The organism is Kitasatospora sp. NPDC056184 (genome assembly GCF_042268405.1).
Lineage (GTDB): Bacteria > Actinomycetota > Actinomycetes > Streptomycetales > Streptomycetaceae > Kitasatospora.
In genome coordinates this window covers 225,958-278,301 of the sequence record NZ_JBHJUI010000010.1, presented here as the reverse complement: position 1 = coordinate 278,301, position 52,344 = coordinate 225,958, and the positions used below count along the sequence as shown (strand labels likewise).

Sequence of the window (52,344 nt, the reverse complement as noted above, 5' to 3'; positions counted from 1 at the left end):
TGCGGCGCGAACGCCGCGCCGAGCGCCAGCACGGCCCGGGAGGCCGCCGCCGACTTCTCCGCCGGGGTGCCGCGTTCGACGTCCTTGAGGTAGTGCAGGTCGAGGACGGTGTCCTTGACCTCGTCCCGCAGCCAGTCGCGCAGCCGCCGCGCCCCGCCGCTGACCAGCCACGCCGCCGCGTCCGCCGACCGCCCGAGCAGCGCCTCGGCGAGCGCGGCCGGGTCGTGGAAGTCCTCGCCGCGGAAGGCGATCGGACGGTGCGCGGGCCCGGTCGCCGCCGACCCGGGCGGCGGCGGGTCGACCCGGCTGCGGACCACCTCCGGGCTGCCGCCGGCCAGCCAGGCGCGGACCTGGTCGGCCGTCCAGCGGTCGGCCGGGTCCTTGGTGAACAGCCCCTGGAGCAGCAGGCGGCGCCGTTCGTCGGCGATCGCCGAGACGTCCACCTCGGCGTCCATCACCAGCCGGATCTGCAGCGCCTCGTCGCTGATCAGCCCGCCGTCCGCCCGGCGGTAGCGGCCGGCGCCGGTGAACACCTCGTGGAGGATCGTGCCGAGCGCCCACCACGGGCCGGCCGGGTGGTTGTGGCCGGCGAGCTGCTCCGGCGCCATGTAGGCGACGGTGACCTGCATGTCGGTGGAGAAGCGGCGGCTGGCGGTGAGTTTGGCGACGCCGCCGAAGTCGGCCACCACGAACTGGGCGGCGTTGCGGCCGTCCTTCCCGGCCGGGCGGACCAGGATGTTGGCGGGTTTGAAGTCGACCGGGTTGCGCGCGACGGTGGTCTGCCAGAAGGCCAGCAGGTCGACCAGTTCGCGGATGATCCGCTCGGTCTCGCCGGGCCGGTCCAGCCGGCGCCGGGTGCGCAGCTCGGCGACGTGGTCGGCCAGGGTGACCGGGAGGTACTCCATCGCCATCCAGTCGCAGAGCGCGCCCGCGTGCTCGACCCGGCCGTGGCCGAGGATCTCGGGGACGTGGCGGCGGAAGGCGGGGCCGCCGGCGAGGTGGGCGAGGAGGTCGGTGTCCGCCCGGACGCCGGGATTGCCGACCTTCACGGCCGCGTCGCCGCCACCGTCGGCGCGGCGGACGTGCCAGACGGTGCCCTCGCTGCCGGAGCCGACGGGGCCCAGCGGGTGGTAGCGGTCGGTGAGGGCGGCGGGGAAGGCCCCGGCCGGGTCGGCGGTCGGCGGGGTGGTGGCGGGATGGTCGGCGGGCGCGGCCCCGTCGGGCGTGGCCGCGTCGGCGGAGCCGGCCGGGCCGGGTCGGCCGGTGGGGCCGCCCGGGCGCTGGACCCGGGTGCGGCCGCCGCGCTGCACGCGGGTACCCGGACTCGCCCCGTCGGCGGGCGCCGGGGCAGGAGCCGGCTCCGGACGCTCCCGCTGCACGCGCGTACGCGGGCTCGCCCCGTCCGCGGGCGCCGGGGCAGACACCGGATCCGGACGCTCGCGCTGCACCCGGGTACGCGGGCCCGCCGCGTCGGCGGCCCCGCCGTTCGGGCCGCCGGGGCCGCGCTGGACGCGGGTGCGCGGGCTCTCGGCTGGGGTGTCGCCGGATCCCTGACCCCGCTGCGGGGACTGGCCGGGGACGCGGCCCCGGCCGTTCGCCTGCCCGCGGCCCTGCTTGCGGGTGGGCGGGCTCGGCTCCGGCGGTGTGTCGGCCATCGCGCCGCTCTCCTCCTCGCGCCCCCGGCTCACCGGGGAGCGCCGAACTCGTCGATCTCGATCACCTGGGCGTCCACGTCCATCGCGAACCGCAGCCGCTGCCCCGGCCCGATCCGGGTCGGGCCGGTGATCCGGCGACCGTCGACGAACGTGCCGTTGGTCGAGTCCAGGTCCTCGACGTGCAGCGCGCCGTCGATCCAGCGCAGCCGCGCGTGGCGCCGGGAGAGCTGGTCGAGGCCGGCCAGGCCCGGGACGGCGGCGCAGTCCGGCTCGTCGCGGCCGACGGCCAGTCCGCCGCCGCCGCGCCGGTGTTCGCCGTGGACGGGCAGCATGGCCCCGGCGATCACCAGGGCCAGCCGGACCACCGGCCGCTCGGGCCGGCGCGCCGGACGCGTGGCGGGGGTGGCGGGGCCCGCGGCCTCCCCGGCACCGGCGGCCGCGGGAACAGCCGAGGGCTGCGGCGCGGGAGGCGGCGCGAGAGGCACGTCCTCGGCCGGGTCGTACCGCTCCAGCTGCTGGAACATGTGCACCTGGCAGTACCCCCGGGTCGCGGAGGTCGGACACTCCCCCGGTGCGCCCACCGGACAGCGGTAGATCACGGTCGCCACGAGGTCTCCCGAAGGGTCACGCCGCGCCGGACCAGGTCGCGTTCGATCCGGCCCAGGTCCCCGGGGCGCGGCACCCCGATCACCCGGACCTCGCCCTCGCTCACGCGCACCTGGAGTTCGGGCCGCTCCGGCCGGTGGTCCAGGAAGGGCGCGTACCGCTCGCGGCCGAGCGCCGTGCGGGTGAGCAGGCGCTGGTTGGCCGAGCCCCGCCAGACCAGCCGGGTGGGCTGCCCGGCGCGGTAGCGGCCGGTGATCACCGCGTCCGCGCCGTCCAGGGCGGCGGCGGTGATCGGGTCGGCGGCCAGTTCCTCCGGCTCCCAGCCGGTGTACACCAGCAGGTCGGCCGTGGCGCCGGCCCGGCGGCGTTCCGCGTCGGCGGCGGCGAGCAGCGCGGCGAGGGCGGCGGGCTGCTCCAGGGGCTCGCCGCCGCTGACGGTCAGGCCGTCCAGGCCCTCGGCGAGCGCCGCCCGCCACAGCCCGGTGAACCGCGCGATCGTCAACTCCCGTCCGGTGGAGCGTTCCCAGGTGTGCCTGGACATGCAGCCGGGGCAGGCCAGCGTGCACCCCTGGAACCAGACGCCGAGCCGCCGGCCGGGGCCGAGCGCGGTCACCGGCCGGGAGACCTGGGCGACCAGCGCGGCAACGGCGCCGCCGTCGGCGCTCAGCCCGGCCACCGTTCGACCTCCAGGCGGTAGCCCTCGCCGTCCCCGTCACCCTCGACGGCGACCACCTCGATGCGCTCGCCGCGCCGGGGCGGGTTCCGGAAGACCTCCTTGGCCAGCGGGTTGACCAGCGCCGACTCGACCGCGGTCAGCACGCCGCGGCCGCCGTGGTCGAGCCGCCGGGTGGCCTCCACCCGCAGCACCTCCCAGGCGTCGTCGGCGAGGGTGAGCGCGGCGCCGTGGACCTCCTGGACGCGGGCCGCCACCGAGGCGATGGCCTTGTCGAGGATCTGCGGCACCCACTTCTCCTGCATGAAGTCCATCGGGATGAAGTTGTCGCCGAAGCGGTTGCGCAGCTCGGGCCGCTTGATCGTCTCGTTGAAGAAGAGGTCGAACGCTTCGCGAAGCGCCTGACGCACCATCACCGGGTCGTCGTGTCGCCCCAGTTGCCGCCCGACCGTACGGGGAGCGCCGGCACCGGACGCCCCCGCCTCCGCCACCTCGGCTCCGGACTCGCCGCCGCCCGGCGGGTCGCCCACCACGGTGGCGGCGACGCCGAGGTTGGAGGTGAAGATCAGCACGCACTCGGTGAAGTAGACGGTGGCGCCGCGCCCGTCGGTGAGTCGGCCGTCCTCCAGGATCTGCAGGAAGAGGTCGAACAGCCGCGGGTTCGCCTTGTCGATCTCGTCGAAGAGCAGCACGCTCATCGGGTTGGCCCGCACGGCGTTGGTGAGTTCGCCGCCCGCGTCGTGGCCGACGAACCCGGGCGGGGCGCCGATCAGCCGGTCCCGGGCGTGCTCCTCGGCGAACTCGCTCATGTCGAAGCGGATCGGCCGGGCGTCCTTGCCGAGGATCATCTCGGCGACACCCTTGGCGAGTTCGGTCTTCCCGACACCGGTCGGGCCGGAGAGGAAGAGCGTGCCGCGCGGGCGGCTGGGCGAGCTGGACGCCTGGGCACCGTTGAGCCCGGCCGCCGAGCGCATGAAGATCTCCAGGGTGCGGCGCACGGCGTGCGGCTGGCCGATCACCTTGCCGTTGAGGAACTCCTCGCCGTCGGCGATGCGTTCGCGCAGCGCGGCGGTGGCCCACGGGTTGTCGAGCACGCCGATCCGGTACAGGCGGGCGGCCTCGTCGAGCCGTTGCACCGGCAGGCCGCGGTCCAGGGCCATCCGCCCGATCGCCATGACCTCCGAACTGCCCATCCCGTGCGAGGAGTCGGCGAGCGCCTTGGCGGCCGCCGCGGTCTCGGCCCCGGTGAGGGAAGGGCCGCCGGTCGCCGCCTGGTAGCGGGCGAGCCCGCCGACCACGTGCCGCGCGGCGGCCAGGCGCTGGTCGTGCGGTGGCTGCGGCACGTTGATCACCCGCACCGCCCTGCTGCCGACCGCGAACTCCCTCGGCAGCTCCTCCTGCCGCTCCACCACCCAGAACACGGTGTTGTACGGCGTGACCGTGCTCGCGCCCTGCACCGGGCGGGCGGTGTGGCCCAACTCCTCGGCGGCGGCGAACAGTCGGGCCGCCTCCCCGTCGACGGGCGCCTGCGGCGAGCCGAGCCGGCCCGCGTACGGGACCACCAGCGCGATCGGCGGGCCGGGGTGCTGGACGACGCCGACCATCGCGTCGCGCAGGCGGTCCAGCAGCTCCGGCTCGCTGTCGTCCTCGCCGGAACCGCCCTCGCCCGAACCGTTCGGCGACGCACCGCCACCGCGCCGCCACCGCTCGTCGCGCTCGACGAACTCCCGGATGACCGCCGGGATCTGCTCCGCGGTGGCGCTCAGCCGCAGCAGCGCGATGCGGTCGTTGACCTGGTCGACGAAGGCGATCGCACCGTAGCCGCGGGCGGCGCAGATCGACTCGATCACTCCGGCGAGGCCGTACGGCGCGAGCGTCTCGCTGCGGCCGGCGGCGTGGTCGTCCGGCAGCAGGTACTGGTCGCGGACGTTGCCGGTGAGCAGCACCTGCGGGTAGACGGTGAGCGCCATGTCCAGTTCGCGGATCCAACTGGGCGTGGTGGGGCGAGCGTTGTCATCAGCCGGGTCCGGGGCTTCCGGGGCCTCCGGGGCGGCGTCCTTGCGCAGGTCCGCACGGTCCGCGTGGTCCGTATCTCCCGCATGTCCCGCGCGTCCCGCGTCCTCCGGGTGTCCCGCGCGGTCGGCGGGCGGCGGCTCAGCGGTCACGGTGGCGCTCCTGCGGCTTCTGACGGACACCGGCCGACTCGGTCCTGGCACCGCTGCCGCTCTTCCTGCGGCGGCGCGGCGGAGCGGCCTCGGACGGCGGCTGCGGCCACCGTCCGCCCGGCACGAGGCCCGCGGCCAGCGCTCCCGGCGGCATCGCGGACGTCCGCTCCAGCCGGACGCCGTGCTCCCGGACGCCGTCCTCGATCGCGGGCAACTGCTCCTCGCAGAACCACTGCTGGACGTCCTCGTCCCGCTCCTCGTCCTGCTCCCGGTCACCGGTCCCACCGTCGTCACGGCGGACCACCGCCGTGGTCAGGGTCGCCTGGCCGGGTGCCAGCACCAGACGCAGCCCGTACCCGGCGGCGGGCGGCTCGCCGTCCGTCCCGCCCGCGCCGGAGGCCGCCGCCCGGCCGGGGTCCGGATCACCGAACGGCACCACCACCGCGCCCTCCTCGGCGAGCAGGTCCGCGAAGTCCTCGCCCACCTGGTAGTCCCGGGCGCGCAGCACCTCGGCGAGCGCCGCGACCACCGGCGCCCGGTGGCGGCGGGCGTCCGCCCGGGCCACCGCCTCCTCCACGTCGGACCGCAGGTACGCCGGATCGTCGGCGGCGGCGAGGGCCGCGAGCAGCCGGTCCCGGTCGGCCGGATCCGCCTCCCGGGCCAGTTCCGCCAGGGCGGCGCGCAGTTCGGCGCGCTCCTCCTCGCGGGCGCGGCGCTGCACCGAGTGCTGGACGAGCGCGGCGAGGTCGGTGAGCGTCGTCCGCACGTCGGAGACGGTGCCGGCCGCCTTCAACGAGCGCACCAGGCCCGCGACCCGTTCGAGGTCGGCCGGGTCGCAGCGGGGCACGTCGCGGTCGAGGATCGCCTGCGCCTCGGCGAGGGCGCCGGCGCGGACCCGCCCGGTCCGTTCGGTCCGCTCGCGCTCGGCGGCCTCGGCCGCGGCGGCCACCGCGGCGGCGCCGCCTTCGTCCGAGCGGGCCGGGCGCGGGCGTTCCGGTTCGGCCACCGCCTCCGGCAGCACCGCCGACCAGACGTCCTGCACCGCCTCCGCCAACTCCCGCGCCGCATGGGCGTTGGCCGCCTGCGCGCGCTCGATCGCCCGCGTCAGCTCGGCCTCGTCCGCCCCCGCCCCGACGGTCACGGTCTCCACGGTGACGCGGGCCGTGCGGTAGGCGCGGCGCAGCTGCTTGGCCTCGCCCCGCAGCCCCTGGGCCTGCTCGCCCAGCTCACCGAGCCGGGCACGCAGCTCCGACCGCCGCTCCTCGGCCCGCCGGAGGTTCTCGGCGCGCTGGGCCTCGGCGGCCAGCCGTGCGCGCAGCCGCCGGCGTCGCTCGGCCTCCTGGTCGACAAAGGACCACCCGTATCCCGCGGAACTGCTCACCGGCCGCCTTCCGAGCGCGAGTCGTGACCTGCGGCGCGGACCGGGCACCTGCCACCGGTCCGGACCCCTGCGCACGCGCCGCCGAGGCCGGTGCGGGTCGTGCGTGAGGACCCACGACAGACGACCGCGCGCGAACCGGCACCGCCCCCGAGGTGCTGCTGAGTCCCCATCATGCCGCAGATCCGCCCACGGCCGTCCGACCTTTGCAAATCCGAGATCACGACCCGGCGAGCGGCCCGACGCGCTAGATTGGCGCACGGTCGGCAGGCGCGGACCGGGATCGGAACCGGGCGGGGGGGGTGAGGGACGGTGGTGTCGCCGCAGGAGGTGCTGGCAGTGCTGCGCGCGCACTGGGACGAGATCTGGGAGCTCCTCGACGAGCCGTCCCGGGCCAGGCTCCGGGCGCTCGCCGAGGACACCACCGGCGATCCGGAACGGGTCGCACGCAGGATCGAACGGCTGCTGCTCGCCGTCCTCCCGGACGGGCACCCGGTGCGGCGGGTGTTCGACGACTCCGTGCGCTACGCCCGGGGCACGGATCCCGACGGGATCGTCAACAACACCCTCACCAGCACGGACATCGGTTCCCTCGTCATCCAGGGCGGCGTCGCGAACCTGCTCCGGCCCGCCTCGGTCCCCTCGGAGGCCACGCCCCCCGACGACGCCGACGACTGGCTGCTCGCCGCCGACTCCGTCACCGCCTCCGCCTACCGGGCCGGCGGCCACGACCCCGCCGACCCCGACCTGATCCGGCTGACCGACCGCCAGGGCACCGTCCGGCTCCCGTCGTTCCAATTCGACGGTGCCTCCGGCCGCCCGCTGCCCGTAGTCGTGGCCGTCAACCGCCTGCTCGACGCCGACGACGATCCGTGGGGCGTGGCCGACTGGTGGCTGGGCGCCAACGCCTGGCTGGACGCCGTACCCGCCCGCCTGCTGGGCACCGCCGGTGAGCACACGCTGCTCGCCGCCGCCCGCGCCGAGATCGCGGAGTGGTGAGGGCATGCCCGACGTGAAGGTTCCCGCCCCCACCGTGCGCGCCACCCCGTTCCGCGAGGTCCTGCCCGCGGGCACCGTCCTCCACCGGGTGCACCTCGCCGCCTTCCCGGCCACCTCGTTCAACCCGTACCCCTCCGACAGCCACTACGAGGGCGGCCGGTTCTGTTCCTACGAGGGCGACGGCACCCACCTGCCGTTCCTGTACGCCGGGTTCTCGGAGCGGACGGCGGTGATGGAGACGCTGGTGCGCGGCGTCCCGTTCGACGAGCGCGGCTGGCGGCGGGTCCGGCGCGCCGCGGTGCGGGGCAGGGTGCTGTCGCGGATCGAGACCACCTGCGACATCCCGCTGGTCGGCCTGATGACGCTCGACCAGCTCGCGGCCGTCCACCAGGACGAGTGGCTGATCCACTCCACGCCGGAGGCCTACCCGCGCACCCGCCGCTGGGCGGCCTGGATCCGCGGCCAGGCGCCGTGGGCGCAGGGGCTGCGCTGGCCGTCCAAGCGGGACCTGGGCAGCAGTGCCTGCGTCCTCTACGAGCGCGACCCCGCCACCCCTCTCGTCAAGCCGGCCGACACCGCGCCCGTTCCGCTGGACACCGCCGAGGGGGCCGAGTTGCTCAACCGCCTCCTCGCCCCGGCCCGCACACGGATCGACCCCCCGCGCCGGTAGGGTGCGGGCGTCACCGGCGCTCGGCCGCCGCCCGGCGCCGTCAGCACCGCACAACAGGACGCCCCGCCCGGACGGGGGCCGGGCGGGGCGGGCCTGCGGGGGGTGCGGCGCTACCTGGTCACCCGGTCACGGGCAGAGGCGCCCGGGGCGGCACTCGGGGTCGGTCGGGCCCCCGCCGGGGCGGTAGTTGGACCACCAGAGCGGGGTGCTGCCCGCGTAGACGACCAGGTTGCCGCTGTTCTGGACGGCCAGGTAGGCGCCCGGGTGGTACGGGGTGCGGCTGTTCCACACCGCGCGCATGGCGGCGTCGTACGCGACGAGGTTGCCGTCCGCCTGCATGTAGAGGTAGCTGCCGACGCCGTACGTGCCGACCGCCGTCCAGATGGCGACGTTGTTCTTGTACAGCACCACGTGCCCGTCCCACTGCTGGTACAGCACGGTGCTGCCGTCGGGCGAGGACCAGCTCTCGCCGCGGTTCAGGCCCGCGGTCCCGTAGATGACGGTCTGGTTGGCGTCGGACACCGCGGCGGGAGCGGCGGCCGCGGGGGCAGCGGGGGCGCCCGCGGCCGGTGCGCCGTCGGCGGCCTGGGCCGGACCGCCCAGCAGCCCGGCCGCCATCAGGACGGCGCCGAAGGCGACACCGGCCCGGGGAACGAGGGATCGCGCGATTCTCATGACGGGCACTCTCCTGAAGTCGCGGCTGTGTGAGGAACGTTGGTGAACGTTCCAGTACACCGGCGCCGTGATCGCGCCGGCCCCGCCAGTCTCACCGGGCGCGCGACGGGCGGGCAAAGCCCTTCGGCCTCCCTCGAATCCGGACGCGGCCGCCGTTCGGCCCGGGTCAGTCCGCGTCCGCCTCCACGGACTCGCTCACGGACTCGCTCACGGGCTCGTCCACGGGCTCGTCGGCGCGCTGGTCCTCGGTGCGGCCGAGGCGCCAGTAGCCCATGAAGCAGACGGCGCGCCGGTCGTAGCCTCGCTCGCGGACCAGGTGGCGGCGCAGCTCGCGGACGTCCGCCGCCTCCCCCGCGACCCACGCGTACGGCGTGCCGTCCGGCAGGTCGGCGGCGCGCACGGCGTCGGGGAGGGCGGGGGTGCCCGGGGTGCCGCGGTGCAGCCAGGTGATCTCGGTGCCGGGGCGGTCGGCGGGCAGGTAGGCGTGCTCCCGCGGCCCCTCGACCTCGGCGAAGACCTTCACCGGCAGGTCGGCGGGAAGTTCGTCGAGGATCGCGGCGACGGCGGGCAGGGTGGACTCGTCGCCCGCGAGCAGCACCCAGTCCGCCCCGGCGGGCAGCCGGAACTCGACGCCGCCGGCGTCCTCGATCGCCGGCCCGCAGACGACCACCCGGTCGCCGGGCGCCGCCGTCATGGCCCAGCGCGAGCCCGGTCCGTGGTCGCCGTGGACGGCGATGTCGATGTCGACCTCGTCGGGGTCGCGGCGCTGCGCGCGGACGGTGTAGGTGCGCAGCACCGGGCGGACGGCGGGGTCCATGGCCCGCCAGCTCTGGTACCAGCCGAACTCCTCCTCGCCCTCGGGCACGAGGGGTTCGGCCTGTCCGGGGAGGGGGAGCAGGAGTTTCACCCGCTGGTCGAGGCCGCCGTTGACGAATCCGGCGAGGTCGGGGCCGCCGAGGGTGATCCGGGCCATGTGCGGGGTGATCCGGGTGGCCCGGAGCACCTGGAGCGGGAAGAGCAGGAAGCGCGCGGGGGCGGCGGTGCTGGTCAGGGCCGTCTCCTCTCATCTGAAATTTAGGTAAGGCTAACCTACTTTCCGGCGTGTTCGCCGCAGCGGCGGCCGCCGCGCCGCCGTATCGTCCGGAAAGAGACGGTCCGCCCCCCCCGGCGGTCCTCGGAGGAGGTGGTGTCGGAATGTGGCCACGCGTCAACGGCCTGCGCTCGATGGAACTCGGCACTCCGGGCGCGATGCGGGCCGAGCTGAACGCCCTGGCGCTGGCCGGCCGGAAGACCGCCACCACCGGCCTGCTGGCGGACTACGCCGAGGAGGCCGAGGGGCTGGAGTACCCCGGCGAACGGCTGGCGCTGATCGACGACGACGGGCGGCTCGTCGGGGTCATCGAGATCACCGGCGTGGAGGTGAAACCGTTCGCCGAGGTCACCTGGGAGCACGCCCGGGCGGAGGGGGAGGGTGACGCCTCCCTGGAGGAGTGGCGCGCCGGGCACCGCGGCTACTGGGAGCGACTGGGCGCCCGGGTCGAGGAGCGCACGCCCGTGGTCTGCCTGGCCTTCCGCCTCGCCGGGGGTCCGTAGGCGTCGCCGGTCGCCGGTCGCCCGCCGTCAGCCGCCCGTCCTCAGTCGCCCAGGAACCCGGCGACCAGGTCGCGGAACACCGCCGGCTCGTCGACCCACGGCCAGTGCCCGCACCCGGGGAGCACCTCCAGGCGGCCCGCCGGGTAGCCGGCCGCGACCCGGCGCGGTGTGCCGACGCCCGCCACGCCGTCCTCGGACCCGGCCACCACCAGCACCGGGTTGGCGACGGCGGCGCGGCGGGCGACCTCGGCCTCCGGCGAGGCCGGGTGCACGTAGAAGGCCTCGCGCAGCCACGACGGCGGCTGCGGATAGCCGGCCTCCGCCTCGTGGTGCCGGCGCGCCGCCTCCGACCAGGCGCCGTAGCTCCAGGGCTCCGCCCCGGCCGCCAACGCTTCGGCGCTGCCCGGCTCACCCGCGCGCCGCGCCCGGATCGCCGCCACCTCGGCCTCGTCCACGTCCCGGAAGACCAGGCCGGGCGGGGTGACCAGGACGAGCCGGCCGAGCTTCTCCGGGTGGTCGGCCGCGAACGCCTGGGCGGTCATCGTGCCCGCCGAGTGCGCGAGCACGTCCAGGCGCTCGATCCCCAGCCGTCGCCGCAGTTCCTCCAGGTCGCGGGCCTGCGCGGTGAAGGCGCAACTGGCCCGGTCCGCCGGGGTCCCGGAACGCCCGGCGGCCCGGCCGTCCAGCATGACCAGCGTGCGGTACTCGTCCAACCCCCCGAGGCTGCCGAGGTCGCGCACATCCGCACCCGGCCCGCCGGCCAGGCAGAGCAGGGCGGGACCCTGTCCGACCACCGAGTAGAACAGCCTCGTTCCGTCGTACGAGATGAAGTCAGGCATCCGGCCATCCTCGCAGCAACGGACCGCCCCCGAGGCCGAACGAGGACAGCCCCAGCCGTCGATCACGGCTCAACGCGTGTCGACCACGACTGGCCGGAGCAACCTCACGGCCTCGCCGCCCGGCTCCTCCCGGAGGCGTCCGTCGGCCCCGCGCACGCTGTACGGTCCCCAGAGCCGCGTACCGGCGGTGCCCGCCAGGTACCACCGACCGCCGACCAGCGCCAGGGAGTAGTACGGGTCCTGGGGGTCGACCTCGACGAAGGACGGATCGACGCCGCACAGGACGTCCACGCCCAACCGTTCGCCGATGTGCTCCGCGAAGCGCAGGTCGGGGTACGGCCCGAGGTCGCACGCGTACACGTGCACCACGAGGCCGAGCGGCCACGCCGGATCCTCGGTGGGCTCCAGGATCGCCCACAGGCCTCCGATCCCGTCCGGGACATCGGCTCCAGGGGGCTGAACCGCCAACGGCAGTCCGGGCGGGACCAGTTCCGCGAACACGGCCGCCACGTCGGCGACGCTGAGGGCCCGTGACACGGTGATGCTGAACATGGTCGCCATGGAACCACGACCCCCGGGAGCGCCGTCGGGGCCGGTGGGTGGGACGCTGTCACCGTGATGGAACGGAAGTCCTTCCAGACGCACCTGCGGCAGGCCGCCACGGGCATCCTGGAACGCGTCCCCGAGCAACTGAAGCCTGAGACCTACGTCCTGGCCTTCAACATCTGGCGCGTCGACGCCGACAACCGCCGCCCGCACGTGGACGTCGGCTACAACACGAAGAGCCGGTACGAGCAGGAGATGCGGCGGGGCGCCGACCCCTGGGAGGCGCGCTGGAACTACGCCTTCTGGATCCTCGACGGCTTCGACAGGCTCGGCAACGTCCCCGAAGACCCGGTCGGCGGCCCGCTCTACGAGGAGGAGGCCCGGGAGCTCGGCCTCTGGTACGACGGCGCGTTCGACCTCGGCCGGATGCTGGACGACGACGAGCTCCGCACCAAGTCCGGCCTCCTCGAACTCCACTTCCACGACGCCGTCGTCGACCTCGCCCGCCACCTCCACAGGAGCGGCACCGTCACGAGGATCTTCGGCCGCCCCCTGCCCGTGGTCGTGTTCGACATGGACTGCCCGGGCTGGGAGGAGGAGGCCACCAGGGCCGCCAACCCGGCCGAGCTGATCGAGGACTTCCTGGCGTGAATCACCCCCGCACGCGCCCCTCGGCCGGTCGACGGAGCCAACTGAACTCCGTGGACGCAGACCTCTGCGGCGGTCGCCGCGTTGGCGCACGACGACCCGGAGTCCGCACATGATCATGCGTCCCACCGGGCAGGCAGAAGGACCCTACGGTGCCGCCTTCCTGCCGCGGCGGCAGATGACCGTCAGGGCGGCGGAGCAGCCGATCTCCGATCCGGTGGCCAAGCTTGGTGGACAACCCGTCTGGTTGGCCGATCCCGCCTGGCCGGTGGACCCGTCCAGCGGGCGACCGCTGGTCTTCATCGGTCAGTTCCCGATCCCCGGCGACGAACTCCGCCTGGCCTACCTCTTCCTCGACGAGGACGACCTGATCATGGGAGGGATCGACCCGGAGGCCGGCGACGCGGTCCTCCTTGTGCAGCCCGACGGCCGTATCCCGCCCTTCGCCGTCATCGGGCCACCGGGCACGCGCGGCCGGACGCTCTGGCGCCGGGGCGCGGACGATTCCGAGCTTCCGGTCGAATGGCATGTCGACCTGCAGCCGGTTCCGCCCGGGACCGACCGCTCGATCGACGACCAGGCGGCGTTCGAGCGCAGCATGCGGGGCGAGGGACCCGCCGTCGGGATGCCCGACGGCGAGGTCCTCCACGACTACGTCGGCGGCACCGCCTGCTACCCCAACCACTACGCGCGGGTCGAGGCCCCTTGGCAGTTCCTCTTCAAGATCAGCGACACACCCGACGACGAGGATCCGTACTTCCTCAACTTCGGATACGGCTACGGCTTCGGCTTCGTCAGCCCCGACCACCGCGAAGGCCGCTTCTTCTGGGAGTCCTCATAGGCGTCCGGCTGTGCCACGAACCAGTGGCACGATGATCGGCCGGCCGGCCGACGCGGAAGCACCGGTCATCCGACGCGGGGCAACGATCGGGAGTGGGAAGTCGGCGGGTCCGACTTCCTGCTCCGGGGCAGTCGTCCGCTCGGGCGGCGGGGCGTCGGCCGTGGGTGGCGAGGAGGTGTTCGGTCAGTCGCCGATCCCGAGATGCAGGATGGTCGCCCAGTCGCCGGTGACCAGCAGCAGGTTGCGCCACCAGAGCTCGCCCGCGTGCGGGCCGTCGACGTCGGCGGAGCTTCGGACGGGCCCCAGATGCGCTTCGACGAGGTCGGCGACGCCGTCGGCGAGCTCGCCTGCCCGCCGGACCTCGACGGGCGTGCGGAGGTCCGGGTCCGCGTACCGGTGAGCGGGCTGCAGGAACCCCTCGGTCACCTGGCGTCGGAGGATGTCCCGCCAGACTCGCGGTGACTCGAACGGGACGACCGGCGTCCCTACCCGGTGTCCGCTGGTCCCCGCGTCGTACACGGCCTGAGCGAGACTCCTCATCCGGTCATGCCCGGGCCGCGTCCCGGCCACCGGGACGACGGGGAACAGGTGGACGGACGACACGTGGTTGCAGTCGTCGAGCAGTTCCTCAAGCGGTTCGGCCGCGGCTGACACCGCGGCCGGGGCGTCGAGGGGGTTCAGCATGGGCGTCCGGGTCCTCCGTGCGGTTGCGTGTTACGGGCTCAGCGTGTCAGCCGAGCACCGGGTCCGGCTCCCTGAACGCTGCCAGCGCCCTGCGGGCGGCGGGGTAGAAATCCGCCGGGAAGCGCCGGTCGGACGCCAGCGCCGCTTCGAGCAGAGGTGCCGCGTCCGAGGCCGGGGCGCCGATCCGGGCGATGTACCGGATCGCCGCGCGGCAGGGGTCGTCGGCCTCGCCCGACCTCAGGCGTTCCAACGCGGCCAGAAGCACCGGGATCGCGGCGTCCGCGTCCCCCGTGATCCGCCACCAGGCGTGGGCGGCCTGGACACGGGTCCACGGGCCGGGCGACTCCAGCAACGGCCGGAGCGCCGTCGCGCAGTGTGCCGCCCGCGGCCCCAACTCCGCCAGCCGGCCGAGATCGGCGGAGCCCAGGCCCTGGGCCGCCGCGTCCTCCAGGAAGGCCAGGAAGACCTCGGGGTCACCGGTGATCCGCCAGTGCGCCCACGCCGCGTTCTGGGCGCCGTGCCACCGTCGTCTGCCGGTCGCCACCGGGGTTCCGCCGTCGTGGCGCAGTGGCTGGACGACGCCGCAGGCGAGGTCGGCGAGGGTGTCCGCCGCAGGAGCCGCCGGCGCGCCGATGGCGCCGAGCGCGTCGCAGGCCCATCGCACGTTGCGGGTGGCGAGCACCGGCACCAGCTCCGGGACCGCCGCGCTCGCGGCGGGGCCCCACGCGGCCACGGCGGTAAGGACCGAGCGCAGCGACTCTCTGTCGGCCGAATCGACGAGCACGCACCGGATCCCCGGGAGCAGTTCGTCGGCCCACCTCACCAGCGGTCGGAGAACCTGTCCGAGTGAAGTGACCTGGAAGAACGGGAAGCTGTCGCTCGCCGCCAGCCAGCGGTGCACCGGCCCCAGAGCGCCCGGATGGCCGAGACGCGCGAGAGCCAGCGCCGCCGGCCCGGCAACCCGGTCGTAGGAATCGTCGGCGGCCGCGATCAGGGCGGGAACGGCCGGTGCGACGTCCTGGGTGGAGTCCACCGAGACGAGTTGCGCCAGGACCATGGCCGCGTCACCGCGGGCATGGGAGTGAGGGGAATTCAGGCACCGCACCAGGCCGGCCACCAGGTCCAGCCGGGGTGTCCGCCAACGCCGCAGGATGTCCGAAGCGACGGCGACCGCCCCCTCGGCCAGTGCGGGGCGCTCGGAGTCGAACCCGCCCATCGCTATCGCGACCCCGCGATCGACGTGCTCGTACACGTCCAGCCGAAGCTCCTTCGGATCCACACCCGCGTGGGCGAGCAACTTGCGGGCGTGGAATCCGTGCAGCGCCTCGGTCGCATAGGTCATGGCTCGCAGGCTACCGCCGTGGCCCGGCCTCGATACCCTCACCAGATGAGGACTCCGCCTCCCAGCGTGAGCGCCCGCCCGGCAGTGTCCTCGATGATCGCCAACCGCGCCGAGATCGCTTCCCCGTGTTCCTCGACCGTCCGCACCGGTTGCGTCTCCGCGACGATCCTCCCCAGGTTCTCGCGGAGCAGGCGGCACTCCCGCAGGAACGCGGGGACCTCCTCCGGTTGAACGTGGAGGTCCGTCTCCGCCAGGACCGGGAAGAAGCCGGCCCCCAGCGACCGCACCGCCTCCGAGCCCCACACGCGCGTGCGCCAGTCCTCGAAACCCGCGAGGTCCGCGCTTGCCTCCGGGGTGTCCTGCACCCGCGTCTCCCCACCCGCATCGACGAGGAAGACATGCACCGTCAAGCTCATGGGCGCAGTGGATCACAAGCCTGACGGCCCGGTCCACGGGATTCCGCACAGCAGGAGCGGTCAAGGACCGAGCGATGCGATCCAGGACGCGAAGTCCTCGGACTCGACCTCGAAGGCCTCGGGGCCCAGATCGCCCAGGTCGGACGAGAACACGGCGGGGCACGGGTCATCTGCGCGCAGGAGGAATCCGCGCCCGCCGCTGTCGTCGCCGATGAGGACGAACCCCGGTGCGTACTGGGTGACTTCGTAGGTGGCGTTGCGTTCGCCGATGCAGTCGGCCGAGTAGACGGTCACACCGGCGTCGGTCATCAGGCCGTCCGTCACCTGCCACAGGGCCACCAGCGGCTCGGGCAGGCTCGGCTCGATCTCGGCCCGAGCGCGTGCCACGTCGACCGACGCGGCAGCGGAGGCGGCCTCGGGCGCACCGGCCCACTCGGTGGCCAGCACCGCGTACACGGCGAGGTCCGCGCGCCGGCCCTTGAGCATCTCGCCCTGCACGAAGAACGCCTCGCGACGCATGCCGAGGCGTTCCATCAGCCGCGCCGACGAAATGTTGTTCCCGTTGCACCTGCCGATCACCCGGTGGAAGCCGTACCGCTCGAACGCCAGCCTCAGGACCTCGCGGCCGGCTTCGGTGGCGTACCCGCGGCCGCCGTGGTCGGGGTTCATCACGAAACCGATCTCGGCGCGGCCCAGTTCGGCGCTCAGCCAGTCCAGGTTGAACTCGCCGATGAGCCGACCGGACGCGCGCAGTTCCACCGCGACGGCCAGGTTGTCGCCCTCCCCGGCCAGCTCGGACTGCGTGATCCTGGTGGCCAGCGCGGTGCGGGTCTCCTCCCGGGTGCGGGCGTCCCACAGCAGGTACCGGGTCACGTCCGGACGGCGCTGGATGTCGTACAGGTCGTCGAGATCGCTCTCGGTGAAGGAACGCAGCACCAGCCGGTCGGTGACAACAGGATCCACAGGTGAGACTCCGCACGGGATTCTTCGATCAGGGGTTCAGCGGATAGTAGCATCAGCAAATCTGCATACAGAGGAGCCAACACCGGTCCCGGGCAGGCCGCTTACGCCCACGACCGGAACGGTCACCGTTCCGGTCCAGGCTCGCCCTCACGGCTGAGCCCGCCTTTCCGACCGCCGTCCGCGAGTCGTACGACACGGTCGCCGCCGACTGCCTCGAACGCGTCCCGCCACCGGCCGCGATGGACCCGCTGTCACGCGCGATGCCGGCCGGGTTCGCCGAACTCGTGCGGACGGCCGGCCCGGGACCGGTCGCGGACCTGGGATGCGGCCCCGGCAGTGTGACGGCGCACCTCGCCGGGCTGGGGGTGCCCGCCTTCGGCGTCGACCTGTCGCCGAAGATGATCGGCCTGGCTCGGCAGGCCCATCCGAACCTGCGGTTCACCGTGGCTCGATGACCGCGCCGGAACTGGGGGACGACGAACTCGGCGGCGTACTGGCCTGGTACGCCACCCATCACACGCCCTGATCGCAGCCTTGGAGCAGGAAGTCGGCGGGTCCGACTTCCTGCTCCAGGAACCGGCGGCTGTTCAGGCGGTGGCGTGTTGACCGTGGGTGAGGAGGGGGAGGGAGCGGCCGAGGGTGGCGAGGGCCTGCCGGGTGCGGGCGTGCTGGGCGGGGCTGAGGAGGGCGGGGAGGTCACGGGGTTCGGCGAGGCGGGCGCCGAAGAGGTTGCTGCGGTGGCGGGGCGGGACGGTGATGCGGGCGGCGTCACGGTCGGTGAGGGTGCCGCCGTCGAAGACGAGGGTGAGGCGTTCGAGGTAGCGGTCGGCGAGGGTGAAGTCGACGGCGAGGAGGTGGGTGACCGGCCGGTGGAGGCCGGTCTGGGCGTGCAGGACGCGGGTGGCGGCGCGGTGCGGGGGCTCGTTGGTGCGGCAGGCCCCGCCGGGGAGGAGGTGGCCGTCGAGGAAGTCGGGGTCGACGAGCAGGACGCGGCCGTCGTCGGTGCGCAGCAGGACCTGGGTGCCGAGCCGGCAGACGGGGGGCTTGGCGAGCAGGCGGGGGTCGCGCGAGGGGAGGGTGCGCATGGCGGGGGCTACTTTCCGGTGGTGGTGCGGTTGAACCCGGTCATGAGGGAGGAGGCGAAGAACAGCCACCAGACCAGGTCGGAGGTGTGAGGGTCGGCGAGCGAGGCGGCGACATGGGCGACGAGGCTCGCGGCGGCGAACACGGCGGCGGCGGTGAGGAGTTCAGCGCGGGTCGGCCGGTTGCTGGGCCTGTTCATGGCGCAGCCCCTTTCGGAGGAGGTCGATGATGCGCTCGATCTGCTCGGTGCGGGCGGCTCCGAGGCTGATGAGGTAGCAGCCGGTGCGGCGCCCGAAGTCCCAGTCGACTTCGAGGGAGGGCAGTTTGGCGTCGGCGAGGGCGAGGACGGCGGTCAGGTCCTCGACGGCGTACGCGGCCGCGCGCCGCTGGTCGGCGGTGGCCCGGTTGAGGATCGCCCCCATCAGGCCACACCTCGGCGGGGCTCGAACGCCCGGTACGCCGACTCGGCGGCGGTGAAGGAGGAGAACCCCGCGAGGAGGCCGGAGTTGTCGTGCAGCCACTCCCCCGAGGTCTCGTTCCGCACCCGGTAGCACCGGGCCGACGGGTCCCAGCGCACGCCGTAGCCGTGGAGCTTGGTGGGGGGCTGGATTCGGGCAGGTCTCATGGGAACCCTCCGCAATCAGGTTTTCACGTTCTGTGCCCATAGTGGCGCGGATGGGGTTAGCATCGGAAGCGCCGAACGACTTGACCCCATTTGCGGGGAACGTTGGGGGAACCACCATGAACAAGAAGGAACTTGACCCCACGTCGAGCCCCTGGGCTCCCTTCGGAGTGCAACTCCGCAGGTCACGCGAAGCGCGTGGACTCACACAGGCCCAGCTGGCGAGGCTGATCGGGTGCGACCCGTCCCACGTCTCGCTCGTCGAACTTTCCCACCGGCCGCCCAGCTTGAAGTTCGCCATGAAGGCGGACGAGGCGCTGGAGACCGGCGGCACCCTGACGCTGATGTACTGGCAGCACAGGAACACAGCGCTGGTGCCGGGCTTCCCCGAGTACGCAAACTACGAGGCGCGGGCGGCCGAGATCCGCATGTTCGAGATCGACGTCGTCCCAGGGCTGCTGCAGACGCTTCAGTACGCGACCGCGCTCGAAGCCGGCCACGTCCGCCAGGGCGGAGCGACCCAGGAGCAGGCCGAGGAACGGGTCAGCTTCCTGCAGACGCGGCAGCAGTGCCTCGACCGCACCCCACCGCCGCTCGTCCACGCGGTTCTCGACGAGAGCTGCATCCGGAGGCTCGTGGGAGGCCGGGACGTCATGGTCGCCCAACTCCTCCACCTTGAGGAGCTGACGCAGCGGCCGAACATCGTGATCCAGGTGGCGCCGTTCAGCCTGGGTGAGAACCGGCCCTTCATGCGCACGGTTTCGCTCATTACCATGCCCGACCAGAAAGTTCTCGGTTATTCCGAGAACGAACACCGCGGGTTCCTGGATCGCGATTCCGAAGCTGTTGCCCCGTTGATCAGGGGCTACGATCGGCTCCAGATCGAGGCCATGAACCAGGCCGACTCGCTGGCGATGATTCGCTCTGCAAGGAGGGACCTTGAATGGATGTCAACCTGACTGAGGCACGCTGGAGGAAGAGTTCCTACAGCGGCGGTGGCGGCGCGTGCATCGAGGTGGCCGACGGGCACCCGGGGCACATGCCCGTCCGCGACTCCAAGGACCCCGCCGGGCCCACCCTCCTCTTCCCCACCGACGCCTGGCAGTCCTTCGTGACCGCCATCCGGGCAGGCGAATTCGACAACCGCTGACGCACCCACCGTCTGGAGCGGGAAGTCGGACCTGCCGACTTCCCACTCCGCGGTCACCCCGTCGCCGGGACGGCGGAGAGCAGGGCCGTGGCGGCCCTGTCGAAGGGAGCGACGCTTCCCGCGGCGCGGCACAGGATGTGGGCGCCTTCGAGTGTCGTGACCATGAGGGTGGCCAGATCGGCCGCCCCGGACGCGTCCATTCCCGCGTCGGTGAGCTTTCCGGCCAGCTCGCCCTCCCAGCCGGTGAACGCTTCGGTGGCGACGGCGCACAGACCCCCCTGGTCCGCGATGGCCGCACCGCCGTCGACGGTGACCGCCGCGATCGCGCAGCCGCCGCCCTCGGCGGACGCCCGCACGACAGGGCGGACGCTCCCGAGGAACGCCTCCACGACTTCGCGCGGCGTGTGCGCCGGCAGTTCGCCCAGGTACCCGCGGACGTCCTCCCCATGACGGCGGGCGGCTTCGAGGGCGAGTTGCTGCTTGCCGCCCGGGAAATGGTGATAGATCGCCCCGCGCGCAGCACCGCTCTCGGCCAGGACATCGCTGAAGGTCATCGCGGCCAGGCCGTGGCGTTGCAGCAGTCCGATCGCTGCGCCGATCATCCGGTTCTTCGTGTCTGCGGCCATCGCAACCCCCTTGACTAGTACGGCCATCCTAGTCCACGCTCATGCCACTAGGACGCACGTACTAGTAGCGCGGGCCGGACAGGCCCCGAACCGGAGGTTCGTGATGGGCAAAACGTTTCTCTACACCGAGATCCAGGCAGCAGTCCCGTTCGATCAGTTCGACTGGCACCCGGTCAACGAGGCACTGAAGACCGCACCGGGCCTCATCCGCAAGACGTGGCTGTCCGGCGTCGGCACCCACACCGTCGGCGGCTTCTACGAGTTCGACAGCGCCGAGAACGCCCTGGCCTTCGCCCAGGGACCGTTCGCCGAAGAGGCCCGCCGGGCCGGAGCCCCGGCCACGACCCGGCTGTTCGACGGCGACATCGTCAAGGGCGCCAGCCTCGACCTGAACTCGCCGTACTACGACTGACACCGCGACCGCCCCCGAGGCAGCCCCGGACACCGCCTCGCTCCACTGCCGGAGCGAGGCGGCCCTGCGGAGAGACATCCCGATGAACACGACTGCCGGGTTCGTGGCGGCGAAAGCCCCTCCTCCTCAGTAGTGCTCAAGCCAGGTCGCGGTGTCGTTCATCATCGCGGTGGCCTCGGGGGCCCGTGACGCGGTGAGGAGGTCGCCGGTCTGGGGGTCGTAGGCGCTCAGGCCGGTCTCCTCCTCCACGATCCCCGCCAGGCCGTACACCAGTGCCATCACCCGCTCCGCCTGCTCGCCCCGGTGCCAGTACGGGACGCTCATCGACACGTGCGCGCCGTACGCCGACAGCTGGAGGCCGGACGGGTCGTGCCCGATGCCGAGCCATGACGCCTTCGCCCCCACCTCCGCGTCGCCCAGCAGTTCCAGCGCCCTCGGGGTGATCCGCTGCCACGCCTCGGCCAACTCCTGCGGCACGGCGGACGACTGGCCCTCCCTCGCCTCGATCGCCTCCGACACGGAGGGGTAGCGGCGCAGGTCGAGGAAGGAGACGTCGTAGCTCATGGGTGCCACCGTAGGACCACCGTCCGACAACGGACTCATCCGTCGGCCTCGACCTCCAGCAGCAGATCGGCCTCGACGAGCGGGGACTCCTCCTCCACCGGTTCCGCCAGCGCCCACGGGCCCGGCCGCCGGCCGAGGCCTCCCGCCACGAAGAAGTACTCCTCCCCGCCCACCAGCGCTGCCACGATCCGCCCGGCGCCGTTCCAGGTCACGTCCTTCTCCCCCATCCGCCACACGCTCGGGTTCCGCTGCAGGTGTCCGTTGTGGGCGAAGACGAACGTGCCGCCGCGCCCCGCCTCCAGGCTCCGGATGTCGAGCAGGTTCCGGGCCATGATCTCGTCCCTGGCCCCCAGTAGCCCCGCGAGCCGCTCGCCGAGCTCCATCGGCCGCGCCGCCTGCCGGTGGTAGCGCAACAGCCCCGCGCCCGCCGTCAGATGCGTCCTCGCCCTCACCCACTCCTCCCTCGACGTGGTCGCGATCAGCTCCGCCGCCCTCGCGTGCAGCAGGCCGAGCAGATCGTCCGCGACCGCCCGCAGCCGGTCCGCCTCCGCCGAGGCGCCCGGCGACATCACGGCGTCCAGCACCGCCTCCGTCCGGCTCCACCGCTCGTCGTCCCCGACCAAGGCCGCCACGTCCAGGTCGATCCCCAGGTAGTCGCGGGCGTGTTCGAGGTACGGGCGCGGGCTCGGGGCCGTGGTGTTCTCGGTCGGGGCGTCGAAGCCGTGGAACGCCAGGCGCTCCTGTGGCGGCCGGTTCCGGTTGTACGCGCGCATCCACGCCACCAGCCGACGGTTCGGCTCCTGCTCCCCGAAGCCGTGGGTGAAGCCGTCGCGCAGCACGCCGTCCAGCGATCCCACCCCCTCGCGGACGAAGGCGTCCACCGCCAGCGCCGCCACCCGGTCCGTCTCCAGGACGACCGACCGGAAGCCCCGCTCGACCAGCTGCGCGAACAGTTCGTTGCGGGCCCGCCCGAAGGCCGGCTCCTGGTGCGTCGGCTCGCCGAACGCCACCAGGCCGCACGACGGGGGCAGGAACTCTCGGATCTCCTGTGTCATGAGCCTCAAGCGTATCTTTGAAAGACCGGTTGAGACTTTCACGGTCTCAGCCCGGCAAATTTCTTGTAAAGTCTCAAAGTGTCCAGCAACCCGGCCCAGAAGCCGACCCTGCGCCCGGCCGACCTCGCGCGCGAGCACGGCCTCTCCGCGCAGGCCGTCCGCAACTACGAGCAGGACGGCTTCCTCCCGCCCTCCGACCGGACCCCCGCCGGCTACCGGATCTACACCGAGCTGCACGCGGCGGCGCTGCGCACCTTCCTCGCGCTCGTCCGGGCGTACGGGCACCGGACCGCCGGCGCGATCATGAACGCCGTCCACGACGGCCGGACCGACGACGCCCTGACCGCCGTCCACGGCGGGCACGCCCAGCTGCTCCGCGACCGCGAGACGCTCAACGCCGTGCGCGCGGCCGTCGGCCACCTGACGGCCTCCGCCGCCACCCGGGAGCACGAGCCCGACGCACCCCTCCCCCGCACCATCGGCGAACTCGCCCACCGCCTCCGGCTCACCCCCGCCACCCTGCGCACCTGGGAGGCGGCCGGCATCCTGTGCCCCGCCCGCGACCCCGCCACCGGCTACCGCGTCTTCGACGCGACCGACGTCCGCGACGCCGACCTCGCCCACCTGCTGCGCCGCGGCGGCTACCGGCTCCAGGACATCGCGGCCGTCGTCGAGCAGATCCGCACGGCCGGCGGCACCAGCGCCCTCGCCGCCGCCCTCGCCGGCTGGCAGCAGCGGCTCACCGACCGGGGCCTTGCCATGCTGAACGCGGCCGCGCACCTCCACAACTACCTTGCGCGGTAGAGCGGTTACCATCGTTCGCATGCCCAAGCGGAAGCGCCGCCCCGCCCCCGCCCCCGTCCCGGCACTCCTCGACGCCCCGGAGAACCGCGCGCTGATCGCCGACCTCCGCGAGCGGGCGGCCCTGCCCAGCGGCCCCGACGACCTCACGCTCGGCCCCTGGCAACTGCACACCCACCCCGACCTCTGCAGCCGGCTCTCCGAGTTGGCCCCGCGCCACCCCGTGGAGGCCGCCTACGGCCTGCCGGTGCTGGCCTTCGAGGGCGTGGCCGCCGTCGTCGCGGCCGGCCTCGGCCTCCTCCTGGTCCGCCTGCCGGCCCTCCCCGAGGGCATCGAACCCGGTGGCCCGTGGCCGCCGCTCACCGACGGCGAGTGGCGCTCCGTCGACGCCTACCCCCGGAACTGCGCCCGCGCCGAGGGCGACGCCCGCCTCACCGCGCTGATCCGCGAGGCCCTGGTGCACGCCCGCGACCTGAGCCGCAACCGGCCCCGGTACCGCAGCTCCACCGGAGCGGAAAACGGCTGGCCGGAGCCGCCGCCGGTGGACCACCATGGCGTCCCATGACGCTCCTGCTGCTCGCGCCCCGGATCAACGAGACCGGCCTCCAGCTGCTCACCCACGCCCGCCGGCGCGGGCTGCGGGCGCACACCGCCGTGCGCTGGGACGTCCCCGCCGAGCTCGCCGGACTGCGGCCCGCGCACCTCTACGGCGGCCCGCTGTTCGCGGACGTCGCCGCCGGGCCGCTGGGCGTCGCCCCGCTGGAGCCGCCCGCCGACTGGCTCACCGCCCTGCCGGCCGAGCTGCTCGGCCGCCGGGTGGAGTGCACCACGCTGGCCGAGGCGCGCCGGCTGCGCCGCCCGGCGTTCCTCAAGCCGCCGGTCGACAAGCTGTTCCCCGCCCGGGTCCACCCCGACGGCAGCGGCCTGCCCGGCCCGGACGCCCTCGACGACGACACCCTGGTGCTGGTCAGTGACATCGTCGCGTTCGCGAGCGAGTACCGCCTGTTCGTGCTGGACGGCGAGGTCCGGACGGCGAGCCGCTACGCCGTGGCGGGCGCGCTCGCCGTCTCACCGGAGGTCGGTCCGGACGTGCTCGCGTTCGCGGCGGACGTCCTGGCGGCGGGCGGCCTGCCGAGCGCGGCCGTGGTCGACGTCGGCCGGATCGCCGACGGGAGCTGGGCGGTGGTCGAGGCCAACCCGGCCTGGGCGAGCGGCGGTTACGCGTGCGACCCGGACCAGGTCCTCGACGTCGTCCTGCGCGCCGCCGGTCCCGCCGAGGCGCTCGCCCCGGCGGACCTCGGCTACGCGCGGCCGGTGCCGGAGGTCGTCCGGTAGGCCCGGCGTCAGGCGCGGGCTCGGGCGCGGGCGCGGGCGCGGATTCAGACGCGGTCGAGCGGGCGGTGCGGCCCCTCCGGCAGCTCGGCCTCGATCGGGTCGCCGGGGCGGATCACCCCGCCCGCCCGGACCACGCCCATGATCCCGGCCTTGCGCACCACGTTCCCGGCCTCGTCCCGCCCGACGACCTCCTTCAGCAGGCCGTCCTGGAAGCGGTCGATCTGCAGGCACGGGTTGCGCAGCCCGGTGACCTCCACCACCGCCTCCGCCCCGATCCGCAGCAGCGTGCCGACCGGCAGGCCGAGCAGGTCGATCCCGCGTGTGGTGACGTTCTCGCCCAACTGCCCGGGCGCCACGGCGAATCCCCGCTCGCCCACCTCGGCGAACAGCTCCTCGTGGATGAGGTGGACCTGCCGCAGGTTCGGCTGCGTCGGATCCTGCGCGACGCGCGACCGGTGCTTGACGGTCACCCCCGCGTGCACGTCCCCCGCCACCCCGAGCCCGGTGAGCAGCGTGATGCTCTCCCGGTTCGGCTTGGTGAAGGAGTACTCCCCGTTGCTGCTGACCGCGGCGACCGTCCCACTCATCCGTGCGAAACCTCTCGTCCCAAGCGATGATCCACCCCCCACCCTAAGGGGCCGCCCCGTGAGGGATCCTTGAGCGGTTCGAGGCACGGTCGATCGGGGGGCGGGGTGTGGGAAGTCTGCTGAAGGGCGTCTCCAGGGTCCGCTGGGCGGACCTCCGCGACGCGACGGGGGCTCCGGCGAGGGGCATTCCCCCACTGCTCTCCCGGATCGCGTACGGCGACGAGGACACGGCCCGCACTGCCGTCGAGGAGCTGGGCGATGCCGTCTGCGCACTCGGGTTCGTGGTCGGTGAGGCGACAGCTCCCACGGTCCCGTTCCTCCTGGAACTGGCCGGGGCCCCACACGTGGCGTGCAAGGCCGAGGTGCTCGACCTGCTGGGAAGCATTTGCCGGACCTCCCAGTGGCACTCCGCCGCCGCGGCCGCCGGACACGGCGAACGCGACACGGGCTACCGGCTGCAGCCCGGCTGGGAGGCTGCCGCGAGGGCGGCCGTTCACGCGGGCCGGTCGGCCATCGCGGGTGTCGCGTCCTCCGTACGTCCGGAGGAGGCCGCCGCCGCACGGAGGCTGTTGCAGCTGATGGACCACGCCCTGCCGCTCCCGGCGCTGTGACCCGTCGTCCGACGAGGTGTCGAGAGCGCCGTGGAGGGGTGGGACGTCACGGGGCGGGGGCGGCTGGCGTGTCGAGGGCGAGGGCGAGGGCGAGGCGGCGCAGGATGACGGTCGGTGAGGGCATGACCGCGTACCAGGTGTTGGCGGTGTCGTCCTCGACCGGGGCCCAGGCGGCGACCACCGGGAGTTCGCAGTGGTCGCCGGCCTCCAACGGCGGCAGCCGCCACGTCATGGCGGGGCTGCCGGTGGCGTCGACGCCCCAGCCGTCGAACTTGTTGCCGTGGACCTCGTCGAGCAGCGCCGTCCAGCGCCGGGGGGCCTCGCCCGCCTCAGCGGCCCCGCAGATGGCCTCCTCGTCGTTGCCGCCGACGGTGAGGCGGGTCCGCTCGTCCTCGACGGTGAAGGCGGCCAGCGCCTGGCCGCCGTCCCAGCCGCTGTCGGCGCCCTCGGGGAGCGGGTGCGGCAGCGACGCCTCGAACCGTACCCGCGCGAGCGGGGCGAGGGCCTCGATCCGCCAGACCGCCGCCCGGCAGTCGGTCAGCGGTCCCCAGGTATCCGGGTCCAGCTCGGGGTCGTAGGCGGTGAGCAGCAGTTCGACGCGGGCCGAGGGGCGGGTCCACCGGGCGATCAGGCGGCCGCCGGAGCCGCCGGGCAGGACGAAGAGTTCGTCGGGCGCCGACGGGAGGGCGGTGTCCCCGAGGACCGTCTCGAAGGCGAGCGGGCCGAACGGCGTGTCGACGGTCGGCCGGAACGGCGGCCGCAGGCGGTCGCGCGGGGCGGCGGGGAGCAGCATCGGGCCAGCGTACCCGGCGGGTCCGGCGTCAGGCGTAGGGGCTGTGCATGGTGAGCCAGCGGATCTCCAGGTCCTGCTCCAGGTAGTCCATCCGGTGCTCCCAGAAGTCGCGCATGTGCGGCAGCGCGAGGTGGGCGTCGAGGTCCTCCTTGCTGCGCCAGGCCTCGTAGAAGACGAAGACGCCCGGGGCGTCGCGGTCCTCGTGGAAGTGGTACTCCAGGCAGCCGGGCTCCTGGCGGGTCGGCTCGACGAAGGAGAGGAGGAGCCGGCGCAGGTCGTCGACGCGCCCGGGCTTGGGGCGGGCGGTGCCGACGAGGGTGTAGGGCTGGGTCATGGGGCGGATCCCTTCGAAAGGTATGAGCAATCTCGTACCTCGGGACGTTAGGCGACCAGGGAGGTACGATGCAAGTCATACCTGGGAGGTGGTGGCGATGCCCGACGACGAGGGGCACCCGGACACGGCGGAGATCGAACTCGGCCGGGTCCTCGCGGCGCTGGCCGACCCGCTGCGGCGGCGCGTCGTCCGGGAGCTGGCCGCCGGGCCCAGGGACGGTGCGCGGACGTGCAGTTCGTTCGCGCTGCCGGTCAGCAAGGCGACCGTCACCTACCACTTCCGCACGCTGCGCGAAGCCGGGCTGATCCGCCAGGTCGACCGGGGCAACAGCCGGATGGCCACGCTGCGCCGCGCCGACATCGAGCAGTGCTTCCCCGGCCTGCTGGCGATCCTGACCGCGGAGAAGGCGGAGGAGGCGGGGGAGGCGGACCCGGCGGAGTGAGCCGTCAGCCCTGCGGCGGCGGCGCGATGCGGAACAGGACGTTGCGGCGCAGCGGCCCCTCGGGCGCTTCGGGGTCGTCGAAGTCGTCCGCCGGGTCGGTGGTCATGCCGAGCCGGCGCATCACCGCCTGGGAGCGCAGGTTGCCGGCCGTGGTGACGGCGAGGATCTCGGGCAGCGCGAGCGTCCCGAAGCCGAAGGCGAGGACGGCCCGGGCCGCCTCGGTGGCGTAGCCGTGGCCCCAGGCCGAGCGGGCGAGCCGCCAGCCGACCTCGACGCCGGTGAACGGCAGGCCGTCGTCGACGTCGTCCAGGCCCGCGAAGCCGACGAACTCCCCGGTGGCCCGGACCTCCACGGCCCACCAGCCGTAGCCGCGGCGGTCGAAGTCGGCCTCGAAGCGGGCGACGGAGGCGTCGCTCTGCTCACGGGTGAGGACGGCGCCCAGGTGCTCGCGGACCTCGGGGTCGGCGTTCATCGCCGCCCACGGTTCGAGGTCGGTGTCGCGCCAGCGGCGCAGGAGGAGGCGGTCGGTGTGCAGGTCGGTCATGCCGCCCAGCCAAGATGATCACACCCTCGGGGGCAAGCGGGTTTCGCCCCGAACCCGGCACCGGCACCGGCACGGGGGAATGTGGCGTGGATCACCGCAACGGCGGTGCGCGGCGGGACAGGGCATGGCTGTGGAGAATTCGATGCGCGCCCGGGTGCGCGCCGGGGACACGGCGGCGTTCGGGCAGATCTTCGAGGATCATTCCGGCGCCGTGCACCGGCACGCGCTCCGGATGACCGGCGACTGGGCGCTGGCCGAGGACGTGGTGTCGCTGACCTTTCTGGAGGCGTGGCGGCTGCGCGAGCGGGTGGCGCCGGAGGGCGGGAGCCTGAGCCCCTGGCTGCTGGGCATCGCGACCAACGTCATCCGCAACACCCGGCGCGCGGCGCGCCGGCACCGCACCGCCCTGGCCAAGCTGCCGCCGCTCGACGCCACGCCCGACTTCGCCGCCGAGGTCGCGGGCCGGATGGCGGACGCCGAGCAGCTCGCGGCCGCCAAGGCCGCGCTGGAGCGACTGCGGCCGGGCGACCGCGAGGTGTTCGCGCTCTGCGTGTGGGAGGGGCTGGACCACGCGGCGGTCGCCGAGGCGCTGGGTCGGCCGGTGGGGACGATCCGCTCGCGGCTCTCGCGCGCCCGGGCCCGGCTGCGCGAGCTGACGGAGCGGGAGTTGGCGGCGTCGCGCTCCGCGCGCTCGGCAGCCGCACTGCAACGCCCGGGCAGCGGCGGACAGTTCACAGGTGATCGCGCACTCGCGGTCCGGTCGATCAAGGAGACCCCCCGATGAACGCCACCCCCGAGGACCTGTCCCAGCGGGCCGAGCGGGAGGAACTGGCCCGGCTGCTGCCGGCCGCGGCGGCCCGGGGACTCTCCCCGCACCGCCACCTCCTGCGGAAGGAACATCTGATGGACGCTCTCACCGAGGACTCACGTCCCGCCCCGGCGGTCCGCCGACACCGCGGCCTCGCGCTGCGTCTGGCGCTCCCGGTCGGGTTGTCCGTCGCGGTGGCGGGGCTCGCCCTGACCTCCCTCCCCGGCGACCCGGCAGGCCGGAACGGGTCCGCGTTGTCGCCTGCCACGTCAGCCTCGACGTCAGCCTCGACGTCAGCCGCGACCTCGCCGGGCTCTCCCGACAGGATCACCAACGCGGCCTACGAGCTCGTGCACACCGACGACCGCGTCACGCTCACCGTCCTCGACGGCACGAAGCCCGTCGACACCGAGCAGCTCCAGCGCGACCTCGACCGCCTCGGCGTCCCCACCCGCGTCTACGGCGGTCAACCGGGCTGCGGGACCTTCAGGTCGATGGTCGCGCCCGTCCCCAAGGACGCCACGGGGAAGGGCTCGGCGTCCTCGGCGTTCATCGATGCGTCGGCCCACGGCGGCAGGACCGTCTTCTCCATTCGCCCGGGCAGCATCAATGCCGGCGAGGAACTGATCCTCTACCTCCCGGTCGCCCGGCCCGGCACCCCCGGCGGCCTCGACGGGCTGGAGGCGGGCGTCCTGTTCGGCGCCACGCCCAGTTGCGCGCCCACGACGAGCCCCGCCCCCACCCCTTCGGCCGGCTGAGGGGGGCCGCGCCCCCTGCCCGGAGCGGGACGGCGGACCGGTCGGCCTCCCGCTCCGGGGGGTCGGTGCCTTCGCCGTGACCGGGAGGCCGGGAGGTCGAGCGCGCTCGACGTCACGTCGCGTCATTCCAGCAGGCGTTCGGCGTCCTCCGGGACCCACGGGAAGGGGACGTCGGGCCAGCGGGCGGCGGCCCAGGCGTCGAGGTCGACGGCGAGGACCGCGTCGACGAAGACCTGCGGCGGCCGGTAGCCGTGGGCGGTGATGTAGTGCGTGATCAGGAACGGCGCGGCGTAGGCGATGCCGGGCCCGCCCGGGATCCGCACCTCCCCGTTGCCCTCCGGGGCCTCCTCCTCCGGGCAGAGCCCGCAGTCGTGCACGCCGAGGCAGACGTTCATCCACTGGACCTCCTGGATGGCGTCGAGCTTCGCCACGAAGGCGGGAGGGACCGGTCCGGTCGGGTACGGCCGGCCGGATTCCAGCCAGCCGACGTTCAGCCGGGTGTACGTCGGGCGGTACCAGAGCCCGAAGACACCGGACTCCGGGTCGCCGAAGGAGTCGTGGGGCTGGTAGTCGTACTCGGTGAGGTCTTCGTAGAACACGCGCTCATCATCGCCGAGGGCCCGCGAGGGCGTACGCGGCGGTACCGGCGGCCGCCAGCGCGAGGGCCGTCCAGGTGGCGGGGGCCGTGCCGGGCGGGAGGAGGGGCCAGGTGAGGACCCGCGTCACGAGGTCCGGGCCGGGCGGGACGACGAAGGCGGCGCAGAGCCAGCCGAACGGGAGCAGCCAGGCGTGGGCGCGGCCCCCGCAGACGGCGCCGAGGGCCGCGAGGCCGGTGAGGCCGGCACTGTCGCGGACGGTGAGGGCGAGCGGGCCCGGCGGCAGGACGGCGGCGGCGAGGACGGCGCAGAGCAGGACGTGGGCCGCCCGGCGGAACGGCCAGCGCAGGGCCGCCGTGCGGTCCAGGTCGAGGTCCTGGCCGCCGAGTCCGGCGGAGAGTGCCATCGCTGCGGCGGCGAGCAGGAGGGCGGCGACGCGCGGGCCGCCCAGGCCGCCGTCACCGAGCCGCGCGAGCACCGTCAATACCGCCAACACAGCCAGCGCGGCGGGCAGTTGACGCGAGCGCGCGTACAGGGTCAGCCACCTCACCGGGTCACACCGCCCGCCAGCACGTCGAGCGGGTCGCCCGTGCAGGAGACGGCGGCCGTGTGCAGGGCGGCCATCCGCCGGCGCTGCTCGGCGGGCGCCAGCGCGCCGAACGCCTGCCAGGCCGGGGCGGCCAGCTCGGTCTGGTCCTGCGCACTGAACATGGTCCCGTCGAGCGGCAGCAGGTCGCCGAGGACCCAGGCGGCCGCGATGCTCTGGGCGACCACCTCCGGCAGCGTGCCGCTCTCGCGCGCGCTGCGGGGGTGGCAGAGCGGCACGATGCCCTGGCCGACCAGCGCCCGGGTCAGCGCCTCTCCCCCGGCGGCGCCGATCACCGCGTCGTCGAAGTCGACGAGCAGCGCCTCGCGCGGGCGTTCCGGCGTGCCGCCGATGGCGCGCGGGGCGGTGCTCTCGCGGACGGCGGCGGGTGCCTGGTCGCCGAGGGCGCCGCGCAGCAGGCCCAGCGCGTCCCGGCCGCGGCCGGCCAGCTCGTCCAGGCGCGCCCGGTGGGCCGCCGTCACGCACACCGGGCCGTCGCACACCGGGGCGGTCGCGGCCCGGTCGAGGACGTAGGTGTCGCGGGGGTCGGCGGGAAGCACGGGCAGGGCGAGCGCCGCGCCCGCGAGGAGGGGGGTGAGGGCGAGCAGCCGGGCGCGCGGGGTGGCGGCGGCCAGCAGGGCGAGCCCGGTCGCCGCCAGGCCGAGCAGCCAGAGCGTCTGGCCGAGGTGGACGGGGGCGGCGAGGGTGAGGACGGTCTGGCGGACGTCGGCGACGGTGGGCGACAGCAGCGAGAGCCGGTTCGGCACGGCGGAGGTCGGGACGGCGGCGTCGGTGGTCTGGCGCAGGACGTTGGTGAGCACGAAGCCGGCGACCGCCAGGGCGGGCGGGGTGAGGACGGAGGGCAGGGTCCGGGCGACGCCCATGCCGAGGACGGCGCCGGCGCCGAGGGCGAGCGCGCCCACCAGGGAGATCGGCAGCCAGCCGGCGCCGGTGGACGCGGCGCCGCCGGCGAGCAGCCGCGCCGCGCCGAGGAGGACGAGCAGCGCGAAGGCCCCGGCGAGGGCGAGGGCCGTCGGGCCGGCGAGGGCGACGGCGCGGTGGCGGGCCGGCCGCGGGGTGGTGGCGAGGAGTTCGGCGGTCCCGGAGCGGCGGTCGCGCAGACCCTGCAGCGCGCCGAGGCCGAGGGCGAGCGGCCACAGGACGACCAGCAGGTGCCGGGTCCACAGGGCCATCGACGTCCACTGGGCCGTCCACAGGGTGGTGCCCTGCGACCAGGGACCGGGGGCGAGTTCCAGGAGGGCGAGCGCGATGGCCAGGACGGCGGCGGCGGCCCAGGGGGCGACGGAGCGCCGCAGTTCGGTGCGCAGCACCCGCAGCGGGACGGTCACCAGGCACCTCCGGTCCGCGCCGGGGCGGCGAGGAGGGCCGAGTAGCCGCGCTCCAGCGGGCTGTCGCCCTCGTGCTCGGGGCCGCCCGCGGCGGCCAGCTGCTCCGGGGTGCCCTGGAAGACCAGCCGCCCCTCGGCGAAGAGCACCACGTCGGTGCAGGCGGCGGCGACGTCCTCCACCAGGTGGGTGGAGACGACGACGCAGGCGTCCGTCCCCAGCTCCTGGAGCAGCTGGCGCAGCCGCAGCCGCTGCGCCGGGTCCAGGCCGACGGTCGGCTCGTCGAGCAGCAGCACGGCCGGGTCGTTGACGATGGCCTGGGCGATGCCGGCCCTGCGCACCATGCCGCCCGACAGGGCCTTCATCCGCTCGTCGGCGCGGTCGGCGAGGCCGACCCGCTCGACGGCGCGCTGCACCGCGGCCGGGACGTCGGCGGCGGGCACCTCCTTCAGCCAGGCCATGTACTCGACGAACTCCCTCACGGTGAAGCGCTTGTAGTAGCCGAACTGCTGCGGCAGGTAGCCGATCCGGCGGCGCAGCGCGCGGTACCCGCCCGGGCCGCCGAGCGGCTGCCCGAGGAGTTCCAGTTCACCGCCGGCCGGGCGCAGCACGGTGGCCAGGGCGCGGATGAGGGTGGTCTTGCCGGCGCCGTTGGGGCCGAGCAGGCCGTGGACGCCGGTGCCGAGGGCCAGGTCGAGGCCGTCGACGGCCATCCGCCGGCGGCCGGCCCTGACCTTCAGTCCGCTCGCCCGGATCTGCCAGGCGTAGCGGGTGGGGGCGAGGTCGGCGCCGCTCACTGCGGGCATGGTGCGGTTCCTGTTCTTCCGGAGGGTCAACGGTTTTCTCCCTGTACGGCGTAGGCGCCCCGGCGGGCGAGGACGACGGCCGCGCCGAGCGCGAGGAGCAGGCCCCAGCCCCACGGCGGCAGGCCGTCCGCGCGCAGGACGGGGGGTGTGCGGCCGGCGGCCAGGGTCGGCGCGGCCACCGCCGCGGCCCAGACGGCGAGCAGGGCGACGGCGGCGCGGGTGATGCCGACGAGTCCGCCGAGCGCCAGGGTCGCGGCGGTGCACGCCAGGCTGGGCAGCAGCCACTGCGCGGCCGTCAGGCCGGTGGCCCGGCCCGCCGCGAGCAGGGCGGGGATCACCACGGCGAGCACGGCGACGGTGCGGCGCAGCACCAGCGGCAGGCCGGCGCGCGGGGTGGCGGCGGTGAGTTCGTACGCGGGGTCGAGTCCGCGCGACCAGGAGAGCGCCACTCCGGCCACCGGCAGGACGGGAGCGAGCAGCAGGACGAGGGAGATCCGCTCGGGGCCGGGGCCGGCCAGGTCCAGCAGGAGGGCGAGCAGGGTGACGGCGAGGACCATGGCCAGCCACGGGGTCATGGCGGGCGTCGTCCAGGTCGCGAGGCGGGCGATCAGGCGGCGGCGCGGCGGGGCGGGGGCGGCCCCGGCCAGCCGGGGGGCGAGGTCGGCCCAGACGGCCTCGGTGAGCGCCGCCACGGCGGGGGCCCCGGCGGTGACGGCGGCCGCCAGCCGGTCCCGGCAGCTTCGGCAGGCTTCCAGGTGGGCCTCCAGGGCCCAGACCTCGTCGGTGGCGAGGTCGGCGGCGCCGCGCGCGTAGCCGTCGACGAGCCGGGCCGACGCGTGTTCCGTGCCGGTCATGCCAGTGCCTCCCGCATCGCGATCCGGGCCCGGCGGGCGCGGGTCTTGACCGTGCCCTCGGGCAGTCCGAGGACCACGGCGGTCTCCCGGACGGACAGTCCGTCGAGCACCATCGCCCGCAGGACGTCCCGCAGTTCCGGGGCGAGGCGTCCCAGGGCGTCCCCGACGTCGCCGCCGACGGTCGCCACCAGCGCCTCCTCCTCGGCGGCGGGCGCCACGGGGAGCGGGGCGGCCGCGGCGGGCGGCTCGGCGTGGTGGGCGCGGCGGCGGAACGCGTCGACGAGGCGGCGGGCCGCGATCGTCCACAGCCAGCCGACGGCCGTGCCGCCGGTGCGGCTGCCGGCGAAGGACCCGGCCGCCCGCCACACCGCCAGGTACGTCTCCTGCATGACCTCGGCGACGAGCTGCTCGTCGGCGCAGCGGCGGCGCAGCCGCACGGCCAGCCACGGCGACGTGCGCCGGTACAGCTCCTCGAAGGCGGCCCGGTCCCCCCGGGCCACCCGCTGGAGGAGGCCTTCCTCGTCCAGTTCCTGCGGCGGTGCCGCCTTGGCGCGTTTCACACCTGCTAGACGCCGGGGCGGACCTGCGGGTTTTCGACGGGGGGTGATCCCGGTCACATCGCCGCGTCAGATGACATCAAAGGTGTCATGATGACACCGTGAGTGTCAGTCAGAGCGCGGACGAGGACGGCGGGCCGGTCGTCGAGGGGCTGCTGGACGAGGTGATCCGGCGGCTGTGGCCGGTGCACCGGGTGATCGTGCGGGCGGTCGAGCGCGGGCTGGCGGGGACGGGGATGACGGCCGGGCAGCACGCGGTGCTGGACGCGCTGCGGCGCGGGGGGCCGCGGACCGTGCCGCAGTTGGCGCGGGCGCTGGACCTGGACCGGCAGCCCGTCCAGCGGCTGGTGAACGACGCCAAGGCGCTCGGGCTGGCCGAGACCGTCGCCAACCCGGAGCACCGGCGCTCCTCGCTGGTGCGGCTCACCACGCGGGGCGAGAGCGTGCTCGCCCGCGTCCAGGGAGCCGAGCGCGAGGCGCTGCGGCGCCACCTCGGCGACCTGGACCCGGGCGAGGTCGCCACCGCTCTGCGGGTGCTCGACCGGCTCGGCGAGGTGTTCCACGCGCTGGAACGCGCGGCCGGGGAACGGAATCCACAGGACCGGAACGACCCGAGCGACCCCAACGAACCGAACGACCGAGGAGCGGACGGACCATGACCGAAGCACGCACCGGAACCGTGACCGTCGAGGGGGGCGAGCTGTCCTACGAGCTCGCGGAGGGCACCGGGCCGGCCGTCGTGCTGCTGCACGGCGGCTTGCTGGACCGGCACAGCTGGGACGAGCAGTTCACCCGGCTCGCCGCCGCGGGCCGGCACGTCGTCCGCTACGACGCCCGCGGCCACGGCCGCTCCTCCACCGTCGGCGGCGACCACTCCCACCCCGACGACCTGCGGGCGCTGCTCGCCCACCTGGACGTGCCGCGCGCCGTGCTGGTCGGGCTCTCGCTCGGCTCCCGGATCGCCCTGGACACCGCGCTCACCCACCCCGGCTGCGTGGCGGGCCTGGTCCTCACCGCGCCGGGCGTCAGCGGGCGGCCGTTCACCGACCCCTTCGTGACCCGCCACACCGAGCAGCAGATCGCCGCGCTGGGCGCCGGCGGCGAGGAGGGCGTGGGCCGGTTCGTGGAGCACTTCCTGCGGATGTGGGCGGACGGCCCGCACCGCTCCCCCGCCGAGGTGGACGGCGCGCTGCGGGAGCGGCTGCGCGCCTCGGTGACCGCCAACGTGCTGCGCCACGCCGCCGGGTTCGGCGCCGGGCGCGCCCGGGAGGCGGGCGCGGCCGGGCGGCTGGGCGAGCTGGCGGCGCCGGCCCTGGTCCTGACCGGGGAGCTGGACGGCGCCGACATCCTGGCCAACGCCCGGGCCGTCGCCGACACCGCCCCGCACGCCCGCGGGCTGCTCGTGCCCGGCGCCGCGCACATGGTCCCGCTGGAGCGCCCGGACCTCTTCGAGGCCGAGCTGGACGCCTTCCTCGCCGCCTTCTGATCCTCACCGCCGTTCTGGCGCCCGCCGCCCGCGGCCGGTCACTCCCGGACCGCTCAGCCGGCCAGGCCGTGCCCGACCAACCGGCCGCGCAGGCCCGCCAGTTCGCGCCGGACCAGAGGCGGCAGCCCGTCCTCGCCGTCGCCCGCCGCCAGCACCGACCGGAGCAGCTCGGCGGCCGCCCGGGGATCGTGGGCGAGCAGGTGGCAGTCGGCCACCCGGACAGTGAACAGCAGCCGGGCGGAGGGCAGTTGGTCGGGGGCGAGCAGGGCGAGCGCGGTCTCGGCGGCGTCCACGGCGCGCCGGGCGAGCCGGGGGTCGTCGACGGCGGCGGCCACGTCGCGCAGCGCGGCGGCGGCGCCCGCCTCGACCCGCAGCCGCATCGAGGCGATGGAGAGCCAGGCGGCGTCGGACTCGTCGTGGACCCCGATGTGGTCCAGGTGGTGCCGGGCGCGGGCGATGTGGCGGACGGTGGCGTGGACGTCGCCGGTCATGGCGTGGGCGCGGGCCAGGCCGATCTGGCCCATCGCGCCGGCCCAGTGCCGGGCGGGGGCGACCCGGACGATCTCGTGGGCGTAGCCGAGGGCGGCCGCGGGGTCGCCGTCGAGGCGGGCGAGGAAGCTCATGTCGCTGAGCGCGGCGACCTGGGTGGCGGCGTCCTCGGCGAGTTCGGCCCAGCCGAGGGCGCGGGAGAAGCAGGCCATCGCGGTGGCGTTGCGGCCGTCCTGCATCCGCAGCGCGCCGGCGGCGTGGGCGTACTCGCCCGCGAGCCGGGCGAGCGGGCGGCGGGCGGGCCCGGCCGGGTGGGCGGCCAGGCGGCGCAGCACGACGCGCAGGGTGTCCTCGACGGCCTCGGTCCCGGGGGCGCCGGGGCTGTCGCCGGCCCGCAGGTGGGCGGCGAGCAGGCCGGCGAGGGCGTGCACGGTCTCGGCGTCCAGGGGCGGGGCGGCGGCGGGATCGGCGGCGCGGAAGGCGGCGTGCAGCGCGGCGAGGTCGGCCGGCGGGGGGACGTCGCAGCCGGCGGCGTCGTGGAGCGGGCAGAGCAGCCCGTAGTCGGGGAGGCGGACCGGCAGCTGGGTGGCGAGGCCGGACGGAAGGGCGGGGACGAGGGCCGCGACGGGCGGGCCGGGCAGCGGGGCGCGGGTCCAGTCGCCGGGTGCCGGCGCGACGCCGTCGGCGGCCGGAGGCCCGGCCGGGGCGGGCAGGGCGCCCTCCTCGGCGAGGCGGCAGGCGGCCCGCAGGTCGCCGTCGGCCAGGAGCAGGTCGTCGAGCCGGTCGGCGATCCGGGGGCTGGTGCGGCGGGTGCCGTGTTCGAGCTTGCTGACGGCGGTGTGGTCGTAGCCGATCTCGGCGCCGAGCTGGGCCTGGGTCAGGCCGGCGCGGCGGCGCCACTGGCGCAGGCGCAGTCCGAAGGCCCGCCAGGCCTCGTCCTCGACGGGCTTGGTCGCCGCCCGGTTCCGGTGCACGGGGCTGCCCTCCCGAGTGCGTTCCGGGCCTTCCGAAAAGGAGGTCCGCTGAGGAGGACGGTACTGGACGAGGACCTCCGCCGTACATGAGATGGTCTCAACCACTTTCCGTCACTGGTCTCTACCTCTCCCCTCTTTGGTCTCAACCTCTCCACCCGCCCGGCCCGCCCTCCCCCGGCACCGGGCGCCCGGTCGGGCCGCCCGCTCCCACCTGGCCGGATGCCCCGTCGGCCGCGAACTCACCGGCGGGTAAAGGTTCCTGACGTGACTTGACGGAATTTGCCAACCGCCCGCCCGGCACGCCCGAACCGTTGACCGGGCCATGACGGCGTGTGAGGGTTCCGGCACCCGAGCGCGGACGCCCGCAGCGGCCGTCCCCCAAACGGCCCCGCGGTGAGCGCCCTGACGGCACACCGTCCGCGGTCGAGCACCCCCACGTTCGAGGAGCCTCGGAATGAAACGCAGATTGCTGACGGCGGGAACCACCCTGACCGTCCTGGCCGGCATGCTGACCGCCACCGCGGTCGGACAGGCCGCCGCCGATCCCGGCCCGGCCGCAGCGGCGCCCCCGAGCGCCCTGGCCGCCGCCGTCAACGCCGCCGACCTGGCGGCCGCGGCAGGCCTGGACGCCCTGGCCAAGGGCCCGGACGAGACCTACGAGCGCCAGTCGGTCACCCCCTGGCTGGGCGGTCTCTACTCGGTCGCCTACGAGCGCAGCTACAAGGGCCTGCCGGTGGTCGGCGGCGACGCCGTCGTCCTCGCCGACGGCCAGGGCAAGGTGCGCGGCCTGCAGTCCGCGACCTCCGGCCCGGTCGGCGTGCCCACCACCGCCCTGGTCAGCGCCGCCAACGCGGAGAAGACCGCCCGTACCAAGCTGGCCCAGGTGGACGGCGTGCAGTCCCGCCGCCTGGTCGTCCGGGTCCAGGACGGCGCCGGCCGGCTCGCCTGGGAGACGGTCCTCACCGGCCGCACCGCGACCGCCCCGAGCACCCTGCACGTCTTCGTCGACGCCCGCAGCGGCGAGGTCATCGACAGCTACGACGACGTCCGGGCGGGCACGCTCAACAGCAAGTGGAACGGCCCCTCGCCGACCATCAGCACCACCGGCTCCGGCAGCTCCTTCTCGCTGCGCGACCCCAGCCGCCCCGGTCTGAGCTGCGCCGACAACGCCACCGGCCAGGTCTTCAGCAAGTCCTCCGACACCTGGGGCAACGGCAGCGCCACCAGCAAGGAGACCGGCTGCGGCGACGTGTTCTTCGCGGCGCAGAAGGAATGGGACATGCTCCGCGACTGGCTCGGTCGCAACGGGCACAACGGCAACGGCGGCAGCTGGCCGGTCAAGGTCGGCCTCAACGACGTCAACGCCTACTGGGACGGCTCCTCCGTCTCGATCGGCCACAACAACGCCAACGAGTGGATCTCCTCCATCGACGTCGTCGGCCACGAATTCGGCCACGGCATCGACCAGTTCACCCCCGGCGGCGCCAACAACGAGAACGGCCTGGGCGAGGCCACCGGCGACATCTTCGGCGCGCTCACCGAGGCCTACGCCAACCAGACCTCCCCCTACGACGCGCCGGACTACCTCGTCGGCGAGATGATCAACCTCGTCGGCAACGGCCCGATCCGCAACATGTACAACCCCTCGCTCGTCAGCAACAACCCCAACTGCTACTCCGCCTCCATCCCGAGCACCGAGGTCCACGCGGCCGCCGGCCCGCTCAACCACTGGTTCTACCTCCTCTCCGAGGGCTCCAACCCCGGCGGCGGCAAGCCCACCAGCCCCACCTGCAACAACTCCACGGTCACCGGCGTCGGCATCAAGGACGCCGGCCGGATCTTCTACGGCGGCATGCTGCTCAAGACCAGCGGCATGACCCACAAGAAGTACCGCACCACCACCCTGACCGCCGCCAAGAACCTCGACCCCAGCTGCAACCTCTTCAACCGCACCAAGGCCGCCTGGGACGCGATCAGCATCCCCGCCCAGACCGGCGAGCCGAGCTGCACCGGCGGCCAGACCAACGAGTTCTCGCTGTCGCTGAACCCGGGCTCCGGCTCGGTCCAGCCCGGCTCCTCGGCCACCGCGACGGTCAACACCCAGGTGACCCAGGGCAGCGCCCAGAGCGTCAACCTGAGCGCCTCCGGCGCCCCGAGCGGCGCGAGCGTCAGCTTCAGCCCGTCCTCGGTGCAGACCGGCGCCTCCGCCACGATGACCGTCTCCACCAGCGCGACCACCGCGCCGGGCACGTACACCATCACGGTCACCGCCACCGGCCAGGCCACCCACACCGCGCAGTACACGCTGACGGTCGGCGGCGGCAACCCCGGCGGCAGCGCGCCCGACATCAGCGTCGCGAACGTCCAGGCGCACCTGGCCCAGTTCAACACCATCGCCTCGCAGAACGGCGGCAACCGGCGCACCGGGACCTCCGGCTACAGCCAGTCGCTGGCCTACGTGAAGGCCAAGCTGCAGGCGGCCGGCTACCAGGTCAGTGAGCAGACCTGCTCCACCTGCACCTACACCGCCAACAACCTGATCGCCGACTGGCCGGGCGGCCCCGCCGACCAGGTCACCATGTTCGGCGCGCACCTGGACGGCGTCAGCGCCGGCCCGGGCATCAACGACAACGGCTCCGGCTCGGCCGTCCTGCTGGAGACCGCGCTCGTCCTCGCGCAGCAGAACCCGACCCTGACCCGGCACGTGCGGTTCGCCTGGTGGACCGGCGAGGAGCAGGGCCTGCAGGGCTCCAAGCACTACGTGAGCCAGCTGAGCTCGACCCAGCGCAGCGCGATCAAGGGCTACTACAACTTCGACATGGTCGGCTCGCCCAACGCCGGCTACTTCATCAACAACGTCAACTCCACCACCTCGGCGCCGATGAAGGCGTACTGGGACTCGCTGAACCTCCAGCCGGAGGAGAACGTCGAGGGCCAGGGCCGCTCGGACGACGCCTCGTTCCAGTCGGCCGGCATCCCGACCTCGGGCTACGCGGCGGGCGCCAGCGCCACCAAGACCAACGCCCAGGCGTCGAAGTGGGGCGGCACGGCGGGCCGGGCGTACGACTCCTGCTACCACTCGTCGTGCGACACCACCAGCAACATCAACGCCACCGTGCTGGACCGCAGCGCCGACGGCGTCGCCTACACCCTGTGGAAGACCTCGGTGGGCAGCGGCCCGATCCCGACCAACGACTTCTCGGTCTCGGTCAACCCGTCCACCGGCAACGCCAAGCCGGGTGACTCCCTCTCCGCCACGGTGAGCACCCAGACCACCTCCGGCTCCGCCCAGACGGTGAACCTCGCCGTCTCCGGCGCGCCGGCCGGTGTGACCGCCTCGGTCAGCCCGTCCTCGGTGCAGTCCGGCGGCTCCGCGACGCTCAGCATCGCGGTCGGCTCGTCGGTCCCGAACGGGACGTACAACCTGACCGTCACCGGCACCGGTTCGGTCAGCCACACCAGCAGCTACTCGCTGGTGGTCTCCTCCGACCCGGGCCCCGGTGGCGGCACCTGGACCCCGGGCACCACGTACCAGGCGGGCGACGTCGTCACCTGGAACGGGGTCAGCTACCGGTGCCTCCAGGGCCACACGGCCCAGGTGGGCTGGGAGCCCAACATCGTCCCGGCCCTCTGGCAGGCGATCTGAGCGGACCGGATCGTCTCCGGGACGGGATAAGGGCGGTGCCGCGGTTCGTCGAGGGGGACGGACCGCGGCACCGCCGCACGTTCACCGCCGGGGCGCACCGGGCGGCGGAAGCGGGCCGCCGCCGGCCGCCGCGCGCGGCGGGCGGGCCGCCCACGCCGCCAGCGGCGCGACGAGCAGGGCCACCAGGGCGCAGCCCACGGCCAGCGTGCCGTAACCGCCGGCCGCCACCACCGGGCCGGAGAGCAGTCCCCCGGTGCAGCCCGCGACCGACAGTCCGACGTCGGCCAGGCCCTGGACGGCGGCACCGCGGGCGGGCGGCGCGGCGGCGGTGACGACGGCGGTCCCGCCGACCAGTCCCAGGTTCCAGCCCACGCCGGCCAGCAGCAGGGCCGCCGCGAGGACCGGCACCGAGTCCGCCGGCGCGAGGCCGGCCAGCAGGGCGGCGGCGGCGAGCGTGACGCCGGAGGCTGCGGCCACCGGGAGCGCGCCCCAGCGGTCGACCAGCAGACCGCTGAGCGGGGACGGCAGGAACATCGCGGCGATGTGCAGCGAGACCACCAGGCCGATCGCGCCGGTGCCGTGGCCGTTGGCGGCCAGGTGGACCGGGGTCATGGTCATCAGGGCGACCTTCGGCAGCTGGCCGAGCACCATGATCCACAGGCCGGTCGCCACACCCGGCGTCCGGACCGGGTCCCGGGCCGCCCGGTCGGCGGGTTCCGCCGCGGCCGCCCGGTCGGCCGGTTCCGCCGCGGCCGCCCGCGCCACCGCCGGAGCGGGCGGGGGCGCCCAGGACCGGGCCTCCCGGAGCGGATCGGGCCGCAGCAGGGTGCCGAGCACGACGGCCGCCACCGCGTACCCGACGGCCGCCAGCACGAACGGCGCGGCCGTCCCGGGAATCCCCCGGGCCTCGGCCGCGCCGCCGACGAGGGCCACCAGGTTGGGCCCGGCCACCGCACCGAACGTCGCGGCGAGCAGGACCCGGCTGACGGCCCGGCCGCGCCGCTCCGGGGCCGCCAGATCGGCGCCCGCGTACCGGGCGAGCAGGTTGGTGGCGGTGCCCGCGCCGTAGACCACCAGGGCGGGCAGCAGCAGGGCCACCCGGTCGGCGGCCACCGCGACCACCACACCGACGCTGCCCAGGGCGCCGACCGCGTACCCGAGCCCGAGCCCCGCCCGGCGCCCCCAGGACTGGCAGAGCCGCCCGAGGCCCAGCGCGCCGAGCATCGACCCGCCGGTGAACAGGGCGGTGGGCAGGCCGGCCAGCCCGGTCGAGCCGAGCATCTCCTCCGCGATCAGGGAGCCCACCACGACCCCGGCGGTCAGCCCGACGCCGCTCACCAGCTGGGAGGCGACCAGGACCGCCAGCACCCGCCGCTGCGCCGGGTGTTCCGACGGGGGCCGGGGCCCGGCGGCGACCTGCGGGGAGACCGTCATGCCGCCGCCGTCGGGCGCAGCGCCGAGATCTCCTCCAGCGACATGCCCAGTTCCTCGCGGAGGTAGCGGACGATGGTCCAGTGCTCCGGCGCGCCCTCGTCGAAGGGTCCGAACTCCCGGCAGTAGAGCGGGATCCAGCGCAACGCCTGCTCGGCGGCCCGCTCCCGGCCGGGCTCCTCCTGGTACGCCTCGTACGGGATGCCGCGGTGGTGGACGAAGTACCGGCCCGGCAGGCGTTCCTCGCACAGGGCGCGGTACTCGCGGGTCTGCAGGATGAGGTAGTGCCAGATCTCGTCGATGTGCTGCTCGACCGGCAGGAAGAGGCCGGCGAGCTCCTCGCGGTGGCGGGAGACCAGGTAGAGGTAGCGCAGGCACTCGGTCACCTGCCGCTCGGCGTCGGCGGGTGCGGCGCCGGTGCGCCCGGTCGTGTAGGCCACCACCTCGGCGTGGAGGTCCTCGCCGAGCAGGGCCCTGAGGTCCTCGGCGGTGACGCGGGGCCGGTCGGCGGTCATCGGGCGGCTCCGTGGGTGTCACCGGCGGTCGGGGGCGGGGTGGTGGCGAGCCAGGCGTACTTGCCGGAGGCGCCGATCGGCAGGTGGTCGCGGTGCTCGACCCGGCACGGCCGTCCGACCAGCCGGCCGGCCTCGCGGGCCAGGGCGTCCGACTCGGCCGCCGTCAACGGGGCGCCGTCGAAGGTGGTGCAGCGCAGCACGGCCTCCTCCCCCGGGCCCGCCACGTCCAGCCGGTGGAGGAAGGTCCGGGGGGTGACGGCGGCGACCACCTCGTCGAGGTCGCCCTGGGCGACCGGTCCGCGCGGGGTGGGGAGCAGTTCCTTCTCCCGGCCGCAGAACCGGGCGATGCGTCCGGGGTCCGCGCTGCCGTCCAGGGTGCGGACGCAGTCCCCCGAGCGGTAGCGGACCAGCGGCATCCAGGGGTTCCGCACACTGGTGACGATCAGGCTGTGGATCCCGCTCCCCGGGGCGACGGGGAGGAGTTCGACGCTCATCCCGTCGAGGTGGGGCAGGTACCGGCCGCCGCTGTCGCTGGAGTAGAGGTAGCCGAGCTCGGTGCTGCCGAACAGGTCGACGATCGGGCAGTCGAAGTGCTCGCGCAGGTACCGGGCGACGTTCGCGGGGGTGTACTCGTAGGCGTGGACGATGCTGGCCGGCGGCGGGAAGTCCGCCCACAGGCCCCAGGCCCGGGCCTTGCGCACCAGGTGCGCGAGGTGCGAGGAGGAGCAGTCCAGGTGGTACCGGCCGCGCGGGTGCGCCCGGGCGGCCTCCCGGATCTCCGCGAGCATGCGCTCGACGTCCGCCCGCTGCCAGTGGTCGGGGTCGAGGCGGAGGTTCAGGTAGCAGGTGCGGTCGTCCAACCACCGGTCTTCCAGGGACGGTTCACCGTCCGGCTCGCCGCCGCGCCTGCGGGCGTTGACCCGGGCGACGTGCTCGGTCGCCAGGACGGTGGTGAGGGAGACCCTCGCGCAGCCCTCCGCCCAGGTGTCGGAGATGTCGGGGTGTTCGCTCCACAGCCGGTAGTAGGAACGCAGCAGGAAGTACGGCGGTCGGATGATCTGCATGCGGGCGTGGTTGGTGCCGGTGGAGAGCACGAACTCCGCCTCACCCGCCGCGAGGGCCGCGGCGAGGGCGGGCGTCATCCAGTTGTCCGGGAATCCGCGGGCGATCTCGGGCTTCTCCAGCACGGGGAAGTACCCCCGCTCGATCGAGGCGCGGTAGAGGGGAATGTCCTTGATCCGGTCGACCACGTCGGCGGTCGGCTGGCCGTTCACTGTCACCTCCGGTCGGTGGGGCCCGGGCCGGGCGCTCGGCCGGCCCGGGCCGTCTCGGCTCCGGCCGTCGCGTCAGGTCAGGTCAGGAGATGCAGCCGGACTTGGCCACGCTGATGCACCCGGACTTCGCGACGCTGATGCAGCCGTCCTTGGCGCCGCGGGCCGAGTTGGCCGCGACCCAGCGCTTCCACTTGTCGTCCTGGGTCATCCGCTTGATGAGCTGTTCCATTCGGGCCTCCGAAGGGTGCCGGTCATCCGGCGGCGCGGATCGACGCCGCCATCGCGACAGTAAAGCGATGGTCAAGGACGTGTCAATGACGGGTCATCAGACTCGGCCACAGCGCGCGGGATCGGCCATCGGGGAGCCTTCCCGGCCGACCGCGCCCCGCACCGAGAAGGTCTAGACCGGAAAAGTGATCACGGCCCGCGAACTGGGCTTTCCCGCCAGTAAACGGGGGTCGTTCCGGCCGCCTAGTTTCCCTCCCGTGGGAGATCCACGGCATTGGGCGGGGGGAAGACCGCCGCGCGTGCGCGGCGCCATTGGAAAGGAGGCGGACCGAGTGGCACACCAGCCACCCTCAGACTGGTACGGGGAAGCCCTCGACCGGGGCACCGCGGCGGAGATCCCCGAGGGTGTCCACCGGTGGCTGCAGCACGACTTCCTCCCCTTCTGCACCACCGAAGCGTTCCGAATAGAGGGTGACCCGCGCGTCGACCCGTTGGACGTCGCCACGGAGGGCGTCATCCGCGCCCTCTGCGACTGGGAGAACACCTGCGCCGACCCACCGACCATCGTCTACGACACCGTCATGTCCTGGGCCGCCCAGCGCCGCCGCGCCGCGGCCGCCGAGCGCGCGCCGCTCGCGCTCCAGCAGCTCTCCCGGATCCTCCGCGGCCACCTCGGCGAGGACGCCGACCGACTCGCCGCCGTCGACCGGCTCCAGCCCCGCCGACGGGCCGTCTACCACTGCCAGATCGTCTTCCGGATGAGCCGGGCCGAGGCCGCCGAGGCCGTCGGCATGGGCAAGGCCACCGTCGGCACCACCCTGCACTTCGCCCGGAAGGCGCTCAGGAAGCAGGAGCCCGACCTCGACCACATCGAGGGCCTCATCAGGGAAGCCATGCAGGTCAACAGAAAGGATGACTGACACATGCTCACGCTCCAGACCACGAAGGAGACGCACGACAGCGAACCGCCCCCTGCCACCAGGCTGAAGACCTCCGCACCGAGGGCCTGCCCAGCGGTGTCGGACGAGGACTACCAGCGGCTGCGCGACGAGGTCGAACGCCGCCGCCGGCTGCGCCGCAACGGAGAGGAGAACGTCGTGCTGCTCAACCCCGCGGCGAGCACCAGGCCGAGCACGCCCCGGGGCCGCCGGGGAGCCATGGTCATCAACATCACCTTCGAGAGCACCCGCGCCGACCTGGCCTGGCTCGTCATGGTCGTCCTGGCCGGCGTCCTGGCCGTGGTGATCGAGCCGACCAGGTGGACCGTCGGCCTCACCGCCGTCGCGGGCGGCGCCCAACTCCACCGGATCGCCCATCTGAGCACCGGGTGGCGCCGGGGACCGTGACCTGAGCAGCGTTCAGGAGCACCACAGGACAGCTGCCCGCCGACGCGGATTCCGGCCCTGGCCGGCGGACAGCCCCGACAAGCACTCATCAGGAGCACTCGACATGTTCAACAATGGCACACCACACATTCGAGCGGGCAAACACCAGGAGAAGAGCGCGGCGATGCCCGAAACCGCTCCGCCGGAGCGGATCGACGCTACCCTTCCCGCCGTCGACGGGCACCTGCCCGTCCAGACCGGCCCCGGCTGCCCGAAGGACTGCCCCGACGGCGGGTCCGACGGCGGGCCCGCCGACCGCCCCGACGGCGGGCCCGACGACCGCCCCGACGCCGGCCCGCGGTGCGCCGCCCGCGCCAGGCCGGGCCGCACGCGCCACCGGGTCATCACCGCCGTCCAGATCGCCGTGTTCGCGGTCGGGAGCGCCCTCGGCCTGGCGGGCGGCATCGTCGCCCTGCGGCACGGCAACGGCCTCCAGTTGTTCGCGGCCAGCGCCTTCCTGTTCGGCGCCGCCACGGTCCTGCAGTTCTTCCGTCCGCAGTCCGCTCCCTGAGGAAGCGTCAACTCCCTTCCCGGCGCCTCGTCGATTCGGGGCCCGGCGGACTGCGGCCGCCGGGCCCCCGCGCTCGCGCGCCGTCGCACCGCGGCGCCCGCGCGCCGCCCGGCGGCGCGGCGGCTGACGTAGAGTCGGCGCGGGCCGACCGCCACCGACCGAGGAGATCCTGTGACCGCCACCGCGAACCCCGGCTCCTCGCCCGCCGCGCCCGCGCCCGCGCCCGTGCCCGAACTGCCGTCCGAGGCGGTCGAGGAGTGGCGCGCCGAGGAGGCCGAGCTGGTCGACCTGCTGGCCCGCACCCGGCAGCGGCTCGGCGGCGTCGCCGCGTTCCGGATCGGCCCCCGGCCCACCGTCCTGGTCACCGACCCCGAGGCCGTCCAGCACGTCCTCGGCCGCCACCCCGAGCGCTACGTCAAGCGCTCGCACCGCGCCCGGATGCTCGCCGGGGACGGCGTGCTGTCCGCGACCGGCGACGCCTGGAAGCGCCAACGGCGAATGCTCCAGGCCCAGTTCACCGGAACCGGAATGCGCCGCTACGAGCAGCGGATCGCCGCCGCCGCGCGCCGCACCGCCGACCGCTGGGCCGGCTACGCGCGCACCGGCGAACGCATCGACATCGGCGAGGAGATGCGCCACTTCGCCCTCGACACCATCTGGCGCGCGCTCACCGGCCACCCGCTGGACGCCGCCACCGAACGCGAACTCGACCGCATCCCCGCCGTCGTGGCGACCCTCCCCCAGCTGCCCGACGGCGAGCAGGCCCGCGACGCCGTCGCCGGGGACCTCGCCCGGATCGACGCCGTCGCGCACGCCGCCATCGACGCGGCCCGCCGCCACGAGGACGGCCCCGACGGCCCCGGGGTGCTGCGCGTCCTCCTCGACGCCGCCGAGGAGCACCCCGAGTACACCGACCGGCTCATCCGCGACGAACTCGTCACCCTGCTCGTCGCCGGCCACGAGACCACCGCCACCACCCTGACCTGGCTCCACCTCCTCCTCGACGCCAACCCCGACGCCCGCGCCTGGGCCCTCGCGGCCGGCCCCGAGGGCTCGCCCGAACGGCGCGAGGCGGTGCAGGCGCTGGTCAGCGAGACGCTGCGGCTCTACCCGTCCGCGTGGATCCTCCCCCGGCACGCGCTCACCGAGGACACCCTCGCCGGCCACCGCGTCGAGGCCGGCACCGACCTGCTGGTCTGCCCCTACCTCACCCACCGCGACCCGGCCCTGTGGCCCGACCCGGAGCGCTTCGACCCCGCCCGCTTCGCCCCCGGCGGCACCCGCCCCGCGCACCTCGGCGCCTACTTCCCCTTCGGCCTGGGCGCCCGCGCCTGCCTGGGCACCCAGTTCGCCCTCCGCGAGTCCACCGCCCTGCTCGAACTCCTGCTCCCCGCCCACGCGGTGGAGTTCCTGAGCACCCCGTCGGGCTCCGTCTACAGCATCACCGTCCGCCCGGACGGCCCGACACCGGCGGTCCTGAGGGCGGCCGCCACCGGCTGAGCGGCCCGCCGTGCGGGCTGTACGGCTACCCTGCCGGGATGCCGTACGAACTCACCGCCGTCCTCGGACGTTTCGACCTGCTCAGGAGCCGGACCGCCGGGGTGCGGGATGCGGTTGTCGCCCCGCTCCGGCAGCGCATGGGGCTGGTTCCGGTCACGTCGGCCGGCCTCCTCACCGGTCGGGACGGCGCCGGGCCCGCGGGTCGGCCGGTCACGGTGATGTCCCCGGCCTTCGAGCGGACCTTGGGCCAGTGGTCCCGGGGCGGACCGATCGCCTATGTGGAGGCGGACTTCCACGGAGGGCACGGGCACCAGAGCGCCGCCGTGTGGCGGGACGGCGCGAAGGTGTGGGGCCCGGCCCGTACCCGGGACTTCACCGGTCCGCGGGAGGGCTGGCCGATCAATGCCGCGCTCGCCCTGCTCGATGTCGTTCCGAGCGGCTCCGCGGAAGCGGGCCACCGGGACCTGTTCCTGGAGGTGGGCCTCGGCTGGGAGCAGGACCTGGACGGCTGGCAGTCGGCCGGCCGGACCGCCCGATGGGCGGCGACCTACGACGCGTGGCACGCGGAGCACGAGCGGACGGCCCGTGCCGCCGCGGAGTCGGCGAGGTCCAGGAGGCTCCCGGACGTTCCGGTGGCTCTGGACGGCAAGGCGATCATGGACCTGCTCGGCCTGCCCCCGGGCCCCCTGATCGGTGCGGCCACCCGCCACCTCCAGGACCTGCAGCTCGAACGCGGCCCGCTGTCCCGGGACGAGGCCGTCACCCGCCTGCGGACCTGGGCGGCGGAGCAGAGCCGGTGACCGGCCGGGCCGTCGTCAGTGGTGGCCCGTGCGGCGGAACTCCGAGGGCGGGCAGCCGTAGTGGGTGCGGAAGCGGCGGGTCAGGTGGGCGTGGTCGGTGAAGCCGGCGGTGGCGGCGATGTCGGCGAGGGGCAGGGAGGTGCGGGCGGTGAGGTGGCCGGCCACGTCGAGGCGGACGGCGAGCAGTTGGGCCTGGTGGGAGGTGCCGGCGGCGGCCAGGGCACGTTGGAGGGTGCGCGGTGCCACGCCGAGCAGTGCGGCCGTGGCGGGCAGGCGCCAGGGGCGGGCCGGGTCGCGGGCGAAGTGGGCGCGGACGGCGTCCAGCGGGCGCGGGGCGGTGGCGGCGGAACCGTCGGACCAGTGGAGGCGCCAGCCGGCGACCCGGGACGCGCCCGTACGCAGCACCTCCTCGGGGCGGCCCGCCGCGCCGTCGGCGATCACCTCGACCCGGGCGGTGCGGCCGGCGGCGGCCGCCGTGCCGACCGCGTCCAGGGCGCAGACGAGGAGGGATTCGGCGGGGCCGGGGTCCCTGCCCAGGGACGGGAGGTGGCGCACGGTCAGGGTGCGGTCGTCCGTGAGGACCCGCAGGGTCCGGTGTCCGGCGTGGAACCAGGGTTCCACCAGCCCGACGCGGGCCAGGAGTTGCGATAGGTCGCCGCAGCGGGCCAGGTCGGCGAGCAGCGGGTCGGCCGCGAGCAGCCGGTCGGCGGCGGTGCGCAGCGCGGGCCAGCCGCGGGCCGCGAGGGCCGCCACCAGCCGTGCGTGCAGGCGCTCCGGTACGGGCAGGCCGTCGCCGAGCAGGCGTTCGACGCGCCGGCCCGGGTCGCCGGCGTGGTGCGGGCCGAGCGTGCGCAGCACCGCCCGGGCCATCGTCGGGCGGACTGACCGCGCCGGATCGGCTCCGGCTCCGGTTCGGGGCATGGCGCGATCGTACAAGCGGACCGGACCTCGTCGGTCCACGATGGCGGGCGTGAACCTCAGCTCGCAGCGCATCCTCGTCACCGGCGGCACCGGCGGAGTCGGTCTGGCCCTCGCCGAGTCCCTGACCGCCCTCGGCGCCACCGTCGTCACCTGCGGCCGCACCGCCTCCGGCGGGCACGCCGTCCGCGCCGACCTGGCGGTACCCGGGGAGGCGGCACGGGTGGTCGCCGAGGCCGTCGAACGGCTCGGCGGCCTGGACGTCGTGGTCGCCAACGCCGGTGTCCAGTACCCCACTCCGCTCACCCTGGGCCCCGATCCGGAGGTCCTCGCGGCGGCCCGGCAGGAGATCGCGGTCAATCTCGCCTCGGTGGTCGAACTCGCCGCCGCCGCTTGGCCGCACCTCGCCGCCGCGGCGCCGGCCGGTCCGCCGGGTGCCGCGTTCGTCGCCGTGACCTCCGGCCTCGCGTACGCGCCCAAGCAGAGCGCGCCGGTCTACTGCGCCACCAAGGCGGCCGTCCACATCCTGCTGGAGTCGCTGCGCCACCAGGCGCGGACGACCAGCCCGGGCGTGCGGGTGCAGGAGATCGTGCTGCCGCTCGTCGACACGGCGATGACCGCGGGCCGCGGGGGCCCGGCCCGCAAGCTCAGCCCGGCGCAGGCGGCGGACGCCGTCGTCCGGGGCATCGTGCGCGGGCGCCCCGTGGTGGCCGTCGGCGCCGGCCGTGCGCTGCTGGCGCTGCTGCGGCTGGCCCCGCCCGTCGGCCGCCGCATCCTGCGCGACGGCTGACGGCTGACGGCCCGGGCCGGGCCCGACCGGGCGGTGGCTATGCTGCGGCGCATGGACATCGTCATCCCGCTCTTCGAGGGGTTCGAACCGCTCGACGCGATCGGCCCCTACGAGATCCTCGCGCTCGTCCCCGGTGCCACCGTACGCTTCGTCACCGCCGAACCCGGCCTGGTGCGGGACGCGTTCGGCGCGCTGCCGGTCCACGTCCCGACCGCGTACTCCGAGGTGGAGCGGTGCGACGTCCTGCTGGTCCCGGGCGGGGGCGGCATCCGGCCCATGCTCGCGGACCCCGCCTTCCTCGACTGGGTACGGCGGATGCACGCGGGCACCCGGTTCACCACCTCGGTCTGCACCGGTTCCGTGGTGCTCGGCGCGGCCGGCCTGCTGAAGGGCCTGACCGCGACCACCCATTGGGCGGCGACCGCCGAACTGGAGTCGCACGGCGCCGTCTACACCGCCGACCGGGTGGTGCGGCACGACCGGCTGATCACCGCGGCCGGCGTCTCCTCCGGCATCGACATGGCCGTCCGGCTGGCCGCCCTGCTCACGGACGAGGTCACCGCCCAGGCGATCCAGCTCTGCACCGAGTACGACCCGCAACCCCCGTTCGACAGCGGCTCGGTGGCCAAGGCCCCGGCCGAGGTGCTCGCCCGCGCGCAGGAGCTCGGCTAGCAGCCTCGATCCGGTCCCCGAGCACGGGAATCAGCCCGGTCACGGTGGCCGTGTCCAGGGGCGTCGTCGACGGCCGGCGGGTGCCGGGAAGCTGCCGGTCCTTCTGCCGCAACCCCCTACGGCGGCGGCCGTAGCCTGGGCGCCCGGCGCGCAGGACCACGCTGACGCGCCGCCAGTTCGGCGGCCCCACCCGGCCGCCGCCCCCGCCCGGAAGGATCCCGAGCCCCGCCATGACCACTCTCCGCACCAGAGCCGCCGCCCTGGCGGCCGTCGCCGCCGTCGGGTTCGCCACCCTCACCACCGGAGCCGCCCACGCCGCCCCGGCGGCTCCCGCTCCGGCCGCGCCCCCGGCCGCCGGGGCGCCCGCCGCCGCGACCGCGGCGCTGTCGGCCCCCACCCGCATCCCCGGCAACACGTCGATCGGCCGCAACCAGGCCTGGTACTCGCCGGACGGCCGGGTCATGCTCGCCATGCAGGGCGACGGCAACGTCGTGCTCTACCGCGACAGCAAGCCGGTCTGGGTCGCCCCCGGCGCCATGCCCAACGGCAATGTGCTGGTCATGCAGGGCGACGGCAACCTGGTCGTGTACTCCGCGAACAGCACGCCGCTGTGGAACAGCCAGACGGGCGGCCGCTGGGGCGCCGAGCTGGACATCTACAACGAGGGCCTGATCGCGGTCTCGCTGGACGGCAAGGCCCTGTGGACCTCCCTGCCGCCCGGCCCTGCGCCCCTCCCCCCGTGCCCGCCGTGGGGTCCGCCGATCCCCGGCCAGATCGTCTGGCCCTGGTGCCCGACCTGGCCCTTCCCCGCCTGACCCTCCCGCACGGCCCCGCCGGTGGAACGGCGGAGCGGCGCCCCCTCACCACGGAGGGGGCGCCGCGTCGGCGGGCCGGGACGGCCGCCCCGGTCAGCCGGATCGGCGGCGGCTCCCAGGGTTCTGGGATGGGCACGGCCCGGGCCGGTCGGCAGAATTGGCATAGACCACTGGATCCCCCACCGCCGGGCCCGGCCCACGGCAGTGCCCGGCCGACCGGAGGCACCCATGAAGCGCAGACCCGCCCGGATCCTCGCCCTGCCGGCCCTCGCCCTGGCCCTGGTGACCGGCCCGGCCGTCACCCCGGCCTCCGCCGTCACCGAGCACGAGTTCATCAGCGACTACGGGCAGGTGGGCCCGCTGCCCGCCCCCGTCACCCCGCCCGAGAAGTGCGTCTACCGGCAGCTGCACCTGGACTCCGGCACCTACGCGTGGACCCTCAACAGCCCGGGCGGCAGCGCGCCCGGGGAGGACATCCGCGTCCAGGACGGCGACTACCGGTGGTCGCTCTGCGTGTACCCGCTCTCACTCGTCTACACCCTCGAAACCGAGATCCGACCGGTCGGGTCGACCACCGGCTTCAAGAAGGCGATCACCTTCTCGACCACCTTCCAGCACACCGCCACCTGGGGCTCCGCGCTCTACCGCTGGGGCCCGCTCTAGCCTGCCCCCGTCAGGCCGGAGCGCCCTCCGACCCGAGCCGGGTCGGAGGGCGCTCCGGGCCGGGGCCGTCCGCCCCTCAGCGCCGCCCGCCGGGCGGGGTGGCGGAACCCGCGGACGCGCCGCCGGCCGGCGTGCCCGACGCGCTGCCGCTGGCGCCCGGATCGGTCCTGGGCGCCGGGTCGGGGATGTCCGCCATCGGCAGCGACTGCTTGGGCGTGCCCCGCAGCGCCTGGTTCATGGCGTCCCGCCAGATCGGGCCGGGGCCGTCGGCGCCGAACACCTCG

64 protein-coding genes and 1 pseudogene (2 of these 65 cut by a window edge) are annotated in these 52,344 nt (G+C 74.7%); 28 read left to right on the top strand and 37 right to left on the bottom strand.

The genetic code is table 11. The features are described from left to right. From ACFC0B_RS21860 to ACFC0B_RS21840, 5 genes are all read right to left on the bottom strand, one after another. Positions 1-1,310: the start of a hypothetical protein gene (locus ACFC0B_RS21860; RefSeq protein ID WP_376088046.1), read on the bottom strand. The gene continues 1,639 nt to the left of window position 1, outside the view; the window shows 1,310 of its 2,949 coding nt (coding positions 1-1,310); the start codon lies at positions 1,308-1,310; its stop codon lies off the left edge, out of view. A 374-nt stretch (positions 1,311-1,684) separates the two neighbouring features. Beyond that, positions 1,685-2,263: an FHA domain-containing protein gene (locus ACFC0B_RS21855; RefSeq protein WP_376088043.1), complete on the bottom strand. Its 579-nt coding sequence runs from the start codon at positions 2,261-2,263 to the stop codon at positions 1,685-1,687. Further along, on the bottom strand, positions 2,251-2,937 hold the full coding sequence (locus ACFC0B_RS21850) for a 4Fe-4S cluster-binding domain-containing protein (RefSeq protein ID WP_376088040.1): 687 nt from the start codon (positions 2,935-2,937) through the stop codon (positions 2,251-2,253). Before ACFC0B_RS21850 ends, ACFC0B_RS21855 begins: the two co-directional genes overlap by 13 nt. Next, the gene (locus tag ACFC0B_RS21845; protein WP_376088037.1) at positions 2,925-5,099 is read right to left on the bottom strand and encodes an AAA family ATPase; all 2,175 of its coding nucleotides are present in this window, start codon (positions 5,097-5,099) and stop codon (positions 2,925-2,927) included. The genes ACFC0B_RS21850 and ACFC0B_RS21845 overlap by 13 nt, the downstream gene beginning before the upstream one ends. Next, positions 5,089-6,480: a hypothetical protein gene (locus tag ACFC0B_RS21840; protein WP_376088034.1), complete on the bottom strand. Its 1,392-nt coding sequence runs from the start codon at positions 6,478-6,480 to the stop codon at positions 5,089-5,091. The genes ACFC0B_RS21845 and ACFC0B_RS21840 overlap by 11 nt, the downstream gene beginning before the upstream one ends. Before the next feature lie 309 nt (positions 6,481-6,789). On the opposite strand from ACFC0B_RS21840, the gene ACFC0B_RS21835 reads away from it, so the two are divergent. Then, positions 6,790-7,476, top strand: a complete 687-nt coding sequence (locus tag ACFC0B_RS21835; RefSeq protein WP_376088031.1) for a hypothetical protein — start codon at positions 6,790-6,792, stop codon at positions 7,474-7,476. Between the two features lie 4 nt (positions 7,477-7,480). Further along, a complete protein-coding gene (locus ACFC0B_RS21830; RefSeq protein WP_376088028.1) occupies positions 7,481-8,146 on the top strand; it encodes an RES family NAD+ phosphorylase in 666 nt (221 codons plus the stop codon). A gap of 126 nt (positions 8,147-8,272) precedes the next feature. Here ACFC0B_RS21830 and ACFC0B_RS21825 read toward each other — a convergent pair whose 3' ends face one another. Beyond that, complete coding sequence (locus ACFC0B_RS21825; RefSeq protein ID WP_376088025.1) at positions 8,273-8,821, bottom strand: hypothetical protein; 549 nt, start codon at positions 8,819-8,821, stop codon at positions 8,273-8,275. 166 nt (positions 8,822-8,987) lie between these two features. Then, complete coding sequence (locus ACFC0B_RS21820) at positions 8,988-9,824, bottom strand: siderophore-interacting protein (RefSeq protein ID WP_376088022.1); 837 nt, start codon at positions 9,822-9,824, stop codon at positions 8,988-8,990. A 191-nt stretch (positions 9,825-10,015) separates the two neighbouring features. On the opposite strand from ACFC0B_RS21820, the gene ACFC0B_RS21815 reads away from it, so the two are divergent. Further along, positions 10,016-10,414 carry an ASCH domain-containing protein gene (locus ACFC0B_RS21815; protein ID WP_376088019.1) on the top strand — a complete coding sequence of 133 codons (399 nt, stop codon included), beginning with the start codon at positions 10,016-10,018 and terminating at the stop codon, positions 10,412-10,414. A 41-nt stretch (positions 10,415-10,455) separates the two neighbouring features. Here the strand turns inward: ACFC0B_RS21815 and ACFC0B_RS21810 are convergent, their stop codons facing one another. Continuing rightward, positions 10,456-11,253, bottom strand: a complete 798-nt coding sequence (locus tag ACFC0B_RS21810) for an alpha/beta fold hydrolase (protein ID WP_376088016.1) — start codon at positions 11,251-11,253, stop codon at positions 10,456-10,458. Between the two features lie 69 nt (positions 11,254-11,322). Continuing rightward, a complete protein-coding gene (locus ACFC0B_RS21805; RefSeq protein ID WP_376088013.1) occupies positions 11,323-11,805 on the bottom strand; it encodes a hypothetical protein in 483 nt (160 codons plus the stop codon). A gap of 66 nt (positions 11,806-11,871) precedes the next feature. Here ACFC0B_RS21805 and ACFC0B_RS21800 point away from each other — a divergent pair, with 66 nt between their 5' ends. Next, entirely contained in the window at positions 11,872-12,450 is a 579-nt protein-coding gene (locus ACFC0B_RS21800; RefSeq protein ID WP_376088160.1) for a hypothetical protein, read from the top strand. 109 nt (positions 12,451-12,559) lie between these two features. Next, positions 12,560-13,288 (top strand): hypothetical protein, encoded by a 729-nt coding sequence (locus ACFC0B_RS21795; protein ID WP_376088010.1) that lies wholly within the window; start codon positions 12,560-12,562, stop codon positions 13,286-13,288. A 183-nt stretch (positions 13,289-13,471) separates the two neighbouring features. Here ACFC0B_RS21795 and ACFC0B_RS21790 read toward each other — a convergent pair whose 3' ends face one another. The 4 genes from ACFC0B_RS21790 to ACFC0B_RS21775 are packed head-to-tail and all read right to left on the bottom strand — an operon-like array spanning position 13,472 to position 16,693. Next, positions 13,472-13,972, bottom strand: coding sequence for a hypothetical protein (locus tag ACFC0B_RS21790; RefSeq protein ID WP_376088007.1), 501 nt, complete (start codon positions 13,970-13,972; stop codon positions 13,472-13,474). Between the two features lie 46 nt (positions 13,973-14,018). Further along, on the bottom strand, positions 14,019-15,314 hold the full coding sequence (locus tag ACFC0B_RS21785; RefSeq protein ID WP_376088004.1) for a hypothetical protein: 1,296 nt from the start codon (positions 15,312-15,314) through the stop codon (positions 14,019-14,021). A 38-nt stretch (positions 15,315-15,352) separates the two neighbouring features. Then, positions 15,353-15,730 carry a hypothetical protein gene (locus tag ACFC0B_RS21780; RefSeq protein ID WP_376088001.1) on the bottom strand — a complete coding sequence of 126 codons (378 nt, stop codon included), beginning with the start codon at positions 15,728-15,730 and terminating at the stop codon, positions 15,353-15,355. A 60-nt stretch (positions 15,731-15,790) separates the two neighbouring features. Continuing rightward, the gene (locus ACFC0B_RS21775) at positions 15,791-16,693 is read right to left on the bottom strand and encodes a GNAT family N-acetyltransferase (RefSeq protein WP_376087998.1); all 903 of its coding nucleotides are present in this window, start codon (positions 16,691-16,693) and stop codon (positions 15,791-15,793) included. A 155-nt stretch (positions 16,694-16,848) separates the two neighbouring features. On the opposite strand from ACFC0B_RS21775, the pseudogene ACFC0B_RS21770 reads away from it, so the two are divergent. Continuing rightward, positions 16,849-17,216: pseudogene (locus ACFC0B_RS21770) on the top strand (class I SAM-dependent methyltransferase); the annotation flags it as partial. A 64-nt stretch (positions 17,217-17,280) separates the two neighbouring features. On the opposite strand, the gene ACFC0B_RS21765 reads toward ACFC0B_RS21770, so the two are convergent. The 4 genes from ACFC0B_RS21765 to ACFC0B_RS21750 are packed head-to-tail and all read right to left on the bottom strand — an operon-like array spanning position 17,281 to position 18,401. Next, positions 17,281-17,778: an NUDIX domain-containing protein gene (locus ACFC0B_RS21765; protein ID WP_376087995.1), complete on the bottom strand. Its 498-nt coding sequence runs from the start codon at positions 17,776-17,778 to the stop codon at positions 17,281-17,283. Positions 17,779-17,786: 8 nt separating this feature from the next. Beyond that, complete coding sequence (locus ACFC0B_RS21760; RefSeq protein ID WP_376087992.1) at positions 17,787-17,975, bottom strand: hypothetical protein; 189 nt, start codon at positions 17,973-17,975, stop codon at positions 17,787-17,789. Next, positions 17,941-18,198: a hypothetical protein gene (locus ACFC0B_RS21755; protein ID WP_376087989.1), complete on the bottom strand. Its 258-nt coding sequence runs from the start codon at positions 18,196-18,198 to the stop codon at positions 17,941-17,943. The genes ACFC0B_RS21760 and ACFC0B_RS21755 overlap by 35 nt, the downstream gene beginning before the upstream one ends. After that, positions 18,198-18,401 carry a hypothetical protein gene (locus ACFC0B_RS21750; RefSeq protein WP_376087986.1) on the bottom strand — a complete coding sequence of 68 codons (204 nt, stop codon included), beginning with the start codon at positions 18,399-18,401 and terminating at the stop codon, positions 18,198-18,200. Before ACFC0B_RS21750 ends, ACFC0B_RS21755 begins: the two co-directional genes overlap by 1 nt. A gap of 116 nt (positions 18,402-18,517) precedes the next feature. On the opposite strand from ACFC0B_RS21750, the gene ACFC0B_RS21745 reads away from it, so the two are divergent. Next, on the top strand, positions 18,518-19,357 hold the full coding sequence (locus tag ACFC0B_RS21745; RefSeq protein WP_376087983.1) for a Scr1 family TA system antitoxin-like transcriptional regulator: 840 nt from the start codon (positions 18,518-18,520) through the stop codon (positions 19,355-19,357). After that, entirely contained in the window at positions 19,342-19,548 is a 207-nt protein-coding gene (locus ACFC0B_RS21740; protein ID WP_376087981.1) for a DUF397 domain-containing protein, read from the top strand. Before ACFC0B_RS21745 ends, ACFC0B_RS21740 begins: the two co-directional genes overlap by 16 nt. A 53-nt stretch (positions 19,549-19,601) precedes the next feature. On the opposite strand, the gene ACFC0B_RS21735 is transcribed toward ACFC0B_RS21740, so the two are convergent. Continuing rightward, on the bottom strand, positions 19,602-20,174 hold the full coding sequence (locus ACFC0B_RS21735; RefSeq protein ID WP_376087978.1) for a TetR/AcrR family transcriptional regulator: 573 nt from the start codon (positions 20,172-20,174) through the stop codon (positions 19,602-19,604). A 103-nt stretch (positions 20,175-20,277) separates the two neighbouring features. On the opposite strand from ACFC0B_RS21735, the gene ACFC0B_RS21730 reads away from it, so the two are divergent. Then, entirely contained in the window at positions 20,278-20,586 is a 309-nt protein-coding gene (locus ACFC0B_RS21730; protein ID WP_376087975.1) for a hypothetical protein, read from the top strand. A gap of 126 nt (positions 20,587-20,712) precedes the next feature. Here the strand turns inward: ACFC0B_RS21730 and ACFC0B_RS21725 are convergent, their stop codons facing one another. Further along, positions 20,713-21,150 carry a hypothetical protein gene (locus ACFC0B_RS21725; protein ID WP_376087972.1) on the bottom strand — a complete coding sequence of 146 codons (438 nt, stop codon included), beginning with the start codon at positions 21,148-21,150 and terminating at the stop codon, positions 20,713-20,715. A gap of 35 nt (positions 21,151-21,185) precedes the next feature. After that, positions 21,186-22,205, bottom strand: a complete 1,020-nt coding sequence (locus ACFC0B_RS21720; RefSeq protein WP_376087969.1) for an erythromycin esterase family protein — start codon at positions 22,203-22,205, stop codon at positions 21,186-21,188. Between the two features lie 78 nt (positions 22,206-22,283). On the opposite strand from ACFC0B_RS21720, the gene ACFC0B_RS21715 reads away from it, so the two are divergent. Genes ACFC0B_RS21715 through ACFC0B_RS21705 form a run of 3 tightly spaced genes read left to right on the top strand, consistent with a single transcriptional unit; the run spans position 22,284 to position 24,341 of the window. Continuing rightward, complete coding sequence (locus ACFC0B_RS21715; protein WP_376087966.1) at positions 22,284-23,009, top strand: TioE family transcriptional regulator; 726 nt, start codon at positions 22,284-22,286, stop codon at positions 23,007-23,009. 19 nt (positions 23,010-23,028) lie between these two features. After that, positions 23,029-23,571 (top strand): hypothetical protein, encoded by a 543-nt coding sequence (locus ACFC0B_RS21710; protein WP_376087963.1) that lies wholly within the window; start codon positions 23,029-23,031, stop codon positions 23,569-23,571. Then, the gene (locus ACFC0B_RS21705; protein ID WP_376087960.1) at positions 23,568-24,341 is read left to right on the top strand and encodes an ATP-grasp domain-containing protein; all 774 of its coding nucleotides are present in this window, start codon (positions 23,568-23,570) and stop codon (positions 24,339-24,341) included. The genes ACFC0B_RS21710 and ACFC0B_RS21705 overlap by 4 nt, the downstream gene beginning before the upstream one ends. Positions 24,342-24,385: 44 nt before the next feature. Here ACFC0B_RS21705 and ACFC0B_RS21700 read toward each other — a convergent pair whose 3' ends face one another. Further along, entirely contained in the window at positions 24,386-24,928 is a 543-nt protein-coding gene (locus tag ACFC0B_RS21700) for an MOSC domain-containing protein (RefSeq protein WP_376087957.1), read from the bottom strand. 107 nt (positions 24,929-25,035) lie between these two features. Between ACFC0B_RS21700 and ACFC0B_RS21695 the strand changes: the two genes are divergently transcribed. Then, a complete protein-coding gene (locus ACFC0B_RS21695; RefSeq protein WP_376087954.1) occupies positions 25,036-25,539 on the top strand; it encodes a hypothetical protein in 504 nt (167 codons plus the stop codon). Between the two features lie 46 nt (positions 25,540-25,585). Here ACFC0B_RS21695 and ACFC0B_RS21690 read toward each other — a convergent pair whose 3' ends face one another. Together ACFC0B_RS21690 and ACFC0B_RS21685 are read right to left on the bottom strand one after the other, a co-directional pair. Next, entirely contained in the window at positions 25,586-26,332 is a 747-nt protein-coding gene (locus ACFC0B_RS21690) for a hypothetical protein (RefSeq protein WP_376087951.1), read from the bottom strand. A 28-nt stretch (positions 26,333-26,360) separates the two neighbouring features. Continuing rightward, on the bottom strand, positions 26,361-26,666 hold the full coding sequence (locus tag ACFC0B_RS21685) for a putative quinol monooxygenase (RefSeq protein ID WP_376087948.1): 306 nt from the start codon (positions 26,664-26,666) through the stop codon (positions 26,361-26,363). Between the two features lie 97 nt (positions 26,667-26,763). Between ACFC0B_RS21685 and ACFC0B_RS21680 the strand changes: the two genes are divergently transcribed. Beyond that, positions 26,764-27,108, top strand: a complete 345-nt coding sequence (locus tag ACFC0B_RS21680) for an ArsR/SmtB family transcription factor (protein WP_376087945.1) — start codon at positions 26,764-26,766, stop codon at positions 27,106-27,108. A 4-nt stretch (positions 27,109-27,112) separates the two neighbouring features. Here the strand turns inward: ACFC0B_RS21680 and ACFC0B_RS21675 are convergent, their stop codons facing one another. Continuing rightward, complete coding sequence (locus ACFC0B_RS21675) at positions 27,113-27,652, bottom strand: GNAT family N-acetyltransferase (protein WP_376087942.1); 540 nt, start codon at positions 27,650-27,652, stop codon at positions 27,113-27,115. Between the two features lie 130 nt (positions 27,653-27,782). Between ACFC0B_RS21675 and ACFC0B_RS21670 the strand changes: the two genes are divergently transcribed. Together ACFC0B_RS21670 and ACFC0B_RS21665 are read left to right on the top strand one after the other, a co-directional pair. Then, positions 27,783-28,436, top strand: coding sequence for an RNA polymerase sigma factor (locus ACFC0B_RS21670; RefSeq protein ID WP_376088157.1), 654 nt, complete (start codon positions 27,783-27,785; stop codon positions 28,434-28,436). Beyond that, entirely contained in the window at positions 28,433-29,218 is a 786-nt protein-coding gene (locus tag ACFC0B_RS21665; protein WP_376087939.1) for a hypothetical protein, read from the top strand. Before ACFC0B_RS21670 ends, ACFC0B_RS21665 begins: the two co-directional genes overlap by 4 nt. A gap of 122 nt (positions 29,219-29,340) precedes the next feature. Here ACFC0B_RS21665 and ACFC0B_RS21660 read toward each other — a convergent pair whose 3' ends face one another. The 6 genes from ACFC0B_RS21660 to ACFC0B_RS21635 are packed head-to-tail and all read right to left on the bottom strand — an operon-like array spanning position 29,341 to position 33,906. Next, entirely contained in the window at positions 29,341-29,817 is a 477-nt protein-coding gene (locus ACFC0B_RS21660) for a hypothetical protein (protein WP_376087936.1), read from the bottom strand. Between the two features lie 7 nt (positions 29,818-29,824). Beyond that, positions 29,825-30,364 carry a hypothetical protein gene (locus ACFC0B_RS21655; RefSeq protein WP_376087933.1) on the bottom strand — a complete coding sequence of 180 codons (540 nt, stop codon included), beginning with the start codon at positions 30,362-30,364 and terminating at the stop codon, positions 29,825-29,827. Continuing rightward, the gene (locus ACFC0B_RS21650; RefSeq protein ID WP_376087930.1) at positions 30,361-31,749 is read right to left on the bottom strand and encodes a hypothetical protein; all 1,389 of its coding nucleotides are present in this window, start codon (positions 31,747-31,749) and stop codon (positions 30,361-30,363) included. The genes ACFC0B_RS21655 and ACFC0B_RS21650 overlap by 4 nt, the downstream gene beginning before the upstream one ends. Continuing rightward, positions 31,746-32,552 (bottom strand): ATP-binding cassette domain-containing protein, encoded by an 807-nt coding sequence (locus ACFC0B_RS21645; RefSeq protein WP_376087927.1) that lies wholly within the window; start codon positions 32,550-32,552, stop codon positions 31,746-31,748. Before ACFC0B_RS21645 ends, ACFC0B_RS21650 begins: the two co-directional genes overlap by 4 nt. A 26-nt stretch (positions 32,553-32,578) precedes the next feature. Further along, positions 32,579-33,406, bottom strand: coding sequence for a zf-HC2 domain-containing protein (locus ACFC0B_RS21640; protein ID WP_376087924.1), 828 nt, complete (start codon positions 33,404-33,406; stop codon positions 32,579-32,581). Next, on the bottom strand, positions 33,403-33,906 hold the full coding sequence (locus ACFC0B_RS21635; RefSeq protein WP_376088154.1) for an RNA polymerase sigma factor: 504 nt from the start codon (positions 33,904-33,906) through the stop codon (positions 33,403-33,405). Before ACFC0B_RS21635 ends, ACFC0B_RS21640 begins: the two co-directional genes overlap by 4 nt. 158 nt (positions 33,907-34,064) lie before the next feature. On the opposite strand from ACFC0B_RS21635, the gene ACFC0B_RS21630 reads away from it, so the two are divergent. Further along, on the top strand, positions 34,065-34,622 hold the full coding sequence (locus ACFC0B_RS21630; RefSeq protein ID WP_376087921.1) for a MarR family winged helix-turn-helix transcriptional regulator: 558 nt from the start codon (positions 34,065-34,067) through the stop codon (positions 34,620-34,622). Next, entirely contained in the window at positions 34,619-35,449 is an 831-nt protein-coding gene (locus ACFC0B_RS21625; RefSeq protein WP_376087918.1) for an alpha/beta fold hydrolase, read from the top strand. Before ACFC0B_RS21630 ends, ACFC0B_RS21625 begins: the two co-directional genes overlap by 4 nt. Before the next feature lie 53 nt (positions 35,450-35,502). On the opposite strand, the gene ACFC0B_RS21620 is transcribed toward ACFC0B_RS21625, so the two are convergent. Then, a complete protein-coding gene (locus tag ACFC0B_RS21620) occupies positions 35,503-36,912 on the bottom strand; it encodes a helix-turn-helix domain-containing protein (protein ID WP_376087915.1) in 1,410 nt (469 codons plus the stop codon). 454 nt (positions 36,913-37,366) lie between these two features. Here ACFC0B_RS21620 and ACFC0B_RS21615 point away from each other — a divergent pair, with 454 nt between their 5' ends. Beyond that, entirely contained in the window at positions 37,367-40,558 is a 3,192-nt protein-coding gene (locus ACFC0B_RS21615) for a M28 family peptidase (protein WP_376087912.1), read from the top strand. A gap of 81 nt (positions 40,559-40,639) precedes the next feature. On the opposite strand, the gene ACFC0B_RS21610 is transcribed toward ACFC0B_RS21615, so the two are convergent. The 4 genes from ACFC0B_RS21610 to ACFC0B_RS21595 all read right to left on the bottom strand — a co-directional run bounded on the left by ACFC0B_RS21610 (position 40,640) and on the right by ACFC0B_RS21595 (position 44,007). Next, the gene (locus ACFC0B_RS21610) at positions 40,640-41,992 is read right to left on the bottom strand and encodes an MFS transporter (RefSeq protein ID WP_376087909.1); all 1,353 of its coding nucleotides are present in this window, start codon (positions 41,990-41,992) and stop codon (positions 40,640-40,642) included. Beyond that, complete coding sequence (locus ACFC0B_RS21605; protein ID WP_376087906.1) at positions 41,989-42,504, bottom strand: hypothetical protein; 516 nt, start codon at positions 42,502-42,504, stop codon at positions 41,989-41,991. Before ACFC0B_RS21605 ends, ACFC0B_RS21610 begins: the two co-directional genes overlap by 4 nt. Next, positions 42,501-43,778 carry a hypothetical protein gene (locus ACFC0B_RS21600; RefSeq protein ID WP_376087903.1) on the bottom strand — a complete coding sequence of 426 codons (1,278 nt, stop codon included), beginning with the start codon at positions 43,776-43,778 and terminating at the stop codon, positions 42,501-42,503. Before ACFC0B_RS21600 ends, ACFC0B_RS21605 begins: the two co-directional genes overlap by 4 nt. Positions 43,779-43,860: 82 nt before the next feature. Beyond that, positions 43,861-44,007, bottom strand: coding sequence for a hypothetical protein (locus ACFC0B_RS21595; RefSeq protein WP_376087901.1), 147 nt, complete (start codon positions 44,005-44,007; stop codon positions 43,861-43,863). Positions 44,008-44,338: 331 nt separating this feature from the next. Between ACFC0B_RS21595 and ACFC0B_RS21590 the strand changes: the two genes are divergently transcribed. From ACFC0B_RS21590 to ACFC0B_RS21570, 5 genes are all read left to right on the top strand, one after another. Next, positions 44,339-44,926 (top strand): sigma factor-like helix-turn-helix DNA-binding protein, encoded by a 588-nt coding sequence (locus tag ACFC0B_RS21590; protein ID WP_376087898.1) that lies wholly within the window; start codon positions 44,339-44,341, stop codon positions 44,924-44,926. A gap of 3 nt (positions 44,927-44,929) precedes the next feature. Then, positions 44,930-45,352, top strand: a complete 423-nt coding sequence (locus ACFC0B_RS21585) for a hypothetical protein (RefSeq protein WP_376087895.1) — start codon at positions 44,930-44,932, stop codon at positions 45,350-45,352. A 163-nt stretch (positions 45,353-45,515) separates the two neighbouring features. Further along, entirely contained in the window at positions 45,516-45,902 is a 387-nt protein-coding gene (locus tag ACFC0B_RS21580; RefSeq protein ID WP_376087892.1) for a hypothetical protein, read from the top strand. 171 nt (positions 45,903-46,073) lie between these two features. Then, positions 46,074-47,402, top strand: coding sequence for a cytochrome P450 (locus tag ACFC0B_RS21575; protein WP_376087889.1), 1,329 nt, complete (start codon positions 46,074-46,076; stop codon positions 47,400-47,402). Positions 47,403-47,440: 38 nt separating this feature from the next. Beyond that, a complete protein-coding gene (locus ACFC0B_RS21570) occupies positions 47,441-48,202 on the top strand; it encodes a hypothetical protein (RefSeq protein WP_376087886.1) in 762 nt (253 codons plus the stop codon). Positions 48,203-48,217: 15 nt separating this feature from the next. Here ACFC0B_RS21570 and ACFC0B_RS21565 read toward each other — a convergent pair whose 3' ends face one another. Then, a complete protein-coding gene (locus ACFC0B_RS21565) occupies positions 48,218-49,123 on the bottom strand; it encodes a helix-turn-helix transcriptional regulator (RefSeq protein ID WP_376087883.1) in 906 nt (301 codons plus the stop codon). 49 nt (positions 49,124-49,172) lie between these two features. On the opposite strand from ACFC0B_RS21565, the gene ACFC0B_RS21560 reads away from it, so the two are divergent. The 4 genes from ACFC0B_RS21560 (at position 49,173) to ACFC0B_RS21545 (ending at position 52,060) form a co-directional block, all read left to right on the top strand. Next, a complete protein-coding gene (locus ACFC0B_RS21560) occupies positions 49,173-49,910 on the top strand; it encodes an SDR family NAD(P)-dependent oxidoreductase (RefSeq protein ID WP_376087880.1) in 738 nt (245 codons plus the stop codon). 51 nt (positions 49,911-49,961) lie between these two features. Further along, on the top strand, positions 49,962-50,582 hold the full coding sequence (locus ACFC0B_RS21555; protein WP_376087877.1) for a DJ-1/PfpI family protein: 621 nt from the start codon (positions 49,962-49,964) through the stop codon (positions 50,580-50,582). 230 nt (positions 50,583-50,812) lie between these two features. Continuing rightward, the gene (locus tag ACFC0B_RS21550; RefSeq protein ID WP_376087874.1) at positions 50,813-51,397 is read left to right on the top strand and encodes a hypothetical protein; all 585 of its coding nucleotides are present in this window, start codon (positions 50,813-50,815) and stop codon (positions 51,395-51,397) included. A 228-nt stretch (positions 51,398-51,625) separates the two neighbouring features. Then, the gene (locus ACFC0B_RS21545) at positions 51,626-52,060 is read left to right on the top strand and encodes a hypothetical protein (protein WP_376087871.1); all 435 of its coding nucleotides are present in this window, start codon (positions 51,626-51,628) and stop codon (positions 52,058-52,060) included. A 76-nt stretch (positions 52,061-52,136) separates the two neighbouring features. Here ACFC0B_RS21545 and ACFC0B_RS21540 read toward each other — a convergent pair whose 3' ends face one another. Then, positions 52,137-52,344, bottom strand: the final stretch of a protein-coding gene (locus ACFC0B_RS21540) for a transglycosylase domain-containing protein (protein ID WP_376087868.1). It continues 2,009 nt past the right edge of the window; only the last 208 of its 2,217 coding nucleotides appear in the window; the start codon falls outside the window, past its right edge; the stop codon is at positions 52,137-52,139.

What these genes read in the sequence shown, in the direction of transcription:
- ACFC0B_RS21665 (WP_376087939.1), top strand. Translation starts at nt 28,433, where the DNA reads ATGAACGCCACCCCCGAGGACCTGTCCCAGCGGGCCGAGCGGGAGGAA.
- ACFC0B_RS21745 (WP_376087983.1), top strand. Translation starts at nt 18,518, where the DNA reads ATGAACAAGAAGGAACTTGACCCCACGTCGAGCCCCTGGGCTCCCTTC.
- ACFC0B_RS21570 (WP_376087886.1), top strand. Translation starts at nt 47,441, where the DNA reads ATGCCGTACGAACTCACCGCCGTCCTCGGACGTTTCGACCTGCTCAGG.
- ACFC0B_RS21740 (WP_376087981.1), top strand. Translation starts at nt 19,342, where the DNA reads ATGGATGTCAACCTGACTGAGGCACGCTGGAGGAAGAGTTCCTACAGC.
- ACFC0B_RS21790 (WP_376088007.1), bottom strand. Translation starts at nt 13,972, where the DNA reads ATGCTGAACCCCCTCGACGCCCCGGCCGCGGTGTCAGCCGCGGCCGAA.
- ACFC0B_RS21705 (WP_376087960.1), top strand. Translation starts at nt 23,568, where the DNA reads ATGACGCTCCTGCTGCTCGCGCCCCGGATCAACGAGACCGGCCTCCAG.
- ACFC0B_RS21685 (WP_376087948.1), bottom strand. Translation starts at nt 26,666, where the DNA reads ATGACCCAGCCCTACACCCTCGTCGGCACCGCCCGCCCCAAGCCCGGG.
- ACFC0B_RS21785 (WP_376088004.1), bottom strand. Translation starts at nt 15,314, where the DNA reads ATGACCTATGCGACCGAGGCGCTGCACGGATTCCACGCCCGCAAGTTG.
- ACFC0B_RS21555 (WP_376087877.1), top strand. Translation starts at nt 49,962, where the DNA reads ATGGACATCGTCATCCCGCTCTTCGAGGGGTTCGAACCGCTCGACGCG.
- ACFC0B_RS21680 (WP_376087945.1), top strand. Translation starts at nt 26,764, where the DNA reads ATGCCCGACGACGAGGGGCACCCGGACACGGCGGAGATCGAACTCGGC.
- ACFC0B_RS21580 (WP_376087892.1), top strand. Translation starts at nt 45,516, where the DNA reads ATGCCCGAAACCGCTCCGCCGGAGCGGATCGACGCTACCCTTCCCGCC.
- ACFC0B_RS21610 (WP_376087909.1), bottom strand. Translation starts at nt 41,992, where the DNA reads ATGACGGTCTCCCCGCAGGTCGCCGCCGGGCCCCGGCCCCCGTCGGAA.
- ACFC0B_RS21720 (WP_376087969.1), bottom strand. Translation starts at nt 22,205, where the DNA reads ATGACACAGGAGATCCGAGAGTTCCTGCCCCCGTCGTGCGGCCTGGTG.
- ACFC0B_RS21725 (WP_376087972.1), bottom strand. Translation starts at nt 21,150, where the DNA reads ATGAGCTACGACGTCTCCTTCCTCGACCTGCGCCGCTACCCCTCCGTG.
- ACFC0B_RS21690 (WP_376087951.1), bottom strand. Translation starts at nt 26,332, where the DNA reads ATGCTGCTCCCCGCCGCCCCGCGCGACCGCCTGCGGCCGCCGTTCCGG.
- ACFC0B_RS21675 (WP_376087942.1), bottom strand. Translation starts at nt 27,652, where the DNA reads ATGACCGACCTGCACACCGACCGCCTCCTCCTGCGCCGCTGGCGCGAC.
- ACFC0B_RS21615 (WP_376087912.1), top strand. Translation starts at nt 37,367, where the DNA reads ATGAAACGCAGATTGCTGACGGCGGGAACCACCCTGACCGTCCTGGCC.
- ACFC0B_RS21645 (WP_376087927.1), bottom strand. Translation starts at nt 32,552, where the DNA reads ATGCCCGCAGTGAGCGGCGCCGACCTCGCCCCCACCCGCTACGCCTGG.
- ACFC0B_RS21765 (WP_376087995.1), bottom strand. Translation starts at nt 17,778, where the DNA reads ATGCGCACCCTCCCCTCGCGCGACCCCCGCCTGCTCGCCAAGCCCCCC.
- ACFC0B_RS21805 (WP_376088013.1), bottom strand. Translation starts at nt 11,805, where the DNA reads ATGTTCAGCATCACCGTGTCACGGGCCCTCAGCGTCGCCGACGTGGCG.
- ACFC0B_RS21605 (WP_376087906.1), bottom strand. Translation starts at nt 42,504, where the DNA reads ATGACCGCCGACCGGCCCCGCGTCACCGCCGAGGACCTCAGGGCCCTG.
- ACFC0B_RS21760 (WP_376087992.1), bottom strand. Translation starts at nt 17,975, where the DNA reads ATGAACAGGCCCAGCAACCGGCCGACCCGCGCTGAACTCCTCACCGCC.
- ACFC0B_RS21730 (WP_376087975.1), top strand. Translation starts at nt 20,278, where the DNA reads ATGGGCAAAACGTTTCTCTACACCGAGATCCAGGCAGCAGTCCCGTTC.
- ACFC0B_RS21830 (WP_376088028.1), top strand. Translation starts at nt 7,481, where the DNA reads ATGCCCGACGTGAAGGTTCCCGCCCCCACCGTGCGCGCCACCCCGTTC.
- ACFC0B_RS21625 (WP_376087918.1), top strand. Translation starts at nt 34,619, where the DNA reads ATGACCGAAGCACGCACCGGAACCGTGACCGTCGAGGGGGGCGAGCTG.
- ACFC0B_RS21780 (WP_376088001.1), bottom strand. Translation starts at nt 15,730, where the DNA reads ATGAGCTTGACGGTGCATGTCTTCCTCGTCGATGCGGGTGGGGAGACG.
- ACFC0B_RS21640 (WP_376087924.1), bottom strand. Translation starts at nt 33,406, where the DNA reads ATGACCGGCACGGAACACGCGTCGGCCCGGCTCGTCGACGGCTACGCG.
- ACFC0B_RS21815 (WP_376088019.1), top strand. Translation starts at nt 10,016, where the DNA reads ATGTGGCCACGCGTCAACGGCCTGCGCTCGATGGAACTCGGCACTCCG.
- ACFC0B_RS21825 (WP_376088025.1), bottom strand. Translation starts at nt 8,821, where the DNA reads ATGAGAATCGCGCGATCCCTCGTTCCCCGGGCCGGTGTCGCCTTCGGC.
- ACFC0B_RS21810 (WP_376088016.1), bottom strand. Translation starts at nt 11,253, where the DNA reads ATGCCTGACTTCATCTCGTACGACGGAACGAGGCTGTTCTACTCGGTG.
- ACFC0B_RS21800 (WP_376088160.1), top strand. Translation starts at nt 11,872, where the DNA reads ATGGAACGGAAGTCCTTCCAGACGCACCTGCGGCAGGCCGCCACGGGC.
- ACFC0B_RS21795 (WP_376088010.1), top strand. Translation starts at nt 12,560, where the DNA reads ATGATCATGCGTCCCACCGGGCAGGCAGAAGGACCCTACGGTGCCGCC.
- ACFC0B_RS21595 (WP_376087901.1), bottom strand. Translation starts at nt 44,007, where the DNA reads ATGGAACAGCTCATCAAGCGGATGACCCAGGACGACAAGTGGAAGCGC.
- ACFC0B_RS21550 (WP_376087874.1), top strand. Translation starts at nt 50,813, where the DNA reads ATGACCACTCTCCGCACCAGAGCCGCCGCCCTGGCGGCCGTCGCCGCC.
- ACFC0B_RS21545 (WP_376087871.1), top strand. Translation starts at nt 51,626, where the DNA reads ATGAAGCGCAGACCCGCCCGGATCCTCGCCCTGCCGGCCCTCGCCCTG.
- ACFC0B_RS21700 (WP_376087957.1), bottom strand. Translation starts at nt 24,928, where the DNA reads ATGAGTGGGACGGTCGCCGCGGTCAGCAGCAACGGGGAGTACTCCTTC.
- ACFC0B_RS21735 (WP_376087978.1), bottom strand. Translation starts at nt 20,174, where the DNA reads ATGGCCGCAGACACGAAGAACCGGATGATCGGCGCAGCGATCGGACTG.
- ACFC0B_RS21750 (WP_376087986.1), bottom strand. Translation starts at nt 18,401, where the DNA reads ATGAGACCTGCCCGAATCCAGCCCCCCACCAAGCTCCACGGCTACGGC.
- ACFC0B_RS21565 (WP_376087883.1), bottom strand. Translation starts at nt 49,123, where the DNA reads ATGCCCCGAACCGGAGCCGGAGCCGATCCGGCGCGGTCAGTCCGCCCG.
- ACFC0B_RS21585 (WP_376087895.1), top strand. Translation starts at nt 44,930, where the DNA reads ATGCTCACGCTCCAGACCACGAAGGAGACGCACGACAGCGAACCGCCC.
- ACFC0B_RS21710 (WP_376087963.1), top strand. Translation starts at nt 23,029, where the DNA reads ATGCCCAAGCGGAAGCGCCGCCCCGCCCCCGCCCCCGTCCCGGCACTC.
- ACFC0B_RS21755 (WP_376087989.1), bottom strand. Translation starts at nt 18,198, where the DNA reads ATGGGGGCGATCCTCAACCGGGCCACCGCCGACCAGCGGCGCGCGGCC.